At 65.8% G+C, this 55,233-nt stretch carries 56 protein-coding genes and 1 tRNA gene (2 of these 57 cut by a window edge); 33 read left to right on the top strand and 24 right to left on the bottom strand.

The genetic code is table 11. From position 1 onward, the window contains the following. On the top strand, nucleotides 1–697 hold the 3' portion of the coding sequence (locus FVD38_RS13020) for an HD-GYP domain-containing protein (RefSeq protein WP_147935190.1). 533 nt of this gene lie to the left of the window's left edge; 697 of the gene's 1,230 nt are visible here — the last part of the coding sequence; the start codon falls outside the window, past its left edge; the stop codon is at nucleotides 695–697. Between the two features lie 16 nt (nucleotides 698–713). Here FVD38_RS13020 and FVD38_RS13015 read toward each other — a convergent pair whose 3' ends face one another. Continuing rightward, complete coding sequence (locus FVD38_RS13015; RefSeq protein WP_147935189.1) at nucleotides 714–1,748, bottom strand: GGDEF domain-containing protein; 1,035 nt, start codon at nucleotides 1,746–1,748, stop codon at nucleotides 714–716. Nucleotides 1,749–2,137: 389 nt separating this feature from the next. Here FVD38_RS13015 and FVD38_RS13010 point away from each other — a divergent pair, with 389 nt between their 5' ends. The 11 genes from FVD38_RS13010 (at nucleotide 2,138) to FVD38_RS12960 (ending at nucleotide 12,910) form a co-directional block, all read left to right on the top strand. Then, nucleotides 2,138–2,326: a Flp family type IVb pilin gene (locus tag FVD38_RS13010; protein WP_123068779.1), complete on the top strand. Its 189-nt coding sequence runs from the start codon at nucleotides 2,138–2,140 to the stop codon at nucleotides 2,324–2,326. A gap of 66 nt (nucleotides 2,327–2,392) precedes the next feature. Then, nucleotides 2,393–2,941: an A24 family peptidase gene (locus FVD38_RS13005; protein ID WP_147935188.1), complete on the top strand. Its 549-nt coding sequence runs from the start codon at nucleotides 2,393–2,395 to the stop codon at nucleotides 2,939–2,941. 114 nt (nucleotides 2,942–3,055) lie between these two features. Further along, the gene (locus FVD38_RS13000) at nucleotides 3,056–4,492 is read left to right on the top strand and encodes a DUF8689 domain-containing protein (protein ID WP_147935187.1); all 1,437 of its coding nucleotides are present in this window, start codon (nucleotides 3,056–3,058) and stop codon (nucleotides 4,490–4,492) included. Next, the gene (gene cpaB / locus FVD38_RS12995; RefSeq protein WP_147935186.1) at nucleotides 4,489–5,334 is read left to right on the top strand and encodes a Flp pilus assembly protein CpaB; all 846 of its coding nucleotides are present in this window, start codon (nucleotides 4,489–4,491) and stop codon (nucleotides 5,332–5,334) included. The genes FVD38_RS13000 and cpaB overlap by 4 nt, the downstream gene beginning before the upstream one ends. An 18-nt stretch (nucleotides 5,335–5,352) precedes the next feature. After that, nucleotides 5,353–6,984 carry a type II and III secretion system protein family protein gene (locus FVD38_RS12990; protein WP_147935185.1) on the top strand — a complete coding sequence of 544 codons (1,632 nt, stop codon included), beginning with the start codon at nucleotides 5,353–5,355 and terminating at the stop codon, nucleotides 6,982–6,984. A gap of 14 nt (nucleotides 6,985–6,998) precedes the next feature. Further along, nucleotides 6,999–7,265 (top strand): hypothetical protein, encoded by a 267-nt coding sequence (locus FVD38_RS12985; RefSeq protein ID WP_147935184.1) that lies wholly within the window; start codon nucleotides 6,999–7,001, stop codon nucleotides 7,263–7,265. Nucleotides 7,266–7,305: 40 nt separating this feature from the next. After that, the gene (locus tag FVD38_RS12980) at nucleotides 7,306–8,481 is read left to right on the top strand and encodes a CpaE/TadZ family protein (RefSeq protein ID WP_147935183.1); all 1,176 of its coding nucleotides are present in this window, start codon (nucleotides 7,306–7,308) and stop codon (nucleotides 8,479–8,481) included. 43 nt (nucleotides 8,482–8,524) lie between these two features. Further along, a complete protein-coding gene (locus tag FVD38_RS12975) occupies nucleotides 8,525–9,877 on the top strand; it encodes a TadA family conjugal transfer-associated ATPase (protein WP_123070181.1) in 1,353 nt (450 codons plus the stop codon). A 23-nt stretch (nucleotides 9,878–9,900) separates the two neighbouring features. After that, complete coding sequence (locus FVD38_RS12970) at nucleotides 9,901–10,893, top strand: type II secretion system F family protein (protein WP_147935182.1); 993 nt, start codon at nucleotides 9,901–9,903, stop codon at nucleotides 10,891–10,893. 7 nt (nucleotides 10,894–10,900) lie between these two features. After that, complete coding sequence (locus FVD38_RS12965) at nucleotides 10,901–11,836, top strand: type II secretion system F family protein (protein ID WP_147935181.1); 936 nt, start codon at nucleotides 10,901–10,903, stop codon at nucleotides 11,834–11,836. Between the two features lie 12 nt (nucleotides 11,837–11,848). Beyond that, a complete protein-coding gene (locus FVD38_RS12960; RefSeq protein ID WP_147935180.1) occupies nucleotides 11,849–12,910 on the top strand; it encodes a tetratricopeptide repeat protein in 1,062 nt (353 codons plus the stop codon). Here FVD38_RS12960 and FVD38_RS12955 read toward each other — a convergent pair. From FVD38_RS12955 to FVD38_RS12945, 3 genes are all read right to left on the bottom strand, one after another. Then, the gene (locus FVD38_RS12955) at nucleotides 12,901–13,992 is read right to left on the bottom strand and encodes an NADH:flavin oxidoreductase/NADH oxidase (protein WP_147935179.1); all 1,092 of its coding nucleotides are present in this window, start codon (nucleotides 13,990–13,992) and stop codon (nucleotides 12,901–12,903) included. The two genes, FVD38_RS12960 and FVD38_RS12955, sit on opposite strands and share 10 nt — an antisense overlap. 211 nt (nucleotides 13,993–14,203) lie before the next feature. After that, nucleotides 14,204–15,010 (bottom strand): glycoside hydrolase family 16 protein, encoded by an 807-nt coding sequence (locus tag FVD38_RS12950; RefSeq protein WP_147935178.1) that lies wholly within the window; start codon nucleotides 15,008–15,010, stop codon nucleotides 14,204–14,206. Nucleotides 15,011–15,030: 20 nt separating this feature from the next. Beyond that, nucleotides 15,031–15,876: a polysaccharide deacetylase family protein gene (locus tag FVD38_RS12945; RefSeq protein ID WP_147935177.1), complete on the bottom strand. Its 846-nt coding sequence runs from the start codon at nucleotides 15,874–15,876 to the stop codon at nucleotides 15,031–15,033. 513 nt (nucleotides 15,877–16,389) lie between these two features. Between FVD38_RS12945 and FVD38_RS12940 the strand changes: the two genes are divergently transcribed. The 3 genes from FVD38_RS12940 (at nucleotide 16,390) to FVD38_RS12930 (ending at nucleotide 21,268) form a co-directional block, all read left to right on the top strand. Beyond that, nucleotides 16,390–19,425: a TonB-dependent receptor gene (locus FVD38_RS12940; RefSeq protein ID WP_147935176.1), complete on the top strand. Its 3,036-nt coding sequence runs from the start codon at nucleotides 16,390–16,392 to the stop codon at nucleotides 19,423–19,425. Between the two features lie 126 nt (nucleotides 19,426–19,551). Continuing rightward, the gene (locus FVD38_RS12935; protein ID WP_147935175.1) at nucleotides 19,552–20,271 is read left to right on the top strand and encodes a SapC family protein; all 720 of its coding nucleotides are present in this window, start codon (nucleotides 19,552–19,554) and stop codon (nucleotides 20,269–20,271) included. After that, nucleotides 20,255–21,268 (top strand): cupin-like domain-containing protein, encoded by a 1,014-nt coding sequence (locus FVD38_RS12930; protein ID WP_147935174.1) that lies wholly within the window; start codon nucleotides 20,255–20,257, stop codon nucleotides 21,266–21,268. The genes FVD38_RS12935 and FVD38_RS12930 overlap by 17 nt, the downstream gene beginning before the upstream one ends. 51 nt (nucleotides 21,269–21,319) lie before the next feature. Here the strand turns inward: FVD38_RS12930 and FVD38_RS12925 are convergent, their stop codons facing one another. From FVD38_RS12925 to FVD38_RS12885, 9 genes are all read right to left on the bottom strand, one after another. Beyond that, nucleotides 21,320–22,624, bottom strand: a complete 1,305-nt coding sequence (locus FVD38_RS12925) for a sugar MFS transporter (RefSeq protein ID WP_147935173.1) — start codon at nucleotides 22,622–22,624, stop codon at nucleotides 21,320–21,322. A 13-nt stretch (nucleotides 22,625–22,637) separates the two neighbouring features. Continuing rightward, nucleotides 22,638–23,606 (bottom strand): glucokinase, encoded by a 969-nt coding sequence (locus tag FVD38_RS12920; RefSeq protein WP_308616821.1) that lies wholly within the window; start codon nucleotides 23,604–23,606, stop codon nucleotides 22,638–22,640. A gap of 8 nt (nucleotides 23,607–23,614) precedes the next feature. Next, nucleotides 23,615–26,137, bottom strand: coding sequence for a glycoside hydrolase family 3 protein (locus FVD38_RS12915; protein WP_147935171.1), 2,523 nt, complete (start codon nucleotides 26,135–26,137; stop codon nucleotides 23,615–23,617). Nucleotides 26,138–26,187: 50 nt separating this feature from the next. Then, entirely contained in the window at nucleotides 26,188–27,552 is a 1,365-nt protein-coding gene (locus FVD38_RS12910) for a GH1 family beta-glucosidase (RefSeq protein WP_147935170.1), read from the bottom strand. Between the two features lie 127 nt (nucleotides 27,553–27,679). Further along, nucleotides 27,680–28,741 carry a LacI family DNA-binding transcriptional regulator gene (locus FVD38_RS12905; protein WP_147935169.1) on the bottom strand — a complete coding sequence of 354 codons (1,062 nt, stop codon included), beginning with the start codon at nucleotides 28,739–28,741 and terminating at the stop codon, nucleotides 27,680–27,682. 79 nt (nucleotides 28,742–28,820) lie between these two features. Continuing rightward, on the bottom strand, nucleotides 28,821–29,867 hold the full coding sequence (locus FVD38_RS12900; protein ID WP_147935168.1) for an ABC transporter ATP-binding protein: 1,047 nt from the start codon (nucleotides 29,865–29,867) through the stop codon (nucleotides 28,821–28,823). A 13-nt stretch (nucleotides 29,868–29,880) separates the two neighbouring features. Next, a complete protein-coding gene (locus tag FVD38_RS12895; RefSeq protein WP_229493632.1) occupies nucleotides 29,881–30,777 on the bottom strand; it encodes a carbohydrate ABC transporter permease in 897 nt (298 codons plus the stop codon). Next, complete coding sequence (locus FVD38_RS12890; RefSeq protein WP_147935167.1) at nucleotides 30,774–31,667, bottom strand: carbohydrate ABC transporter permease; 894 nt, start codon at nucleotides 31,665–31,667, stop codon at nucleotides 30,774–30,776. Before FVD38_RS12890 ends, FVD38_RS12895 begins: the two co-directional genes overlap by 4 nt. A gap of 4 nt (nucleotides 31,668–31,671) precedes the next feature. Further along, nucleotides 31,672–32,922 (bottom strand): ABC transporter substrate-binding protein, encoded by a 1,251-nt coding sequence (locus FVD38_RS12885; protein WP_147935166.1) that lies wholly within the window; start codon nucleotides 32,920–32,922, stop codon nucleotides 31,672–31,674. A gap of 268 nt (nucleotides 32,923–33,190) precedes the next feature. Here FVD38_RS12885 and FVD38_RS12880 point away from each other — a divergent pair, with 268 nt between their 5' ends. After that, nucleotides 33,191–34,390 (top strand): cation:proton antiporter, encoded by a 1,200-nt coding sequence (locus FVD38_RS12880; RefSeq protein ID WP_370660637.1) that lies wholly within the window; start codon nucleotides 33,191–33,193, stop codon nucleotides 34,388–34,390. Nucleotides 34,391–34,444: 54 nt separating this feature from the next. Here the strand turns inward: FVD38_RS12880 and FVD38_RS12875 are convergent. From FVD38_RS12875 to petA, 6 genes are all read right to left on the bottom strand, one after another. After that, nucleotides 34,445–34,520, bottom strand: a tRNA-Thr gene (locus FVD38_RS12875). A gap of 25 nt (nucleotides 34,521–34,545) precedes the next feature. Then, on the bottom strand, nucleotides 34,546–35,046 hold the full coding sequence (locus FVD38_RS12870; protein ID WP_147935164.1) for a ClpXP protease specificity-enhancing factor: 501 nt from the start codon (nucleotides 35,044–35,046) through the stop codon (nucleotides 34,546–34,548). A 132-nt stretch (nucleotides 35,047–35,178) separates the two neighbouring features. Then, complete coding sequence (locus tag FVD38_RS12865; protein WP_005663771.1) at nucleotides 35,179–35,790, bottom strand: glutathione S-transferase N-terminal domain-containing protein; 612 nt, start codon at nucleotides 35,788–35,790, stop codon at nucleotides 35,179–35,181. Between the two features lie 119 nt (nucleotides 35,791–35,909). Then, nucleotides 35,910–36,674, bottom strand: coding sequence for a cytochrome c1 (locus tag FVD38_RS12860; protein ID WP_147935163.1), 765 nt, complete (start codon nucleotides 36,672–36,674; stop codon nucleotides 35,910–35,912). A gap of 28 nt (nucleotides 36,675–36,702) precedes the next feature. Continuing rightward, nucleotides 36,703–38,115, bottom strand: a complete 1,413-nt coding sequence (locus FVD38_RS12855) for a cytochrome b (protein ID WP_147935162.1) — start codon at nucleotides 38,113–38,115, stop codon at nucleotides 36,703–36,705. A 1-nt stretch (nucleotide 38,116) separates the two neighbouring features. Further along, nucleotides 38,117–38,731 (bottom strand): ubiquinol-cytochrome c reductase iron-sulfur subunit, encoded by a 615-nt coding sequence (petA, locus tag FVD38_RS12850; RefSeq protein WP_123069259.1) that lies wholly within the window; start codon nucleotides 38,729–38,731, stop codon nucleotides 38,117–38,119. Nucleotides 38,732–38,954: 223 nt separating this feature from the next. Here petA and mscL point away from each other — a divergent pair, with 223 nt between their 5' ends. From mscL to FVD38_RS12830, 4 genes are read left to right on the top strand one after another with little or no spacing between them, the layout of a single operon-like run. Further along, nucleotides 38,955–39,374, top strand: coding sequence for a large conductance mechanosensitive channel protein MscL (mscL, locus tag FVD38_RS12845; RefSeq protein ID WP_137172504.1), 420 nt, complete (start codon nucleotides 38,955–38,957; stop codon nucleotides 39,372–39,374). Between the two features lie 38 nt (nucleotides 39,375–39,412). Then, nucleotides 39,413–40,558: a Do family serine endopeptidase gene (locus FVD38_RS12840; protein ID WP_147935246.1), complete on the top strand. Its 1,146-nt coding sequence runs from the start codon at nucleotides 39,413–39,415 to the stop codon at nucleotides 40,556–40,558. Between the two features lie 27 nt (nucleotides 40,559–40,585). After that, a complete protein-coding gene (locus FVD38_RS12835; protein WP_123069257.1) occupies nucleotides 40,586–41,284 on the top strand; it encodes a DUF2461 domain-containing protein in 699 nt (232 codons plus the stop codon). An 11-nt stretch (nucleotides 41,285–41,295) separates the two neighbouring features. Continuing rightward, entirely contained in the window at nucleotides 41,296–41,673 is a 378-nt protein-coding gene (locus tag FVD38_RS12830) for a cupin domain-containing protein (protein WP_147935161.1), read from the top strand. A 180-nt stretch (nucleotides 41,674–41,853) separates the two neighbouring features. Here the strand turns inward: FVD38_RS12830 and FVD38_RS12825 are convergent, their stop codons facing one another. The 5 genes from FVD38_RS12825 to FVD38_RS12805 all read right to left on the bottom strand — a co-directional run bounded on the left by FVD38_RS12825 (nucleotide 41,854) and on the right by FVD38_RS12805 (nucleotide 44,760). Next, on the bottom strand, nucleotides 41,854–42,885 hold the full coding sequence (locus FVD38_RS12825; protein ID WP_147935160.1) for an NAD(P)H-dependent glycerol-3-phosphate dehydrogenase: 1,032 nt from the start codon (nucleotides 42,883–42,885) through the stop codon (nucleotides 41,854–41,856). Nucleotides 42,886–42,902: 17 nt separating this feature from the next. Next, on the bottom strand, nucleotides 42,903–43,358 hold the full coding sequence (locus FVD38_RS12820; protein ID WP_229493628.1) for an SH3 domain-containing protein: 456 nt from the start codon (nucleotides 43,356–43,358) through the stop codon (nucleotides 42,903–42,905). A gap of 82 nt (nucleotides 43,359–43,440) precedes the next feature. Next, entirely contained in the window at nucleotides 43,441–43,899 is a 459-nt protein-coding gene (gene secB, locus FVD38_RS12815) for a protein-export chaperone SecB (protein ID WP_123069253.1), read from the bottom strand. Between the two features lie 149 nt (nucleotides 43,900–44,048). After that, a complete protein-coding gene (grxC, locus tag FVD38_RS12810; RefSeq protein WP_005663754.1) occupies nucleotides 44,049–44,312 on the bottom strand; it encodes a glutaredoxin 3 in 264 nt (87 codons plus the stop codon). 46 nt (nucleotides 44,313–44,358) lie between these two features. Continuing rightward, entirely contained in the window at nucleotides 44,359–44,760 is a 402-nt protein-coding gene (locus FVD38_RS12805; protein WP_109345534.1) for a rhodanese-like domain-containing protein, read from the bottom strand. A 91-nt stretch (nucleotides 44,761–44,851) separates the two neighbouring features. Here FVD38_RS12805 and gpmA point away from each other — a divergent pair, with 91 nt between their 5' ends. The 13 genes from gpmA to gspD form a co-directional block, all read left to right on the top strand. Next, nucleotides 44,852–45,598 carry a 2,3-diphosphoglycerate-dependent phosphoglycerate mutase gene (gpmA, locus tag FVD38_RS12800; protein WP_147935159.1) on the top strand — a complete coding sequence of 249 codons (747 nt, stop codon included), beginning with the start codon at nucleotides 44,852–44,854 and terminating at the stop codon, nucleotides 45,596–45,598. A 42-nt stretch (nucleotides 45,599–45,640) separates the two neighbouring features. After that, entirely contained in the window at nucleotides 45,641–47,071 is a 1,431-nt protein-coding gene (locus tag FVD38_RS12795) for a murein hydrolase activator EnvC family protein (protein ID WP_147935158.1), read from the top strand. 17 nt (nucleotides 47,072–47,088) lie between these two features. Then, nucleotides 47,089–48,558, top strand: coding sequence for a S41 family peptidase (locus tag FVD38_RS12790; protein ID WP_147935157.1), 1,470 nt, complete (start codon nucleotides 47,089–47,091; stop codon nucleotides 48,556–48,558). A 164-nt stretch (nucleotides 48,559–48,722) separates the two neighbouring features. After that, nucleotides 48,723–49,481 carry a HesA/MoeB/ThiF family protein gene (locus FVD38_RS12785; protein WP_147935156.1) on the top strand — a complete coding sequence of 253 codons (759 nt, stop codon included), beginning with the start codon at nucleotides 48,723–48,725 and terminating at the stop codon, nucleotides 49,479–49,481. Between the two features lie 195 nt (nucleotides 49,482–49,676). Next, nucleotides 49,677–50,114, top strand: coding sequence for a type II secretion system major pseudopilin GspG (gene gspG, locus FVD38_RS12780; protein ID WP_123068255.1), 438 nt, complete (start codon nucleotides 49,677–49,679; stop codon nucleotides 50,112–50,114). Nucleotides 50,115–50,126: 12 nt separating this feature from the next. Continuing rightward, the gene (locus FVD38_RS12775) at nucleotides 50,127–50,618 is read left to right on the top strand and encodes a GspH/FimT family pseudopilin (protein ID WP_147935155.1); all 492 of its coding nucleotides are present in this window, start codon (nucleotides 50,127–50,129) and stop codon (nucleotides 50,616–50,618) included. Nucleotides 50,619–50,632: 14 nt separating this feature from the next. Continuing rightward, a complete protein-coding gene (gspI, locus tag FVD38_RS12770) occupies nucleotides 50,633–51,013 on the top strand; it encodes a type II secretion system minor pseudopilin GspI (RefSeq protein ID WP_370660638.1) in 381 nt (126 codons plus the stop codon). After that, complete coding sequence (locus FVD38_RS12765) at nucleotides 51,010–51,672, top strand: PulJ/GspJ family protein (protein ID WP_147935153.1); 663 nt, start codon at nucleotides 51,010–51,012, stop codon at nucleotides 51,670–51,672. The genes gspI and FVD38_RS12765 overlap by 4 nt, the downstream gene beginning before the upstream one ends. Continuing rightward, entirely contained in the window at nucleotides 51,672–52,655 is a 984-nt protein-coding gene (gene gspK / locus FVD38_RS12760) for a type II secretion system minor pseudopilin GspK (protein WP_147935152.1), read from the top strand. The genes FVD38_RS12765 and gspK overlap by 1 nt, the downstream gene beginning before the upstream one ends. Before the next feature lie 16 nt (nucleotides 52,656–52,671). After that, entirely contained in the window at nucleotides 52,672–53,934 is a 1,263-nt protein-coding gene (gspL, locus tag FVD38_RS12755) for a type II secretion system protein GspL (protein WP_147935151.1), read from the top strand. Continuing rightward, nucleotides 53,931–54,449, top strand: a complete 519-nt coding sequence (locus FVD38_RS12750) for a type II secretion system protein M (protein WP_147935150.1) — start codon at nucleotides 53,931–53,933, stop codon at nucleotides 54,447–54,449. The genes gspL and FVD38_RS12750 overlap by 4 nt, the downstream gene beginning before the upstream one ends. Then, nucleotides 54,446–55,219 carry a type II secretion system protein N gene (gene gspN, locus FVD38_RS12745; protein ID WP_147935149.1) on the top strand — a complete coding sequence of 258 codons (774 nt, stop codon included), beginning with the start codon at nucleotides 54,446–54,448 and terminating at the stop codon, nucleotides 55,217–55,219. The genes FVD38_RS12750 and gspN overlap by 4 nt, the downstream gene beginning before the upstream one ends. Then, a protein-coding gene (gene gspD / locus FVD38_RS12740) for a type II secretion system secretin GspD (RefSeq protein ID WP_147935148.1) crosses the window boundary here: on the top strand, nucleotides 55,219–55,233 show its 5' end (the start). The gene runs 2,391 nt beyond the window's last position; only the first 15 of its 2,406 coding nucleotides appear in the window; it begins with the start codon at nucleotides 55,219–55,221; the stop codon falls past the right edge of the window. The genes gspN and gspD overlap by 1 nt, the downstream gene beginning before the upstream one ends.

Below are 55,233 nucleotides of genomic sequence, written 5' to 3'. Positions count from 1 at the left end.
CTCGCGCGGCATGGACGAGGACACCATCTACCAGGCCGGCCTGGGCGGCCTGCTGCACGACACCGGCAAGGCCATGGTGCCGGACGCCATCCTCAACAAGCAGGGCCGCCTGAGCGACGAGGAATTCGACGTCGTCAAGCGCCATCCGCGCGACGGCCACGACATCCTGGTGCGCACGGCGGGCATCGGCCCGATCCCGCTCGACATCACGCTGCACCACCACGAGCGGCGCGACGGCAGCGGCTATCCGGACCGCCAGGTCGGCGACGGCATCAGCGAGCTCGCGCAGATGGCGGCCATCGTCGACGTGTACGACGCGATCACGTCCGACCGCTGCTACCACAAGGGCATTCCGGCGGCCGAGGCGCTGCGCAAGATCTACGAGTGGAGCAAGCACCACTTCAATCCGGCGCTGACCCAGGAATTCATGCGCTGCGTCGGCATCTACCCGGTCGGCACCCTGGTGCTGCTGGAGTCGGGCCGGCTGGGCGTGGTGGTCGAGCCGCACGAATCGAGCCTGCTCACGCCGAAGGTGAACGTGTTCTTCCATGCCAAGAGGCAGGTGTATATCCGCCCCGAGACGGTCGACCTGTCGCGCGCGGTGGGCTTCGGCGGCGGCGACCGCATCGTGCGCCACGAGTCGGCCGCCAAGTGGCAGGTCGAGCCGCTGCGTTTCATGCAGCTGGCCGAGGCCTAGGCCTGGTTGCAGGAATTCAGAAAAATTCGGCGGTGTCGTTAGCGGCCACGGTCTGCAGCATGCCGCCTGCGACCAGCTCTTCGTAGTGGCACACGCGGTTGCGGCCGTGGGCCTTGGCGTAGTACAGGGCCTGGTCGGCGTGGCCCAGCGTGACCACCGGCGAATCGGCGGCGCTGACGCTGGTGAAGCCGATGCTGACCGTGACCTGGCCCACCTGCGGGAAGTCGTGGCTCTCGACGTCGGCGCGGAAGCGCTCGATGATGCGGCGTGCGTTCGCCAGGTTCGTCGAGCGCAGCAGCACCACGAATTCCTCGCCGCCGAAGCGGAATACCCGGTCCTGGGCGCGGAACGACGACTGCAGCAGGTTGGCGATCAGGATCAGCACCTCGTCGCCATACAGGTGGCCGAAGCGGTCGTTGACGCCCTTGAAGTGGTCGACGTCGACCACCGCCAGCCACTGCTTTTCTTCGCCGTTGTGGTGGCGCCGCTCGGCCTGGCCGGGGACCGTGGCATCGGTCTCGGAGGCGTGCAGCATGCGCGCCAGCTGGTCGTCGAAGGTCTTGCGGTTGAGCAGGCCCGTGAGCGAGTCGCGCTCGCTGTAGTCGAGCAGGTTCTGGAAGTTGCGGTACACGCTGACGATCCCGTTGACCATGTACAGCGCCTCGGGCGTGAACGGTTCGGCGTGCACGATCTCGAGGCAGGTGTCGGCCTTGTCGCCGAACCAGATCGGCAGCCACAGGCGGCGCAGGCCGTCGGCGCCGATGCTCTCGGCGCGCGGTTCGTGGCGGCGCAGGCAGGCGCCGAGTTCGGGATACAGGGCGATCGGTTCGCCGGGACCGCTGTCCTGCGGCTCTTCGGGGCAGGCCACGCCGCCGGCATGGATGCAGGCGCGCGAACGCACGAAGTATTGTTCGCCGACGCTGGAGATGGTGAGCACCCGGGTGCGGGCTGCGCCGGACAATTCCTGGACCGCCGAAATCACGGAGATGTCCAGCATGGTGTGATCGCGGTGGCCGGTCATGTCCACCATGTGTCGCAGCAGGGAATCCATGTCGTCGTTATCAGACCAAGCAATAAAGAAGTACCGGGAGACCGCCCCGCGCAGGGCGTGGCGCACAGGGTGGACCGCGCCGGACGTCCAGCGCGCCATGATCGGCGGTGCCGCATTTTTCAGCGGTCAAGCAAAACAGCATAATACTTTTTTGTATTACCGGCAACTATTCTTAACAATTTTTATTCATGGTTGCCCGCGGCATGACACATCGCCCCGCGAGGTTGTTTCTTATCAGAAGCGGGAATTTCCATGTAGAAAAGTTGTGTATGGTCAACTTGCCGTGTGGCACTAGTCGGTACAGTGAACTCACTGGCAAACGCAACACAGCAGTAGCGACGGGGCCCAGTCGCAGCCAGTATTTCCTCAACCATCATAAGGAGTTTGTCATGAGCACGATTACCTCCGCCATCAAAGCATTTTTCGCTGACGAAAACGGTGTGACGGCCATCGAGTATGGCCTGATCGCCGCCCTCATCGGCGTGGTGATGGCCGGTGTCGCCGGCGAAGTCGGCGAAGAGATCGAGAAGGCCTTCGAGTACATCCGCGACCAGTTCAACACTCCAACTGCTCCGTAATCCGCTGCCCCCCGGGACGCGGTCCGGCCCTGGGGGGCTTTTTTTTCGATCTCGAGGAACCCGATCATGGCTGTCGCACTTTACCTCGATACGCTGCTGCTGCTGCTGGTCACCGCGGCGGCGCTCAAGGACCTGGAGAGTCGCCGCATTCCGAACCGGCTGCTGGCCGCCGGCATGTTCGGCGCCCTGGTCCTGCACCTGCTGTCGCCGCAACCGGTGGACGGGCTGCTCGCCTGGCTGGGCGGAGCGGCGACCGGACTGGCGGTCTTTCTTCCCTTTTACCTGATCCGCGGCATGGCGGCCGGGGACGTCAAGATGATGGCGGCCGTGGGCGCCTTCGCCGGCCCCGGAGACGCGCTGCGCATCGCCATCCTGGCCTGGTGCGCGGGCGGCGTGATGGCGCTCGCCGTGATCGTCTTCAAGGGCCGCCTGCGCATGGCCTTGTCGAACCTGTGGGGGATCGTGCGGCCCATGCTGCTGCGCTTGCCGCGCGCGTCGATGCCCGGCAGCGCCGGCGGCCCCCCCAGCGTTGGATCGATTCCCTATGGGGTGGCGATCGCCGGCGGCGCCATCGCTTTGCTGGTCAGCCGTTATGCCGATCGCCCGCTGTTGTGAGGGCGGTCGTTCAGGGGTGATGTTAAGCCTTTGTCAGGTATCAAGTGCCTGATGAGGCCGCTCGCTAGAATCAAATCAAGGTTTTCCGAAACATCTTCATGGGCAGGAGGGTTCATGATTGGAATGTTGTCGGCCACCACGGCCGCTGCCGGGCTCGATGCGTCTGCGTCTGCGTTCGGGGCCAGCGCGTCATCCGCCGATGGCGACGTGACCGCCGTGCTGCCGCGCCAGCCGCGCACCGTGCGCGACACCGGGCTCGATCCGCGCCTGGTGACGGGGCTGGTGCTCAAGGTCCTGCACGCGGGCGGCAAGACGCCGCTGTCCAGGCTTACCGGACGCCTGCGGCTGTCGGTCAGCGTGGTGCGCGAAGTGCTGCAAGGCCTGGTCGCCGGCCAGCAGGCCGAAGTCGCCTATTCGGGCGAGACCGATCTCGACATGCACTACCAGCTCACCGCCGCCGGCGCGCGCGCCGCCGGCGAGCACCTGGCCGAGTCGCGCTATGCCGGCCCGGCGCCGGTGACGCTGGCGGCCTGGCGTAGGGTGGTGGCGCAGCAGTCGCAGCGCCGTCCGGAGGCGCCGCGCGTGGCGCGCGCCGAACTCGAAGCGGTGCTCGACGGCGACGGCCTGGAAGCGGCGGTGCGCGAACTGATCGGCGCGGCCCTGTATTCCGGCCGTCCGCTGCTGCTGTACGGCCCGTCCGGCAGCGGCAAGACCACCCTGGCGCGCAAGTTCGCGCGCCTGCGCCAGGATCCGATCGCGGTGCCGTACGCGGTGCTGGTCAACCACGAGATCGTCCAGCTGCACGACCCGGCCCTGCATCCGGCGCCGCTGCAGATGCGCGGCGTGGAAGAACGGCGCAGTTGCGACGCGCGCTGGGCCCTCTGCCAGCGGCCGCTGGTGCACGTCGGCGCCGAACTCACGCGCGACATGCTCGAACTGCGGGTCGACGCCGCCAGCGGCGTGCTGCGCGCGCCGCCCCACATCCTGGCCAATAACGGCCTGCTGGTGCTGGACGACCTGGGACGCCAGCGGATGCCGGCCGGCGAGCTGCTGCACCGCTGGCTGGGCGCGCTGGAGGCCGGCCAGGATCACGTGACGGTGCCGCATGGCCCGAGCCACGCGCTGCCGTTCGACGTCGACCTGGTGCTGGCCACCAGCCTGGCGCCCGAATCGGTGCTGGACGACGCCTGCCTGCGCCGCATCGGCTACCGCATCGCCGTGGGGCCGCTGTCCGAATCGAGTTACCGCGCGCTGCTGCGGCGCCAGGCGCGGTTGCGCCGCATCGAGGTCGACGAAACAGCATTCGATTTTCTTGTCGACGAACTGCATCGCCGCACAAGGCGCCCATTGCTGGCCGCCTGGCCGCACGAGCTGCTGGGGCGGATCGCCGATTTCGCCGGCTTCGCCGGCCGTGCGCCGCGTTGCGATGTGGACGGCCTGGTCCAGGCCTGGAGCAGCCTGTTCGGAGCCAGCGCCCTGCCGCCCGCGCTGCCTTGTGCATCGAATCGGGCGGCGGTGAAGCGGGAAGACAAGGAAGGGGATGCGCGATGAAGAACAAGCGTGCCGTGATCATGATGGCACTGGCAGTGGTGCTGGGCCTGCTGGCGGTGGCGCTGGCGGCAAGCTGGCTGCTCAATGCCCCGGGTGCGACCTCCGGCCGGATCGTCGTCGCCAGGACCGACGTCGACATCGGCCAGCGCCTGACGCCGGAGATGTTCAAGCTGGCCGACTGGCCGACCGACAGCGTGCCGAAGGGCGCCTTCACCGATCCCGCGCCGCTCGGCGGGCGGGTATTGCGCAGCAGCCTGCTCGCGGGCGAACCGATCAGCGAAGCCAAGCTGGCCCCGGCCGGCACCCTGGGCGGCCTGTCGGCCCTGATCACCGAGGGCAAGCGCGCGATCACGGTGCGCGTCAACGACGTGATCGGGGTGGCCGGTTTCACCCTGCCGGGCAACTACGTCGACATCATCGTCAGCACCGAGACCATGCCCGACCCGAACGCGGGCCGGGCGCGCGAGCAGAGCATCTCGAAGATCGTGCTGGAGAGGATCCTGGTGCTGGCGGTGGCGCAGGAGGTCAACCGCGACGAGACCAAGCCCAAGGTGGTCAATGCCGTCACGCTCGAGGTAACCCCGGCCGAGGCGGAAAAACTGGACCTGGCGCGCAGCGTGGGCACCCTGTCGCTGGCGCTGCGCAACCAGGTCGATCCGGCCGCCGCCGCCACCCTCGGCGCGACCAAGGAAAACCTGTTGCCCACGATCGCCGTCGCGCCGCCGCCGGTGGTGCGGGCCCCGCCGCGGCCGCGCGTACAGCAGGTGCGCGCCCCGGCCCCGCCCAAGCGCGACTGCATCAGCGTCATCAACGGCCTGCACGCATCGCAGGAATGCTTCTGACCACCGACTGGATCGATCATGAAACGACGTCCCTCGATCATATTGCGTGCTTCCCTTGTCGCCGTCCTTGCAGCGCTGGCAGGCCCTGCCCTGGCCACTGCGGCGCCCGCCACCGCCGCCGCGCAGAAGGCGGCTGAACCGAAGCCGGCGTCGAAGAAAGCGGCGCCGGCCCGCACCGCGAGCGAGCCGCCCGCGCACATCACCGAAGGCTGCCGCGGCGAGGCGGCGCGGCCGGCCGCGATGGCGCTCCAGATGGGCAAGTCGACCATGCTGCGCCTGCCCGAAAAGGTGGCCCGGCGCAGCGTCGGCAACCCGGCCGTGGTGCAGGCCATGCTGGTCGCCCCCGACACCTTGTACATCGCCGGCGTCGACGTCGGCAGCACCAATATGATCGTGCAGGGCCGCAGCGGCTTGTGCAGCGTGATCGACATCACCATCGCGATGGACCCGAGCGGACTGGAAGCCACGCTCAAGGCCGCGATGCCGGACGAGCAGGACATCCGCGTGATGGCGGCCAACGACAGCCTGATCCTGACCGGCACCGTCAGCGACGCCACCGCCGTGCAGCGCGCGGTGGAACTGGCCGGCGCCTACGTGCGGCGCCCGCTGCGCCAGCTGCCGGCGGCCGACAAGGAAAACGATACCGACGGCGTGATCGTGGTGGGAAGGAGTGGCGCCGGCGGCGGCGGCGGCGGCGGCGGTGGCGGGGCGGGCGGCGCCGGCGCCCGGGTGGTCAACCTGCTGGCGGTGAGCGCCCCGCAGCAGGTGCAGCTCGAGGTCAAGGTGGCCGAGGTCTCGCGCACCCTGCTCGAACGGCTCGAGACCGGCACCCGCTTCAGTTTCGGCTCCGGCAGCTGGACCACCACCCTGGCCACCGATTTCCTGAGCGGCCTGGCGCGCGGCAGCCTGTCGGGACTCAAGACCAATGGCAACCGCTTCGCCATCGAGGCCGACAAGCTCGATGGCCTGGTGCGCATCCTGGCCGAGCCGAACGTGCTGGCCATCAGCGGCCAGGAAGGTTCCTTCCTGGCCGGCGGCAAGTTCTACATCCCGGTGTCGCAGGACGACGACCGCGTCACGCTGGAAGAGAAGGAATTCGGGATCGGCGTGCGCTTCACCCCGACCGTGCTGGCAGGTGGGCGCATCAACCTGAAGGTGGCGCCCGAGGTGTCCGAACTGTCGCGCGAAGGGATCGGCATCACCGCCAACGGCATCACCGGCACCGCCATCATGCCGCTGGTGACTACGCGCCGCGCCAGCACCACGGTGCAGCTGCACGACGGCCAGAGCTTCGCGATCGGCGGCCTGGTGCGCAACAACCTGATCGCCAATATGAAGGGCTTGCCCGGCCTGGGAGACATTCCGGTGCTGGGCGCGCTGTTTCGCAGCACCGACTACCAGCAGGACCGCACCGAGCTGGTGTTCGTGATCACGGCGCGCCTGGTCAAGCCGCTGCCGGGCGGCAGCCACGTTTTGCCCACCGACGGCCATGTCGTGCCGTCGCGCGCCGGCCTGATGCTGGGCGGGCGGCTGGAAGGGGAGTCGCCCGCCGCTGCGCCTGCCGGTGCGCCGGCCACGCCAACGGCCGCGGGGCAGACCGCAGGCGTGGAAACCGGACGCTTCGAACTGACGCCGGCGGCTTCGAACTGATATAGGGGAATGCGATGCGAACCATATTCACACGATGGGCGGCGCTGGCGCTGCTCGCCTGCGGCGCGCCGGGGTGCGTCTCGACCACGCCAGACTGGGATGCTCGCTTCGGCGCCGCCACCCGCAACAACCTGGCGGCCCAGGTGATCGACCCGAGCGCCGCCGCCAGCAATCCCGCCCTGGGCCTCGATGGCCGCGCCGCGCGCGCCGCCATCGACAACTACCAGCGCTCGTTCGCCCGGCCGGAACTTGGGCCGCCAGCGGCGATGGTGGACCAGTGATGGACGCGCGCGCAACGAACGTCCTCCGTCCGGGGCTGCCATGAGAGCGCTCCTGATCAGCCGTGACAGCCACTTGTACGCGGAGCTGGCCTCGCAGGGCGCGGCGCGGGTGCCGCCCCTGCACCTGGCCGCCACCCGCGCCAGCCTGCGCGAGGCGCTCGACCGCCCCGAAGCCGACGCCCCGCAACTGGTGATCGTCGACGCCAGCGGGCTGGAACCTTCCGAATCGAGCCTGCTCGAGCGCCTGGGCCGCCAGTACCCGGATTCGCAGCTGATGCTGCTGACTAACCAGCACCAGCCCGACCTGTTGATCACCGCCATGCGCGCCGGCGTGCGCGAGCTGCTGCAATTGCCGCTGGTGCACCGCGCCTTCCACGAGGCGATGGACCGGATCGCCACCGCGGCCGGCGTATCGAGCCTGCGCGAAGGCAAGGTGCTGGCCTTCATCGCCTGCAAGGGCGGCAGCGGCGCCACCTTCATCTCGGCCAACTTCGGCTATGCGCTGGCCACGCTGGCGGGCAAGAAGGTCTTGCTGATCGACCTGCACGGCCAGTTCGGCGACGCCGCCCTGTACGTGTCGGACCAGAAGCCGGCCATGACGATGTCGGACGTGTGCGCCCAGATCGCGCGCGTGGACGGGCCCTTCCTCGAATCGTGCCTGGTGCACGTCACGCCGGGTTTCGGCGTGCTGGCCGCGGCCGACGATCCCGGCCACGCGAAAGAGGCCAGGCCGGAGCACATCGACACCATCCTGCGCGTGGCGCGCCAGAACTACGACTATGTGTTGCTCGACGTCGGGCGCCAGATCGACGCGGTGTCGCTGCGCGCGCTGGACGTCACCGACACCATCTATCCGGTGCTGCAGCTGGCGCTGCCCGACATCCGCGACGCGCGGCGCCTGCTCGACATCTTCCGCTCGCTGGGCTACGTGCTGGACAACATCCGCCTGATCGTCAACCGCTACGAGAAGGGCGGCAAGCTGCGCTTGCAAGACCTGCATGCGGCGCTCGGCTGCGAGGTGGTGCACACCTTCCCCAACGACTACGTCGCGGTGACCGATTCGGTGAACCAGGGCGTGCCGGTGCTGCAGCTGTCGCGCTCGAGCTTTGCCGCGCGCAGCCTGGCCGAGATGGTCGAGCTGGTGACCGCGCACCGGGTCCAGGAAAGCCGTGGCCTGCTGGATCGCCTGTTCGGGCGCCAGGACGCGGATTACTGATCCATCACTGATCCATTATTGCTCCAGCCACGAAAGACACAAAATGTCCCTTCGCGAACGACTTGCCTTGTCCGGCCAGGAGCGCATCACCGGCGACGGCGCCGAGCTGCAGGATGCGCCGAACCAGGCCTACCAGGAACTCAAGAAGCTGATGCACCAGATGATCCTCGACCGGATCGACCTGGAGCGGCTCAAGCGCCTGACCGCCGAGCAGTTCAAGCACGAGCTGGCGCTGCTGGTCCAGCGCATCATCGAGGACGAGCGCATCGTCCTCAACCAGCACGAGCGGCACCACCTGGTGCTCGACATCCAGCACGAGATGCTGGGCTTCGGCCCGCTCGAACCGCTGCTGTCCGACCCCTCGATCTCGGACATCCTGGTCAATACCTCCAACAAGGTCTACGTCGAGCGCCACGGCCGGCTGGAGCTGACCGAGATCACCTTCCACGACAACGCCCACCTGATGAAGATCATCGAAAAGATCGTCTCGCGCGTGGGCCGCCGGGTGGACGAGTCGAGCCCGATGGTCGACGCCAGGCTGCCGGACGGATCGCGGGTGAATGCGATCATTCCGCCGCTGGCGGTGGACGGGCCGATCCTGTCGATCCGCCGCTTCGGCGGCAGCCCGCTGACGGTGCAGAACCTGCTCGACTATAAAAGCATGACCACGCCCATGATCCGGGTGCTGGAAGGGCTGGGCACGGCCAAGGTCAACATCCTGATCTCGGGCGGCACCGGCAGCGGCAAGACCACCTTGCTCAACCTGATCTCGGGTTTCATCCCGGCCAACGAACGGGTGGTGACGATCGAGGACGCGGCCGAGCTGCAGCTGCGCCAGCCCCACGTGGTGCGCCTGGAGACGCGGCCGCCGAATATCGAGGGCAAGGGCGAGGTGCCGCAGCGTGCGCTGGTGCGCAACGCGCTGCGGATGCGGCCCGACCGCATCATCCTGGGCGAGGTGCGCGGCCCGGAAGCGCTCGACATGCTGCAGGCGATGAACACCGGCCACGAAGGATCGCTGGCCACGATCCACTCGAACACCCCGCGCGACGCGCTGTCGCGGCTGGAGAACATGGTCAGCATGGCGGCGGTGAACCTGACGCCGCGCGCGATCCGCCAGCAGATCGTGTCGGCGGTGACGGTGGTGGTGCAGGTCTCGCGCCTGACCGACGGCACGCGCAAGCTGGTCAGCCTGCAGGAAATCACCGGCATGGAGGGCGAGATCATCTCGATGCAGGAGATCTTCCGCTTCGAGCAGAGCGGGGTGGACGTCGACGGCAAGGTGCTGGGCCACTTCAGCGCCACCGGTGTGCGCCCGCGCTTCGCCGACCGCCTCAAGCTGTTCGGGGTCCCGGTATCGGACGATTCCTTCGATCCCGACCGCAGGTTTGACTGAACCGATCCACTGGGGGCGCGCATATGGACGGCTTGTTCTATGGCTTCGTGGTGCTGCTGTTCGCGGCCGTGATCCTGGCGGTCGAGGGCTTCTATCTGTGGTGGATGAGCACCCATGGCGCGGCGGCGCGCCGCATCGCACGCCGCCTGCAAATCATGTCCGGCGGGGTGAATGCCCGCGGCGGCGAACGGATCTCGATCCTCAAGCAGCGCCGCTACAGCCGCTTCCCGGCGCTGGACCGCCTGCTGCATCGCTTCAGGCTGGCGCAGCGCATCGATGCGCTGCTGGTGCAGGCCGGCGCCACCTGGTCGGTGGGCCAGTTCCTCGCCGGCTCGCTCGGCTGCCTGGTGGCGGCCCTGGTGTTCACGTCGGGCGCCGTCAGCGCGGTCCAGGTGCCGTTGCCGGCACGCCTGCTGGCCTGCATCGGCGGCCTGTTCCTGCCCTGGTGGCTGCTGCACCGCATGCGCATGCGGCGCCTGGTGCGCATCGAGCACCAGCTGCCCGAGGCGGCCGACTTCATCGCGCGAGCGCTGCGCGCCGGCCACTCGTTCACCAACGTGCTGCAAATCGTCGGCAACGAACTGCCCGAGCCGCTGGCCGGCGAGTTCCGCATCACGCGCGAGGAAATCAACTATGGTGTGCCGATGAACGAGGCCCTGCACGGCCTGGCCGAACGCATCCCGCTGACCGACCTGCGCTACCTGATCATCGCGGTGCTGATCCAGCGCGAATCGGGCGGCAACCTGGCTGAAATTCTCGGCAACATCAGCCAGATCATCCGCGCCCGACTGAAGCTGGTGGCGCACGTGCGCGTGCTGTCGGCCGAGGGCCGCATGTCGGCCTGGATCCTGGGCCTGCTGCCGTTCGGCGTGATGGGCGTGATGCTGGTCAGCAGCCCGGACTACGTGCGCATGCTGTGGACCGATCCATCCGGGGTGCGCCTGCTGTGGTACGGCCTGGGCATGATCGTGTTCGGCGTGCTGTGGCTGCGCAAGACCATCCGCATCCGCGTGTGAGGCTCCCATGACTTCTTCCCAACTGGTTTTCCTGCTGATCGTCTTCGCCGTCGTCTGCCTGCTGGCCTGGGTCGCGCTGGTGCTGTTCGCGCCGCTGGCCCTGCGCGAGCGCCTGCGCCGCTTCCTGGGCCCGCGCGCCGGACCGGAAGCGGGGGTGCGCTGGATCGAGCGCGTCGCCAGCGTCGCCCGCCCCCTCACCAGGCTGTCGATCCCCGAGGAAGGCTGGGAAAAATCGACCCTGCGCACCCGCTTCATGAACGCCGGCTGGCGCCACCCGTCGGCGCCGACGCTGTACTTCGCGTCCAAGACCGCGCTGGCGCTGCTGGTGCCGGCCTTGTGCGCGCCATTCCTGGTGCTGTATGGCTCGTCCCTGGGCGGCAGCAAGGTGCTGGGCATCCTGCTGCTGGGCGCCGCTTTCGGCTACTACGCGCCGAACGTGGTGCTCGAGCGCCTGGTGCAGCGGCGCCGGCGCGAGATCTTCGAGACCATCCCCGACGCGCTCGACCTACTGACCGTCTGCGTCGAGGCCGGCCTGAGCCTGGAGCGGGCCTTGGTCAAGGTGGCGGCCGAAATCCACATCAAGAGCGTGGTGCTGTCGCAGGAGCTGCAACTGGTGCTGATGGAGATGCGCGCGGGCTTTTCCAAGGAAAAGGCGCTGCGCAACTTCGCGCTGCGCTCGGGCGTGGACGACGTCGACACCCTGGTCGCGATGCTGATCCAGTCCGAGCGCTTCGGCACCAGCGTCGGCGACTCGCTGCGCGTGCATGCCGAGAACCTGCGCCACAAGCGGCGCGTGATGGCCGAGGAAACCGCCGCCAAGATTGGCCTCAAGCTGCTGTTCCCGCTGATCTTCTGTATTTTCCCGACGCTGCTGATGGTCCTGCTCGGGCCGGCCGCGATCCAGATCTCGCGCACCCTGGGTTCCATGCCATTCGCGCGCTGAAAGGAGCAATCCATGCGACGCACCCTCGAGATGACCCGCCTGGCGCTGCTGTGCGCCGGCCTGATGGCCTGCTCGCCGTTCGGCTGGCGCGCTGCCCTGGACACCGGCGCGCAGGCCGACGACATCTATCGCACCGGCCGCGCCCAGCACCTGGCGCAACAGCCGGACGGCGCGCGCGCCGCCTACGAAGCCGTGCTGCGGCTGGAACCCGGCCATCCCGGCGCGCGCAACGGCCTGGCGACCCTGCACGCCGAAGGACGCGAACTGGAACCGGCGATCGCCATCTGGCGCGAGCTGACCGCGTCGATCGGCCTGGATGCGGGACCTGGCAAGGCTTACCTGTTCGCCAACCTGGGGCAGGCTTACCTGCTCAATGGCGAACATGAGGAAGCGCGGGGCGCGCTCGAACGGGCCTGCCTGCTCGACCCGCTCAATCCGCGCGCCTGGCAGCTGCTGGGCGACGCCCTGGCGGCATCGGGACATCCCGAGCGCGCTGTGCAGATGCACCGGCAGGCAGCGGCGCTGCGCCAGCACGACCTGCGCGCGGACTTCGCCGCCGCCGGCGGCAAGACCGAGGTGGCGCCGCTCGGCCAGGCCCTGGCCGCGCCAAAGCCGCAGGCCCAGCCCGACTGGTCCCAGTCCTATATCCACGTCGGCCTGGACGGCATGATGGAGTTACGGCGGGTGGATGCGGCGCGCGTGGCGCATGAGGCACGCGAGGCGCCGGCTCCGGCTGCGGTGGCGCGCCTGGAGATCCGCAACGGCAATGGCGTGACCGGCATGGCGCGCGCGCTGTCGAACCGCATCGACGAACCGGGCATCCGGGTGACGCGCCTGTCGAACGAACCGGGCTTCACGGTGTCGCACACCCGCATCGAGTACGAGGCGTCGCATGCCGACGCCGCGCGCAGGCTGGCGCAGCGCCTGGGCAGCACCCAACTGCGCGAAGTCGACCCCGGCGCGCCCGTCAACCTGCGGCTGGTGCTGGGCCGCGACCTGGCGCGCCACGGCACGGCCCTGCGCCTGGCCCCGCCCGCGTCGGCCGCGGACGGGCAGCGGCTGGCTTACCGGTAGCGCTCCAGCCACCAGCCGTATTGCGGCGGCAGGATGGCGAACGGGTTCTCGACGCCCAGCTCCTTGGCCGCGCGGAAGGCGTAGTGCGGATCGGCCAGGTGCTCGCGGCCGATCATCACCAGGTCGATCTGCTCCCCGACCACCGCCTGGTTGGCCACCTGCGGGTCGCCGATATACCAGGATGACGCCACCGGCAGGCCGGCCTCGTCCCGCACGCGCCTGGCGACCGGCGCCAGGAAGCCCGGACCCCAGGGAATCTTGACGTCGGGGACGGTGAAGTTGACGCTCACGTTCAACATGTCCAGGCCGGCCTCGCGCATGCGGCGGGTCAGCTCGATCGATTCCGCCAGCGTCTCTTCGTCGCGGCCGTCGTATTCGATCACGCCCATGCGCGCCGTCAGCGGCAGGTGTTCCGGCCACACCTCGCGCACCGCGGCCAGGGTCTCGAGCAGGAAGCGTCCGCGGCCATCGAGGTCGCCGCCGTATTGGTCATCGCGGCGGTTCGAATGCGGCGACAGGAAGGATTGCGCCAGGTAGCCGTGGGCGAAGTGCAGCTCCAGCCATTCGAAGCCGGCGGCCAGGGCGCGGCGCGCGGAGTCGACGAAGCCCTGGCGCACGCGCGCGATGTCGTCCAGGGTCATCTCTTGCGGCACTTTCGACAGGTCGCCGCCGAAGGCGAGGGCGGACGGGGCGATGGTCTGCCAGCCGTCCGGCGCATCGTTCGGAATGTGCGCGTTGCCGTCCCAGGGACGGTTCGCGCTCGCCTTGCGGCCGGCGTGGCCGATCTGGATGCCGGCCACCGCGCCGGCGGCCTTGATCCCGGCGGCGATGGCGGCCATGCCGGCCACCTGCCCGTCGTTCCACAGGCCGGTGCAGCCCGGGGTGATGCGGCCTTCCGGCGTGACGGCCGTGGCTTCGACGATTACGAGGCCGGCGCCGCCGCGCGCGATCGAGGCGTAGTGGGAGAGGTGCCAGTCATTGGTGACGCCGTCGACGGCGCTGTACTGGCACATCGGCGGCACCGCGATGCGGTTGCGCAGGGTGACGGATTTGAGGGTGAAGGGGGTGAATAATGCGGTCATTGGTGCTTTCCAGGTGATGCTTCGACACGCAACGATGCGCCGCACGGCAAATGGCCGCCCGGGTCAGTGCTCGCTGTGGGAAGAAGATCGGGGATTGTCGAATCGGTCCTGGCATGCCCCCTGTATCAGGGTCGCGTGCCTGGCCGTATTCTCGCACCGATGCAGATTGTCTGCAGGAGGCGGCCTTATTCCTGGCCGCCCGGTCAGGTCGTCAGGGCGCGGCCTTGCGATACACGCGCACGTAGTCGACCAGCATCTTGCGCGGGAACGGCGTGGTCGCATCCGGATAGCCGGGCCAGTAGCCGCCCACGGCCAGGTTCAGCAGCACGAAGAAGGGATGCTCGAACACCCACTCTCCCTTGACCGTCGCGGGCGTGGCGGTGTGGTAGTGGATGCCGTCGCGGTACCAGCGGATCTGTTGCGGCTCCCACTCGACGGCGAACACGTGGAAGTCGTCGCCGTACTCCGCGCCCTGGAGTGCGCTGGCTTTGCTGAACGCGTGCTCGCCCGAGTAGCCCGGTCCGTGCAGGGTGCCGTAGGCATTGGCCGGCTCCTTGCCGATGATTTCCATGATGTCGATCTCGCCGCTCTTGGGCCAGCCGACCTGGCCGATGTCCGCCCCCAGCATCCAGAACGCGGGCCAGATGCCCTGACCCTTCGGCACCTTGATGCGCGCCTCGTAGCGGCCGTACTGCGTTTCCTTCAGCCCGGCCGTCTTGAGCCGCGCCGAGGTGTAGTCCTTGCCTTCATGGCTTTCCTTGCGCGCCTCGATCACCAGGTGGCCGTCTTCCACGCGCACGTTCTCGGGCCGGTCGGTATAGAACTGCATCTCGTTGTTGCCCCAGCCATGGCCGCCGGTCTCGGGGAGCCATTTGCTGCGGTCCAGCGCCGTGCCGTCGAATTCATCGCTCCATTCGAGGGTCCAGCCGGGCAGGCCGGTGGTGGCCGTGGGCTGCGTGGCGCAGCCCACGCTGGCGGCCAGCGCGAGCAGCGCGGCGAGTCGGGTCAACGTCTTCATATGTCTCCTTGATTCGGCCGTCATCGCGCCGCGGGCGTCACCGCCCGCTGCTGCCTGACGTGCTTCATGATGTTGAGGAAGGAGTCGGTCCAGTATTCCTGGCGATGCGCGGCGAGGAAGCGGACCAGCTCCTCGTGCGCCTGCGTCGATACGCTCAGATGGTCGCCGCCGATGCCGTGGAAGGTGAACGCGATCATGGTGCCGCGTTCCCCCGCCTGCTTTACCAGCGCGATCAGCTCGGCGCCGCTCGCGCCGACCGGCGCGACCGAGGCCACCCGGTAGGGATCGACCGCCGCCATCGAGGCCGGCACGCCGGGACCGGCGCCGGCCTTGATCGCCACGAAGTGCGCATGCAGCGCCGGCAGGTAGTCGCCACCGAGTGCTTTCACGTCGAAGCAGGGAGCGGTATAGGTGCGCTCGCGGCGGCCGTCGATCGCAGTGAGCATCGTGTTGGCGAGCAGGACCTGGTCTTGCATCTGCTCGCGCGTGGTGGTGTCCAGGTTGCGGTGCGGCGCGACCCAGGCGCGGTCCGTTCCCGCGCCCGAACACTGGTGGAACAGGCTGTGGTTGCCCAGCTCATGGCCGCCCCTGGCCGCGGCGCGCCAGTCCTCCATGCGCCTGGCCACCGGCTCGCTGGACAGCTGCAGGAAGAACGTGCCCTTGATGCCGTGGCGGTCGAGCGCCGGGATGGCGTTATCGAGCTGGGAATCGAGGGCGTCGTCATACGCCAGGCTGACCGCCGCCCGCGCGCCGTTGGGCCAGGCGAAGGTGGCGTCCTGCGCATGCGCAGGGCTGGTGACGACGAAGGTAACGCCGGCCACGAGCACGACGGTCCGGGTGATAAGGAAGGCAAGAAAGTGGTGCATCCATGCTCCAATTTGGAAACGTTACCATAACGTCAACCGACTATAGCATCGGCGAAAAATAGCTGTCAACGAGGGAAACGACAGAGTGCGTCTGCATTTGGTAACCGACGCTCGCTCTGGTGCTGCACCAAAGTGTTGCAAAACTACGTCAAACACGGGGAACACGCCATGGATATTCGGTTGACAATTTTTTTTCCTAACCCTAATATTCAGTCAAATTCATGGAAACGTTTCCATGACGCGAACAAGTCAGCTTCGTTCCCTAGATGGCCTACTGAGCCAAGGAGCCGAGGACACATGAAACAGCGCGACGCGCACCGGGCAATCCATGCAACGAGGCCACCGGCACCAGCCGGCGGCCTCGTTGCGTCGCTTGGCGCGCGCCGCAGGTTTTCCTGGTCGGGAGGTGGCCAGGCAAGGATGTAGAAACACGACGCATGCCGCAATGCGTCCGATTTGGCGGAGACACCGTAGCTAGGCGACGGTCATATTTATAAAAAAACAGGAGAAGACATGTACTATCCGAAGGCGAAACAGACTCTGATCAGCCTGGCAGTTGCCAGCGCATGTTCGGCATTCATCCCGGCATTCGCGCAAGAACAGGCGACCGCGCCGGCCGAGACCGCGACCAGCGCCCCGAACCAGGCGACCGACGCCGCCAGCAACCCTACCGGCTCGATCACCGGCCCGGCGCAGCCGGGCGCCCAGACCGTGGTCGTGACCGGCATTCGCGCCAGTCTCGAATCGTCGCTGAACCTCAAGCGCAATGCGCAGGGCTTCGTCGACGGCATCGTCGCCGAAGACATCGGCAAATTCCCCGACACCAATCTGGCCGAATCACTGCAGCGTATCTCGGGCGTATCGATCGACCGCGAAATCGGCGAAGGCTCGAAGATCACCGTGCGCGGCGTGGGCCCCGACTTCAACCTGGTGCTGCTCAACGGCCGCCAGATGCCGGTCTCGAACCTGGGCGACCGCAACGGCCGTGCCTTCGATTTCGCCAACATCGCTTCGGAAGCGGTCTCGCAGCTGCAGGTCTATAAATCGAGCCGCGCCGAGACCCCGACCGGCGGCGTCGGCGCGACCATCAACGTGATCACCGCGCGTCCGCTGTCGCGTCCCGGCATGCAGGCCAGCATCGGCATCAAGGGCGTGCACGACACCTCGGCCACCAACCTGCCGGACGGCCTGCAGAGCGGCAACAAGGTCACCCCTGAAGTTTCGGGTATCTATTCGAACACCTCGGCCGACGGCCGCTTCGGCATCGGCATCTCGGCCAGCTACCAGGAACGCAACCTGGGCTACAACCGCGCCTCGGTGCCGAATGGCTGGAAAGGCCCGTTCCGCGGCGACGACACCCAGTGGGGCACGATCCCGCAGCCGGATGCGTCGGGCGCGACCCCTGGCATCACCAACCGTCCGGGTCCGAACGACCTGTACCAGGTGCCGCAAAACCTGAACTACAACCTCTCCGGCGTGCAGCGCGAGCGCACCAACGGCCAGGTGGTGTTCCAGTTCGCCCCGACCAAGGACCTGACCACCACCCTCGACTACACCTACTCGGAAAACCGGATCCACACCCGCCGCAACGATATGTCGGCGTGGTTCAACTTCGGCCCGTCGTCGAGCAGCTGGACCGACGGTCCGTTCGCCGCGCCGCTGACCTATACCGAGATCATCCCGCTCGGCGTCAACGACATCGCCATGGGCGCCTCCGACTTCGCCACCAAGAGCGAGAACAAGTCGCTTGGCTTCAACGCCGCATGGCGCGTGAACTCGGCCCTGCGCCTCGAACTCGACGCCCACAGCTCGTCGGCCGAATCGACGCCGGACAGCCCATGGGGTTCGAGCAATGTGATCGGCACTGCGAGCTTCAGCCGTGGCAACACCACCGCCGACTTCTCGCAGGACTTCCCGGTCCTCTCCATCGAAGGCGCAGACTTTTTGCGTTCGCCGCAGCAGGTCACCGGCTCGGTGTTCGAGAACGGCTACATGAAGACCGAAGTCGACCAGATCCAGACCCACGGCAGCTGGAAGGTGCTGGAAGCGTCCGAATTCAAGTTTGGCGTCGGCGCCACCAAGGTGAAATACCGCTCCGCCTTCTCGGTGCAGCAGCGCGATACCTGGGGCGGCGCGACCCCGGACTTCAACTACCCGGCCAGCCTGTTTACCCCGGATAGCCTCTCGAAGTACTTCGACCAGGTCGACGGCAGCGGCAACCCGAACCTGTTCAACCGCTTCCACACCTTCAACTTCGGCCAGATCCGCGACATCGTGGCGCAAGCCTCGGGCTTGCCGCAGCTGTACCTGCCGAAGACCACCTACGACACCGACCGTCGTACCGAGGAAAAGTCGAAGAGCCTGTACCTGCAATTCAACACCGAGTGGGATACCCGCTACCCGATCAATACCGCGTTCGGCGTGCGCTACGAGAAGACCGACGTCAGGTCGAGCGCGCTGGTGCAGGTGCCGACCGCGATCAGCTGGGTCTCGCAGAACGAGCTGCCCGTGCTGTTCGGCGATTCGGGCTTCACCACGCTGGACGGCAGCTATAACCACGTGCTGCCGAGCTTCGACGCCGACATCGCGTTCCGTCCCGACTTCAAGGGCCGCTTCAGCTACGGCGAGACCATCGGCCGTCCGCGCTACGACCAGATCGCCGGCGGCCAGGTCCTTGACACGCTGGCGCGCGTCGAAGGCGGCACCGGTTCGCAGGGCAACCCGGCGCTGGAGCCGGTCAAGTCGAAGAACATCGACCTGGCGCTCGAGTGGTACTACGGCCGCCAGAGCTTCGTCTCGATCAACCACTTCCGCAAGCACCTGGATAACTACGCCGGCCAGTCGCAGATCATCGCCCAGCCGTTCGGCGTGCGTACCCCGGTGGGCGGCGCCTACTGGAACGCGGCGCTGGCCAACGGCTGCGTGGTCGCGGACACCACCTGCATCCGCAACTACATCTTCCGCAACTTCAACGGCCAGGAAGGCGTGGTGCGCGGACCGGACAACGCGACCGGCGACGCCACCGGCACCATCACCGCGATCGGCTCCGATCCGGTGGCGGACTTCCGCATCACCTCGTACTCGAACCAGAAGAAGGCGCGTATCCGCGGCCTGGAATTCAACGTCCAGCACATGTTCGGCAACAGCGGCTTCGGCTTCCAGGCCAACTACACCTACGTCAATTCGGGCCTGAAGTACAACAACAACAGCTTCGGCGAGCAGTTCGCGCTGGTCGGCCTGGGCGACTCGGCCAACCTGGTGGGTATCTTCGAGAACGACAAGTGGAATGTGCGCGCGGCCTACAACTGGCGCGACGAGTTCCTGTCGTCGACCTTCGACGGCCAGGGCCCTAACCCGAACTACGTCGAAAAATACGGCCAGCTGGACCTGAGCATCGGCTACAACGTCAACGACAACCTGTCGCTGTCCTTTGAAGGCATCAACCTGACCGACGAGATCCAGCGCATCCACGGCCGCACCAAGAACCAGGTGCTGTTCGTGACGCAGTCGGGCCCGCGCTACATGGTGGCCGCACGTTACAAGTTCTGATCGGAGCTTTGCCTGTGCCGTCGTTCGGGAGTAGACTTCCCGGATGACGGCATTGACGGCGGGTCGGCAACAGCCGGCCCGCCGTTGTCGTTTCACTGACACCCACTACAAGATAACGAGACATCCATGCCCAACATCGCCCTGCTGAACAATATCGAGCACAAGGACCTGCGCATCATCCACGGCCACCGCCCCGGCCTGGGCAGCGAAGTCGCCTGGGTGCCGACCTTCGCCGACGAATTCCGCTCGCTGCAGGCGCACTATCCGATCATCTTCCGCCAGCTGGACGACGGCGCCAACTACGAGGCGATCGCGCTGCTCGGCTTCCAGCAAGACGAGAACCTGTTCCTCGAGGACGGCCGCTGGGATGCGCCGCTGGTGCCGTGGCTGCACGAGCGCCTGCCGTTCTACATCGGCCGCAACGGCGACGAGCTGATGATCCAGGTCGACCTCGATCACCCACGCATCAGCACGACCGAGGGCGAACCGGTGTTCAAGCCGCATGGCGGCAATTCCGACTTGCTCGAGAAGATGAGCCAGACGCTGTCGAACATCCACAACGGCGTGCAGGCCAACGCGGGCTTCCTCGAGGCCCTCAAGCGTTACGAGCTGCTCGATGCCTTCGTGCTCGACATCGAATTCGACAACGGCGAGAAAGCCCGCGTGGGCGGCTTCTTCACCATCCATGAAGAACGCCTGGGCGCGCTCGACGGCGCAGCCATCGCCGAATTGCATGCGGCCGGCTACCTGGCGCCGATGTACTTCGCGCTGGCCTCGCTGTCGCACTTCCGCGACCTGATCGACCGCAAGAACCGCAGGAACGCGCGCAATGGCGCCGCCAGTTAGACCGGTGCGCGAGGTCGCCGGGCTGCGTCCCGCCGACCTCGGCCCCGACATCCTCGCATCCACCGAGCCGCTGCTCTTGCGCGGCCTGGTGGCCGACTGGCCGGTGGTGCAGGCCGCGCGCTCGTCACCGCAGGCCGCCATCGCCTACCTGCGCCGCTGGTACGTCGACGCCACCGTCAACGCCATGCTCGGCGCACCCGAGATCGATGGCCGTTTCTTCTACAACGAGGCGCTGGACGGCTTCAATTTCCAGCCCATGCGGGTGCGGCTCGATGCCGTGCTGGGCGAACTGGAAAAGCACCTGGCCACGCCACAGCCGCCGGCGATCTACGTCGGTTCCACCACGATCGACGGCGCGCTGCCGGGCTTCAGGGGCGAGAACGACGTCGACCTGGGCCCGCGCGACCCGCTGGCCAGTATCTGGATCGGCAACCGCACGCGCATCTCGGCCCACTACGACTTGCCGGACAACCTGGCCTGCATCGGCGCCGGCCACCGCCGCTTCACCCTGTTCCCGCCGGGCCAGCAGCACAATCTCTATGTCGGCCCGATCGACCTGACCCCGGCCGGCCAGCCCATCAGCCTGGTGGATTTCAGGAACCCCGATCTCGCACGCTTTCCGCGCTTTGCCGAGGCGCTGGAGCACGCCCAGGTGGCCGAGATGGCTCCGGGGGACGCGATCTTCGTGCCCAGCATGTGGTGGCACCACGTCGAGGCGCTCGATGGCTTCAATGTGCTGGTCAATTACTGGTGGCGCCAGTCGCCGGACTGGATGGACACGCCCAACAACGCCCTGATGCACGCCCTGATGACGGTGCGCGACCTGCCCCCAAGCCAGCGCGCTGCCTGGGCCGAGCTGTTCCGCCACTACGTGTTCGAGGCCGATGCCGATACCGCGGCCCACATCCCGGAGGCCGCGCGCGGCCTTTTGGCGCCGCTCGACGACAATGCCTCGCGCATGGTGCGCGCGCAGCTCCTCAAGCGCCTGAACCGATAATAAAAAAGGCCCGCAGCATGCTGCGGGCCTTTTTTCTTGCGCCGACGTCGATTACTCGGCGGCGATCTTCTCTTTATGCAGATTGGCGTACTTCACGCCGTAGTACATGATGAACAGGTAGCAGGCCGCCGGCACCAGGAAAGAAATCTGCAGGCCGATGGTGTCGGCCAGGATGCCCTGCGCGAACGGCACCACGGCGCCGCCGACGATGGCCATGCACAGGATGCCCGAGCCCTGGCCGGTGAATTTGCCCAGGCCATGCAGCGCCATGCTGAAGATGGTCGGGAACATGATCGAGTTGCACAGGCCCACCGCCACGATGGCCCACATCGCCAGGCTGCCTTCGGTGAAGGTCGCGGTCAGGACCAGCGCGATCGAACCGAGCGCGGTGACCGCCAGCGATTTGCCCGGGCTCACATAACGCATCACGGCGAAGCCGATGAAGCGGCCGACCAGGGCGCCGCCCCAGTACATGCTGACGTAGCGCGCCGCGTCGGCGTGCGACAGGCCGGCGATGTGCGGCTCACCGATGAAGTTGATCAGGAAGCTGCCGATGCTCACCTCGGCGCCCACATACAGGAAGATGCCCAGCGCGCCCAGCACCAGGTGTCGGTACGACATCGCGCCGCCCTTGGCGTCGACCGCGGCGGTCGATTCTTCGAAGGCGATCTTCGGCAGGCGCGCCATCGCGAACATCACCGCCAGCAGCACCAGTGCGGCGGCCAGGCCCAGGTAAGGTCCTTGCACCGCGGCGGCTTCGGCCGCACGGTGCGCGGCCTGTTCGGCTTCCGGCAGCAACGCCAGTTGGTCGGCCGAGAGGACGACCGTCGACAGGATCAGGATGCCGCCCAGCGCCGGCGCCACGGTGGTGCCGAGCGAGTTGAAGGCTTGCGTCAGGGTCAGGCGGCTGGCCGCGGTGCGCGCCGGTCCGAGGGCGGTGACGTAGGGATTGGCCGCCACCTGCAGGATGGTGATGCCGCTGGCCAGCACGAACAGCGCGAACAGGAACATGCCGTAGCCGCCGTTCGAGGCCGGGTAGAACAGGGCGCAGCCGGCGGCCGCGATCAAGAGGCCGGTGACGGCGCCGTTCTGGTAGCCCAGGCGGCGGATCAGCGCGCCGGCCGGCAGCGAGACGATGAAATAGGCGCCGAAGAAGCAGAACTGCACCAGCATCGCCTGCATATAGGTGAGGGTGTAGATCGACTTCAGGTGCGGGATCAGGACGTCGTTCAGCGACGTGATCAGGCCCCACATGAAGAACAGGATGGTGACGATGACCAGCGCACCGGTGTGCTGGTTGCGCTCCCCGTCCACGGCCGCGCTGGCCACGGTGGGGTTCTGGATTGGGTTCTGCATGGAGTCTCCGTTGTTATTGCAGAGTAGCGATATGACCCGACAGCATAGCCGAAACCCCGCGCAACGCGGGATATTGTTCGGTGATCAGGTAGGTCGGAATGCGCGACAGATAGTCACCAAGACGCCCCTTGTCCTCGAAGCGCGCGCGGAACGCGGATTGTTCGAAGATGGGTCCCAGGCGCGGCACGATGCCGCCGCCGATATACACGCCGCCGGTCGCGCCGAGGGTCAGCGCGACGTTGCCGGCCACGCTGCCCAGGATGGCGCAGAACACGTCGACCGAGCCGCGGCAATCGCTCGATGAGCCATCCAGCGCCGCCGCGCTGATGTCGGCCGCCTTGAGGCGCTTGCCGGTGCGGGCCCAGTGGATCAGCTCCATGCCCATCCCCGACAACAGGCGCTCGGCCGAGACGTGGCCGTATTCTCCCCACAGCGCTTCCAGGATCGCCACTTCGTCGCGGGTGACGGGCGCGAAACTGACGTGGCCCCCTTCGCCGGACAGCGGGATCCAGCGCTCGCCCGCCGGCACCACGCCCGAGACGCCAAGGCCGGTGCCGGGGCCGATCAGGCCGATCGTCCGGTTCGGCAGCTCGATGCCGCCGCCGATCTGCCGGCGGCCGTCCTGGGCCAGGTGCGGCAGCGACATCGCCAGCGCGGCGAAGTCGTTCACCATCAACAGGGTGGTCAAACCCTGTTCGATGCGCAAGGCTTCGATCGAGAAGCTCCAGTGATGATTGGTCATCCTGATCTCGTCGCCTTCGACCGGATTGGCGATCGCGATCGCCGCATGGCGGACGGTGTCGACCGCGAACCCACGCGCCCTGGCATTGGCCAGGTAAGCGCGCATCGCCTCGCCCAGGCTCGGGTAGCCGGCGGCCGCCAGCACCTCGATGTCGTCGAACCCCGCGCCCGCAACCGACTGCAGGGCGAAACGCGCGTTGGTGCCGCCGACGTCGGCCAGCAGCCGCAGCCCAGTGGTCACCTCTTGCGTCATTTCAGTTCACCGCACTGCACGGCGCCTGCTTCCTTGGCCGCGCCGCCGGCGATCTCGATATTGGCGAAGGCCGCCGAGAACTCGGCATCGCTGGTGACGGCGAACGGCGTATCGACCTTGGCCAGGTCGAGGCCCTTGGCCTGGAAGCACGCCAGCGGAATCGCGACGGTGTTCTTGGCGCCGACGGCCAGGCGCTTGAACAGGGCGGTCGCATCCAGGTCGACGCTGGTGGAACCCTGGCGCATCGACAGCGTCACCTTGCCGGCCGGCGCCTTGGCGACGATGGTGTCGAAGCGCAGCGCGCCATCCTTGACCGCTGCCGCGGGCAGCCTGATGGCGCGTGCGCCGCGTGCTTCCAGCGTGGCCGGGCCAGTCCAGGCGCCCAGCTTGGCGTCCTGCTGGGTGTTGACCTGGGCGGTGGTGACAGTGATGTTCGGCAGCTTGAAGCTGGCGTTCAGGTCGGCGCCGAGCACGGTGGTCTGCTGGCCGCTGCGAATGGCCAGCGGATAGCTCAGGCGGTCGGCCTGGCTGAACACCGGGAAGGTGTTGCCGGCGCTGCAGCCGCCTTGCGGATAGCTTTCATCGAGCTTGCCCAGTTTGGAACGGGTCGCGACCTTCAAGCCATAACCGTAGGCGAACAGCGGCGCATAATCCTTGTCGCCCACGTTCAGCTTGATCTGGCAGGCCGACTTGGGCCACGAGAACGGCAGCACGCCGCGGAAGTCGTGGCGCTGCTGGCCTTCGACCAGCAGATCCGACACGCCCTTGCCTTCGGAACCCGGCAGCCAGGCCGAGATGAAGGTATCCGAGAGATTGAGCAGGTCGTTGGCGAACACCGGACGGCCGGTGACCATCACCGTGACCACCGGCTTGCCCTTGCCGCCGACGGCTTTCAGCACGGCGAGATCTTCAGGATAGCGGCTGCTGTGGCGCAGCGTTCCGGACGGGTGGATGTCGCCGTCGCCTTCGGCATAAGGACGCTCGCCGATGACGGCGACCACGACGTCGAACTTCGACACGTCGACGCCTTTCGCATCGAGGCTGAAGGTGACGTTGTCCTTGCCGGCCGCTTCACGGATGCCGGTCAGGATGGTGTCGGCATTCTTGAAGTCGGCATTGGTGGTGGCGGTGCCCTGCCAGGTGATCGACCAGCCGCCGCTCTGGTTCGACAGCTCGTCGGCGCTCTTGCCCACCACGAGGATCTTCTGGCCGCGCTTCAAGGGCAGGGCCGGGCCTTCGTTCTTGAGCAGCACCAGCGATTCACGCACCGCCTGGCGCGCCAATGCGCGCGCCTGCATCGCGTCGTCCTTGCCGGCATAGGCGTTCTGCACCGGGCTCTTGTCGAACAGGCCGGCGCGCAGCTTGACGCGGATGATGCGCGACACCGCGTCGTCGATGCGCGACATCGGGATCTCGCCTGCTTCGACCTGCTTGATGGTGTTGGCGATGAAGGCCTTCCAGTCGTCCGGCACCATGATCATGTCGTTGCCGGCATTGATCGCCTGGGCGCAGCTGTCGTTGCGGCAGCCCTTCACTTCGCCGTGGCCGTTCCAGTCGGTGACGACGAAGCCGTCGAAGCCCATCTTGACCTTCAGGATGTCGGTCAGCGCTTCCTTGCTGCCATGGAGCTTGCCGTACTCCTTGCCGCTGGCGGTATCGGTCCAGCTGTTGAACGAGGCCATCACGGTCTGCGCGCCGGCGTTCAGGGCCGGGAAGTAGCCGGCGCCGTGGATGTTGATCAGGTCGGCCTGGCTGGCCTCGGTCACGCCGCGGTCCTTGCCGTTTTTCGTGCCGCCGTCGCCGATGAAGTGCTTGGCGGTGGCGATGGTGTTGGCGTCGTCCTTGAACGCGCCTTGCATGCCCTTCACGTATTCGCCGGCATAGCTGCGCACGACTTCCGGATGCTCGGCATAGCTTTCGTAGGTGCGGCCCCAGCGGTCGTCGCGCACCACGGCCAGCGTCGGGCCGAACACCCAGGCGATGCCGGTCGCGCGCACCGCCTTGGCGGTGGCGGCGCCGATCTCGCGCATCAGCTGCGGATTGCGCGCGGCGCCCAGGCCGATATTGTGCGGGAACAGGGTGGCGCCCGGCACGTTGTTGTGGCCGTGGACCGCATCCGTGCCCCACACCACCGGCACCTTGATCGCCATATCGGTCTTCATCGAGGCCTCGTGGTAGGCCTGGGCCAGCGCCAGCCACTCCTTGGCGTCGGCCGCCTTGTTATTGTTTGGCCAGCTGCCGCCGCCGTTCAGGACCGAACCGAGGTAGTACTTGGTCACGTCTTCCGGTTTGGTGGTCTTGATCTCGGGCTGGGTCATCTGGCCGACCTTCTGGGCCAGGGTCATCTTGCTGACGATTTCCTGGACCCGCTTCTCGATCGCGTCGTCCTTCTTGATGGCGCTGGTCACGCGCGGCCAGTCGGCCAGCCTGGTGTCAACCGGGGCGGCAGCGCCGCAGATGGCCGGCAGGGCCAGGGCGATGGAGAGGGCCAGCGTGGAAGGACGAAGCTTGAAGGTCATGGGTTGTCTCGCTTTATTGTTCGTTGAAGTAAACGCTTATTCGTGAAAGCTCATTCCTGGCGCAGGAAGGAACCATACCATTTGCCGCTGTTCTTCAGGCGGCGCTGCTGGGTGGCGTAATCGATGTGCACCAGTCCGAAGCGGCGCAGATAGCCTTCGGCCCATTCGAAGTTGTCGAGCAGGCTCCAGGCGAAATAACCCTTGATCGGCGCGCCCTGGTCGATTGCCTCCTTCATGGCGGCCAGGTGGCGCATCAGGTAGTGGCGGCGCTGGACGTCGTCGATCTCGCCATCCGGGCCGACGCTATCCTCGAAGGCCGAACCGTTCTCGGTGACGTACATCGGGCCCGGTTGGTAGTCGTTCTCGATGCGGGTGAGCAGTTCAGTGAAACCTTCCGGCGACACCGGCCAGCCCATCGCGGTGATCTCGCCGCTGGTGGTCGGCAGTACTTTGGCGTCGAGCGGCGCGTGGCCTTTTTCGTGCTTGATGACCTCGGGGAAGTAGTAGTTCACGCCCATGAAGTCGGTCTTGATGGCGATCGCTTCCATATCGCCAGGTTCGACGTCGGGCGCCGCGGCGCCGAACCGTTCGCGCGTGGCTTCCGGGTAGCCGCGGCCGAACAGCGGGTCGAGGAACCAGCGGTAGCGCAGGCCGTCGTGGCGCTCCATCGCAGCCTGGTCTTCTGCGCTGTCGCTGGCGGCGCGCAGCGGGTGCAGGCTGACCGCCATGCCCACTTTCGCATCCGGTACGTTGGCGCGGATCAGCGGCACTGCCTTGCCGTGCGAGACCAGGACGTTGTGCGCGACTTGCAGCGCGGCCTTGAGGTCGGTCTTGCCCGGCGCATGCCAGCCTTCGAAGTTGCCGATGATGGCCGTGCACCACGGTTCGTTGTGGGTGATCCAGTGCTTGACCCGGTCGCCCAGCGTGCGCGTCATGGCGTCGGTGTACTCGAGGAAGGCGTCGATGGTGGCGCGGTTTTCCCAGCCGCCGGCATCCTGCAGCGCCTGCGGCAGGTCCCAGTGGTACAAGGTGGCCCATGGTTCTAGGTCCCGTTCGAGCATGCCGTCGACCAGGCGCGAATAGAAGTCCAGGCCTTGCTGGTTCGGCTGGCCATTCACGCCGGTATAGATGCGCGGCCAGGCGAACGAGAAGCGGTAGGCGTTCAGGCCCATGCCGCGCGCGATGTCGAAGTCTTCCGGCCAGCGGTGGTAGTGGTCGCAGGCCACCAGGCCATCGGAGCCGTCGCGGATCGTGCCGGGGGTGGCGGCGAAGCGGTCCCAGATCGATTCCACGCGGCCGTCTTCACGGCCGGCGCCTTCGATCTGGTACGACGAGGTGGCGCAGCCCCACAGGAAATCGCGGGCGAAATCGCTGCGCTGCGGCGCGGAAGGCTCGGGTCGGTTGGCAGTGGTCATGGTCTCGCTTCAGGTTTTGGTGTTGTACTCAATTAAATTTTGGGACAGCTTAACAAGACATTGGAAAGCTTTCCAGTCTGGCGCCAAAAAAATGGCCGCACGCGGCCATGGATGAGGCAAACACGCCTCACTCACTTTTACTCTTGCCTTTGCTCTTGCCGCTCTTGTCGCTCTTCGCCTTGGCGCCGACCCTGGCCAGCGAGGCGCGCATGGTCACGTCGACCGGGAAGCTGCGCGCCACCGGGCGCTTCAGGTCGTAGCAGCGGTTGAGCAGGGCGTTGATGCCGTTCTGCGTCATCTCGCGCCACGGCATGTGCACCGAGGTCAGGCGCGGCGCCGAGAATTGCGCGCTCGGCGTGTCGTCGTAGCCGATCACCGACAGGTCGCGCGGCACGCTGATGCCGGCCTCCTGGAAGTAGGAGAGGGCACCAACCGCCATCTCGTCGTTGGCGCAGAACAGGGCGGTGCACGGCGTCTTCGATTCGACCAGGGCCTTGGCGGCATGCCAGCCGCCCTGCGGCGAGAAGTCGCTTTCGACCAGCCACACCTTGTCGGTGTCGACGCCATTGGCTTTCAGCTCGTGCATGAAGCCGTCGATACGCGCCACGTTGTCGACCAGCGCGCTGGGGCCGGCGATGACGGCGATGTCGCGGTGGCCATGCTCGAGCAGGGTCTGCGCCGCCAGCCGGCCGCCCTGCGCATGGTCGACCGTGAAGCACTGCTCCGGGATGTCCTTGAAGTCGTGGTTCAACGCGACGATCAGGCGCCGCTTGCCGCCGAGAGCGGCGATGTCTTCGTCGAGCAGGGCGCTGGTCATCATGATCAGGCCATCGCAGCCGCGCTCGATCAGGAACTCGATGCCCTCGATCGCCTGGTTGCGCGCGTCGCCCAGGCCGACGCCGAAGGCGACCACCATGTGCAGGCCGGCCGCGCGCAGCTCGGTGTCGATGATCTGCAGGATCGGCGTGTAGAAGGTGCCGGACAACACGGGGATGTAGACGCCGACCATCCGGCTGGTGCCGGACAGCAGGGCGCGCGCCGCGTGCGAGGGCCGGAAGCCCAGCTCGTCGATCGCCTTGCGCACGCGTTCGAGCGTGGCCGGCGATACCGAGCCCTTGCCGCTGACCACACGCGAGGCGGTGCCGAGACCTACTCCAGCCAGTCGCGCTACGTCCTTGATTGTCGCCACCCGCGATCCTATCCGTTCAATGAGTTAATCAAAACAACCGTCAAGCATACTGCATCCGCGTGCGGATGGCACCCATCCGTCATAAGCGTTGTCCATTTTTAGGATCGAACAACGAAACACGGCTTGCATCGATCGCGAAGCGTACCGCCTGGCCGGATGCCAACGAACGGCCATCGTGCTCGATGCAGGACAGCGCCTGGCCGCCACAGTCGAGCCACACCACCTGGTGATTGCCCATCGGTTCGACCAGGGTGACCGTCGCGCTCAAGGGGCCGTTGTCGTCGATGTGGATGTGTTCCGGACGCGCGGCCAGCGTTATCGCGCCGGCCGACGCACCGCCTGCGAATGGCAAGGTGATTGCCCCGGCGCTGAAGCGGCCGTGCGCATCGACGCTGCCGTCAATGAAATTCATCGACGGCGAACCGAGGAAGCCGGCCACGAAGCGGTTAGCCGGCGTGTCATACACCTCGGCCGGCGTGCCGATCTGCTGGATGCGGCCGCCCTGCATCACGACGATGCGGGTCGCCAGCGTCATCGCCTCGGCCTGGTCGTGGGTCACGTAGATCATGGTCGAACCGAGCGTCTGGTGCAGCAGTTTCAGTTCGCGCCGCAGTTCGGCACGCAGCTTGGCGTCGAGGTTCGACAGCGGCTCGTCGAACAGGTAGACGCCGGCTTCGCGCACCAGCGCACGGCCGATGGCAACGCGCTGGCGCTGGCCGCCCGAGAGCTGCGATGGCTTGCGGTGGAGCAGGGCGTCGAGCTGCAGCATCTCTGCCGTCTTGCGCACGCGGCGCTGCACTTCCGCCTTCGGCGTGCCGGAGATTTTGAGGCCGAACGACATATTCTTCTCGACCGTCATGGTCGGATACAGCGCATACGACTGGAACACCATGCCGATGCCACGCTCGCTCGGGTCGGCGTAGCTCATGTCGCGCCCGCCGATCTCGATTGCGCCGCCGGACAGGTCGATCAGGCCGGCGATGCTGTGCAACAGGGTCGACTTGCCGCAGCCCGAAGGGCCGAGCAGCACGAGGAATTCGCCCGGCTCGATCTGCAGGTCGAGATCGCGGATGATCTCGTTGCTGCCGCGGGTGATGCACAGTTTGCGCAGGTGGACGTTCGACATAGCGAGTTTGACCCTAGCCTTTCACGGCGCCGGCGGCGATGCCGCGCACGAACCAGCGTCCGGAGATGAAGTAGATCGCCAGCGGCACCGCGGCCGTCAGGATGGTCGCGGCCATATTGACGTTGTACAGGCGGGTGCCGGTGGTGGTATTGATCACGTTGTTCAGCTGGACCGTCATCGGCAGGTTCTCGCGACCGGCGAACACCAGGCCCAGGATGTAGTCGTTCCAGACGCCGGTGACCTGCATGATCGCGGCCACGACGATGATTGGCAGCGACATCGGCAGCATCACCTGGATGAAGATGCGCCAGAAGCCGCCACCGTCGATACGCGCGGCCTGGAACAGTTCGTGCGGCACCGAGGCATAGTAGTTGCGGAACAGGAGCGTCATGAGCGGCATGCCGAAGATGACGTGGACCACCACGATCGCCGGCAGCGAACCGAACACGCCGGCATGCGCCATCATCCACACCAGCGGATAGATCATGACCTGCACCGGAATGAAGGCGCCGGCCAGCAGCACGCCAAACAGCAGGTTGGCGCCGCGCGGACGCCAGAACGACAGCGCATAGCCGTTGACGGCGCCGAGCAGGATCGGGATCACGGTGCTGGGCACGGCGATCGCCACCGAATTCCAGAAACCGTGGCTGACCGCGCCCCAGGCCGTGCGCCATGGCTCGAGCGTGGCGGCAGCGGGCAGGGCAAACACGTTCCCCATGCGGATCTCGTCCATCGGCTTGAACGAGGTGATGATCATGACGTACAGCGGCAGCAAGAAGAACAGGGCGGCGCTGAACAGGAAGGCATAGACGCCGAGGCGTGCGGGCGTGAACAGGCGCTTGCGGCGCGCGGTCTGGGTGGCGTGGCCAGGTATGGGTGGCGCAATCGCCTGCAGCGAATGGTGGCTCATGCGTGGCCCCCATTCAGGCGCGCGCGGCGGCTGCGGGCATAGGCATAGGGCGCGAGCAGGGCCAGCACCGGGAGCAGCAGCGTCACCGCGCCGGCCGAGGCCAGGCCGATATTCGAGCGCAGGAACAGGTGGTCCATGATGAACTTGGCCGGCACTTCGCTGGCGATGCCGGGCCCGCCCTGGGTCATCGCGACCACGGCGTCGAACAGTTTCACGACCGCGGTGGCCAGCAGCAGGAACACGGTGGCAACCGACGGCCCCAGCATCGGCAGGACGATCTGCAAATACACGCGCCAGGCCGGGATGCCGTCCAGGCGCGCGGCCTTGTAAATTTCGGGATCGATGCCGCGCAGGCCGGCCAGCATCAGCGCCATCACCAGGCCCGAGGCCTGCCACACGGTGGCGATGACGACGGTGTAGATCACCAGGTCCTGGTGCACGATCCAGTCGAACGAGAAACCTGGAAATCCCATCTGGCGCATCGCGCCTTCGATGCCGCTGCCGGGCGCCAGCAGCCATTGCCATACGAGGCCGGTGGCGATGAAGGACATCGCGTACGGGTACAGGAACACGGTGCGCAGCAGGCCTTCGCCCTTGACGTTCTGGTCGATGAAGACGGCCAGCAGGAAGCCGATGACCATGCAGGCGACGATGAAGGCGACGCCGTAGATGGCGAGGTTATGCAGCGACAGCAGCCAGCGCTCGTTGTCGAACAGGCGCACGTACTGCGCCGCGCCGATGAAGTTATCGGACGGGAAGGTGCGCGAGGCCGTGAACGAGGTGCGCAGGGTCCACAGCGCGCCGCCGATGTAGGCGCCCAGTACCACGAGCGCCATCGGCAGCAGGGCGAAGTGCGGAGCGAGGCGGACGTGGAGGCGTTGGGCGAGCATGGCGTCAGTATTTGAGGGCGTTGGCGATGCTGCGCTGGACCCGGTCGACGTTCATGTCCATATTCCAGTAGGCGGTCAGGATGTCCTGCATGGCGCCGTTCTGGTCCGGGGTCAGATAGACCTCGGTGACGCCCAGCTGGCGGCTGCGGTCCTTGATGATCTCGATGCCCTTCTGCGCGCACAGGTCGAGCTGCGACGCGTCGACATCGGTACGCACCGGGATCGAGCCTTTCAGCTTGCTGAACGAGACTTGCAGCGCGGGCTGCGATACGACGTTGGCCAGCAGCTGCTGGGCCTTGATCGCGTCGGCCTTGTTCGTGCGTGGGAAGACGAAGACGTCGCCCTGCATCAGATAGGGCGTGTCGGGCTTGAGGCCGGGGATGCAGCCATAGTGCTGGCCGGGCAGCTGGCCGGCATTGGTGAACTCGCCCTTGGCCCAGTCGCCCATCACCTGGAAGCCGGCCTTACCGCTGATGAGCATCGCGGTGGCGTCGTTCCAGTTGCGGCCGGGCGAACCGGGATCGACATAGGACTTCATGCGCTTGAAGGTGAGCAGCACATTGCGAAACTGCGGCGACAGGATGGTGGCCTGGTCGCGGTCGCGGATCACTTTCAAGTACAACTCGCGGCCGCCGATATTGGCCAGCAGGGCCGAGAACAGCACGGTCTCCTGCCACGACTGGCCGCCGTGGGCCAGCGGCACCAAGCCGGCGGCTTTCAGTTTATCGAGGGCGGCGAAGAGTTCGTCGATGCTGGCTGGTTCCTTGTCGATGCCGGCCTTCTGGAAGGCGGCCTTCGAGTACCAGATCCAGGTCTGCATGTGGATGTTTAGCGGCACCGCGTAGTAGTGGCCGTCGTGCTTGATGACGTCGATCAGCGGCTCGGGCAGGATGCGGTCCCAGTCCTGGGCCTTGGCGATCAGGTCGACGTTATTGAGCATGTCCTGCTCGATGACGTCGGTGAACTGCTTGGAGGTGTTGAACTGGGCGGCGGTCGGCGGGTTGCCGCCGATGATGCGGTTGATGGTGACGGCGCGCGACTGGTCGCCGCCTGCGATGGCGCTGTCAATCCACACGCCGCCGGCGGCGCGGTAGGCCTGGGCGACCTGCTTGACGGCGCTCGATTCGCCGCCGGACGTCCACCAATGGATGACTTCCGCCTTGGGCGCGGCAGCGTTGGCCAGTGCGAAGCCTGGCGCGAAAGCAGCGGCGCACAGCCATGCGCGGGCTGCAGCCAGGTTGCGGGGTGTGACCATCTTGTCTCCATTAATGCCGTTATTGTTTTGGTAAGTTTGGAAACGTTACCATCGGCTTGGCCCGACTATAGCATCGCGTTAATTCAGGGTCAAATTAAACTTGCAATATGTCATTTTGGCATGAATCTTCAGGAATGATTCAGGTTGGGCGTTGCTTATGCTTCATATTTACGAGGATACTCCCGGGGAGCTAGGGGTATCGCTATGCCGTCGTGTGGCGACCTCATCATCATAATAATTATCCGAGAGACCGACCATGCACAGCGCAATGGCCACCACCGAGATTTACCTGATCGCGATGCTGCTGATCTTCGCCGTCCCCTATCTGATCTGGCGGCTCGGTAATACCGATTACTGGGCGCCGCTGGTCATCGTGCAGATCATTACCGGTGTGCTGCTCGGGCCTGGCGTGCTGGGCAAGGCGTATCCGGAGTATTACAGCTTCGTCTTCAATCCCCAGGTCATTCAATCGCTGAACGGAATCGCCTGGTGGGCGGTGATGATCTTCGTGATGCTGGCGGGGATCGAGCTCGATCTCAAGAAGGCGTGGGAGCATCGGCGCGAGAGCAGCATCACGGCCGGGCTGGCGCTGGGGGTGCCGCTAGTGTTTGGCAGCGTGGTGGCGGCGGGAATGCTGGGATTTGCTGGCTGGATCGGGCCGCAGGCGCAGGGATGGCAGTTCGTGCTTGGGGTGGGGATGGCTTGTGCGGTGACCGCGCTGCCTATCCTGATCCTGCTGATGGAGAAGCTGGAGATTTTAAGACAGCCGCTGGGGCAGAGGATTTTGCGGTATGCGAGCCTGGACGATATCGCCATTTGGGGCGTATTGGCGCTGATCCTGCTCGATTGGGAGCGGGTGGGGCGTCAGTTGGGGTTCTTCCTGGTGTTTATCGTGGCGACCAAATTGTTCCGGCGCTTGATGGTGAGTATCCCGGAGCGGGATCGGTGGTTCGTGATGCTGGTGTGGCTGGTGATTTGCGGGTTTGCTGCGGATTGGGCGGGGCTGCACTATATGGTGGGGGCGTTCCTGGCGGGTGCGGTGATGGATGCGGATTGGTTTGATCAGAAGCAGCTCGATTTCTTGCGTCACAACGTCTTGCTGGTGCTGATGCCTGTTTATTTCTTGAGTACGGGATTGCGCACCAATTGGGCGGTTGGTGGGGCAGCGGTGTTCATTGCCGCGGCGGTGTTGCTGGCGGCGTCGGTGTCGGGCAAGCTGATGGGCGTGCGCATCGCGGGACGCATTCTTGGCTGGAGCAGGGAAGAGGCGTCGATCATTGGATGGTTGTTGCAGACCAAGGCGCTGATCATGATCATTTTCTCGAACATCTTGCTCGACAAGGGCGTCATCACCAGTGAGACGTTTACGGCGTTGCTGCTGATGGCGATCGGCAGCACGATGATGACGATTCCGGTGGTGTATCCCAAGCTGCGGCAGGGGACAGAGCTATTGCTGAAGGCAAGATAAGCGATAGCCGCCCATAAAACAAAAGCCCAGTCACGAGGACTGGGCTTGAATAACTGGTGCCGACTGCAGGACTCGAACCCGCCACCTGATGATTACAAATCAACTGCTCTACCTGATGAGCTAAGTCGGCATGACCTTAAGACAACGATTATACGCTATTTGATCCGGGTCAAGGTCGGACGTCCACCCTTCTTGGGCGGCTCATCATCCCCGCCAGGAACAGTAGGCGGCGCATCCGCCACCACCGGCGAATCCACACCCTTCGACGGCACCGCCGACAAGGCAGGCGCAGCCGGCGCACTCTCGACGGAAGCACCCGACGACTGTTCATCAGCCTCAGGCACCGCGCCCACCTCGAACGCCATCCCCTGCCCATTCTCATTGGCATAAATCGCCAACACGTTATGAACCGGGATATAGATCTCACGCGACACGCCATTGAAGCGCGCACGGAAGTGGATCGCGTCGTTGTCCATCTTCAGCCCCGACGTCGCGCCGTAGCTGATGTTCAGGATGATCTCGCCCTTGCGAACATATTCCATCGGCACGGTCGTCCCGCCATCGACCTTGACGGCGATATAGGGCGTGAAGCCGCTGTCCGTGCACCATTCGTAGATGGCGCGCAGCAGGTAGGGTTTGGTGGAGATCTCTGCCATGGTGATGTTGTCTAGAAATACAGGCGTTTGCGCCAGTTTACCGGAATCGTCCGACGGACGTCCAAAACCGGCGCGTGTGAAGCGATACAGCGAACAGAGGCGGAACGCAAAAGCATCCCACCCCAGAACACATCAACGACGCATCACTTTCTCGGACGGGGTCAGCGCCTCGATGTAGGCCGGACGCGAGAAGATACGCTCGGCGTACTTCATCAGCGGCGCCGCGGTCTTCGACAGCTCGATGCCGTAGTGGTCCAGGCGCCAGAGCAGCGGAGCAATCGCCACGTCCAGCATCGAGAACTCGTCACCCAGCATGTACTTGTTCTTGAGGAACAGCGGAGCCAGCGTGGTCAGGCGATCGCGGATTTCTGCGCGGGCCTTGTCGTGGTTCTTGTCGTTCGCCTTGTTGCGCTCGCTTTCCAGCGTGTGCACGTGGACGAACAGCTCTTTCTCGAAGTTGAACAGCATCAGGCGGGCACGGGCGCGCATCAGCGGGTCGGCCGGCATCAGTTGCGGGTGCGGGAAGCGCTCGTCGATGTACTCGTTAATGATGTTCGATTCGTACAGGATGAGTTCGCGCTCGACCAGGATCGGCACCTGGCCGTACGGGTTCATGGTCGAAATATCTTCCGGCTTGTTGAACAGGTCGACGTCGCGCACTTCGAAGTCCATGCCCTTTTCGAACAGGACGAGGCGGCAGCGTTGGGAGAACGGGCACGTGGTGCCGGAGTAGAGAACCATCATGGTTTATAGTTCCTTAAGAAACAAAGGGGTGTAGCGCCAGGGGAACTTTAGTGGCTCCCTAACACTCACCCCAGAAAAATGATTGCCCGTATTATAGCCAACCGGGCAAGGAAAACGAATTACTTCACTTCTTTCCAGTACGATTCGTTCAAACGCCAGGTCAAAAAGACGAATATGGACAGGAACAGCAGCACGATCACGCCCAGCTTTTTGCGGGTAGCCTGGGCCGGCTCGGCCATCCAGACCATATACGCGACCAGGTCGGCGGTGGCTGCGTTGAACTCCTGCTCGCTCATGGTGCCCGGCGACACTTGCTCGTAGCCGGCGAACTTCTGCACCATCTTGCCCGGCTCATGCGGATCGGCTTCCTCGGCGAACTTGGCGGTACGAATCCCCTGCTGCTGCCACATCGCATGCGGCATCGCAACATTCGGCACCACCATATTATTCCACCCGGTCGGGCGGGTTTCGTCCTGGTAGAAGCTGCGCAGATACGTATACAGGTAATCCGCGCCCGAGCCGGCCGGCGAGGCTTTTGCGCGCGCGATGACCGACAGGTCCGGCGGCACTGCGCCAAACCAGGCCGCTGCATCTTTCGGGCGCATCGCCGTCGTCATCATGTCGCCGACCTTGTCGGCAGAAAACAACAGATTGTCACGAATCTGGTCTTCCGACAGGCCCAGGTCGCGCAGGCGGTTGTAGCGCATCGAGGCCGCCGCATGGCAATTCAGGCAGTAGTTGACGAAGATCTTGGCGCCATTCTGCAGCGAGGCCATGTCGTTGCGGTCCGGTGCACGGTCCAGTGGTATGCCGCCTTCGGCGGCGAAAGCCAGTCCCGGCACCAGCGCCAGGACTGCAATCAGTTTCTTTGCAAACAATTTCATGTCGTGTCCTTGTGCTCTTGTCCGGTGATCAGTGCGGGGTGAAGGTGACACGGGTCGGCACCGGCTTGAAGGTGCCCATCGTGCTCCACCACGGCATCAGGAGGAAGAACGCAAAGTAGGCCAGCGTGCACACTTGCGAAATCAGGGTGAACGCGGCGGTCGGCAACTGGGTGCCCAGGTAGCCGAGGGTCACGAACACGAGTGCAAACAGGGCGTACACCCATTTGTGCCAGTTCGGACGGTAGCGCAGCGATTTCGCCGGCGAGTGGTCGAGCCATGGCAGGCCGGCGATGATCATCACTGACGAGCCGAACAGCACCACGCCCCAGAATTTCGCATCCAGCACCTGCGGCAGCATGCCGATCACCAGCAGCAGGCCGACCACGGCGATGATCGCCTTGGTGCGGAAGGCCAGGCGCGACTTGAGCCAGATGAAGGCCACGTACAGGGCGACGCCGGCCATCAGCACGTACATGAAGTCGGCCGTGGTGGCGCGCAGCACCGAGTAGAACGGGGTGAAGTACCAGGTCGGCGCGATGTGGGCCGGGGTCTTCATCGAGTCGGCCGGCAGGAAGTTGTTGTACTCCAGGAAGTAGCCGCCCATCTCTGGTGCGAAGAACACGACTGCCGAGAACAGCAGCAGGAATACCGACACCCCGAACAAGTCCTTGGTGGTGTAGTAGGGGTGCGATGGGATCGAGTCGAGCGGATGGCCGTCCGGGCCCAGGTGTTCCTTGACCTCGATGCCGTCCGGGTTGCTCGAGCCCACTTCGTGCAGCGCCGTCAGGTGGGCAGCCACGAGGCCGATGATCACCAGCGGCAGCGCGATCACGTGGAAGGCGAAGAAGCGGTTCAGGGTGGCGTCGGAGACCACGTAGTCGCCGCGGATCCACAGCGACAGGTCTTCGCCGATCACGGGGATGGCGCCGAACAGGTTGACGATCACCTGGGCGCCCCAGTACGACATTTGCCCCCATGGCAGCAGGTAGCCGAAGAAGGCCTCGGCCATCAGGCACAGGAAGATGCCGAAGCCGAACAGCCATACCAGCTCGCGCGGCTTGCGGTAAGAGCCGTACATCAGCCCGCGCGCCATGTGCAGGTAGACCACGATGAAGAAGGCCGAGGCGCCGGTCGAGTGCAGGTAGCGCACCAGCCAGCCCCACGGGACTTCACGCATGATGTATTCGACCGAGCCGAAGGCCAGCGCGGCGTCCGGCTTGTAGTGCATCGTCAGGAAGATGCCGGTGACGATCTGCAGCACCAGCACCAGGGCCGACAGCGAGCCGAACAGATACCAGACGTTGAAATTCTTGGGGGCGTAGTACTTGCCCCATTGATCGTTCCACAGCTTCGATGCGGGGAAGCGGTCATCGACCCAGGCCAGGGCTTTCTCTGCTACCGGCGCATCGGCCGGCAGCTTGGTCTCCTTGAATGCACCCATCTTATGCCTCGCCTTTCTCGTCTTTGCCGATCACGAGCTTGTTATCGGACAGATACATATACGGGGGGACATCCATATTCGTCGGCGCCGGCTTGTTCTTGAACACGCGCGCAGAGAGGTCGAAGGTCGAGCCGTGGCAGGGGCACAGGAAGCCGCCCGGCCAGTTATCGGGCAGGTTCGGCTGTGGGCCGGAGGCCAGGCGGGAAGAGGGCGAGCAGCCCAGGTGGGAGCAGATGCCGACCGTGACCAGCACTTCCTTGTGCTCGGCGCGCGAGCGGAACGCGTTCTTGGCGTATTCCGGCATCGGCAGCTGGAACACCTTGTCGGAGGCGGGATCGGCCAGTTCGCCCTGGTCCTTCTCGAGCGTGGCCATCATTTCGGGGGTGCGGCGCAGGATCCAGACCGGCTTGCCGCGCCATTCGACGACTTTCATTTCACCGGGAGCGACGTCGGAAATGTCGACTTCAACCGGGGCTCCCGCCGCTTTTGCGCGTTCGGAAGGCTGGAAGGTGCTGACCAGGGCTCCCGCCGTGGACACGCCGACGACGCCACCGGCCGCGCATGTCGCGACCAGCAATCCGCGTCGACCCGGATCGACCTGCTTTTCATTACTCATACCAACCCCACTCCGTGAATATACGAATTTTAAGAATTAATAGCGAGCTTCCAGCATCCAAAATTATATGTGAACGGCAATACCTGAGGGAAAAAAATTGTCTGGGCTACACGCTTTGGCAGAATGGTCTTTTGTGCTCCTGCAGCATTTGGCCGAAAGACAGCCTCCGGAGCGTTCGGGTATCATGCAAAGGCTTGTATCAACAACAACCAGGGAGTTCCAAATGGCGATGATGGAAGAGTTCAAGAAGTTTGCGATGCGCGGCAATGTGATCGACCTTGCCGTCGGTGTGATCATCGGTGGCGCCTTCGCGCGCATCACCGACTCGCTGGTCAAGGACATCGTCATGCCGCCGATCGGCGCCGTACTCGGTGGCCTCGACTTCGCCAACTATTATATTCCTCTCAATAACCAGGGCTATAACCTCCCCTTGGCAGAGGCGCAAAAGGCCGGTGCTGTGTTGGCATACGGTAATTTCTTGACCATCTTGCTGAACTTTATCCTGCTCGCATTCATCATCTTCCAGATGGTGCGCGTGATTAACCGCCTGCGCGGCCCGGCTGAAGAGGCCAAACCTGCTGCTCCAGTGACGCCGGAAGACATCGTCCTGCTGCGCGAAATCCGGGATTCCCTCAAAAAGTGAAAGACGACCTGGTCCACGAACTGCGGCGTCCGCATCCTTTGCGGCGCTTTTGGCTGCTGTTCGCGCAAGCGGTAACGATTGCGCTGGCGGCCTGGTTCGTGGTGGCCGCCCTGCGGCCCGAATGGCTCGACAGGCCAGATAGTGTCGCGGTCGGCACCCCGGGCAATCCGGTGCCGATGCTGCAGGCGCCGCCGCGGGCGGCGGGCGGCAGCTTCCGCGACGCCGCCGCCAAGGCGATGCCGGCCGTGGTCAATATTTACACGAGCAAGGCGTCGCGCCAATCGCATCCCTTGTTGAAAGATCCGTTCTTCCGCCGTTTCTTTGGCGACCGCGCGCCGCCCGACGAGCAGCTGGCCAGCCTCGGCTCCGGCGTCATCGTCAGCAGCGACGGTTATATCCTGACCAATTTCCATGTGATCGACGGCGCCGATGCGATCGAGGTCGGTCTCGCCGACGGCCGCAAGGCCACGGCGCGCCTGGTCGGCACCGATCCCGAGACCGACCTGGCCGTGATCCGCGTCAGCGAGCGCAACCTGCCGGTAATGGTGCTGGGTGACCCCGAGGGCGCGCGCGTGGGCGACGTGGTGCTGGCGATCGGCAATCCGTTCGGCGTCGGCCAGACCGTCACCCTGGGCATCATCTCGGCGCTGGGCCGCAACAACCTGCACATCAACCACTTCGAGAATTTCATCCAGACCGATGCCGCGATCAATTTCGGCAACTCGGGCGGGGCCCTGGTCGATACCGACGGCCATTTGCTGGGCATTAACGCGGCCATCTATTCCCAGACTGGCGGCTCGGTCGGAATCGGCTTCGCGATTCCCGTGTCCACCGCCAAGACCGTGCTTGATTCGATCGTCAAGCACGGCAGCGTGGTGCGCGGCTGGATCGGCATCGAATCGCAGGACATCACCCCCGAGCTGGCCGACAGTTTTGGCTTGGCCAAGAAGAGCGGCGCCATCATCGCCGGCGTGGTGCGCGGCGGGCCGGCCGACCGCGCCGGCATCGTGCCGGGCGATATCCTGGTGGCGGTGGCCGGCGAGCCGATCGCCGACACCAGCGAGATGCTGAACCTGATCGCCCAGCTCGCGCCCGGCGCCAAGACGCAAATGACGATCCTGCGCAAGCGGCGCGAAGCCACGGTCGACGTGACCGTGGGCCGCCGGCCGCGCCAGGCGCCCTGAACTCTTCTATCGATACTCCGGACCACCATGCATCTGCGCGACCTGACGCAATTTCTCACCGAGCTGAGCGAAAACAACACCCGGCCCTGGTTCCTTTGGAATAAACCGCGCTATGACATCCTGCGCACCGAATTCGAGGAAACGGTCACCGAACTGATCAAGGCCCTGACCAAATTCGACAAGCAGGTGGCGGCCTGCAATCCCAAGAAGGCGATGTTCCGCATCCACCGCGACACCCGCTTCTCGAAGGACAAGACGCCGTATAAAACCCGCTTCTCGGCCGGCATCACCCCGCACGACAAGCGCCGCCCGAGCGCGGGCGGCGGCTCGACCTATTATTTTCATATCGAGCGCGATGGCACCCTGGGCTTCGGCGTGGGCGAGTACCTGCCGCCGGCGCCGCGCCTGAAGGCGATCCGCGAGCATGTGGTCAACGATGCGACGGGTTTCGCCAAAGTATTGAAGAATAAGCATCTTCGCGCCACCTATAATGACATGCTGGAAGAGGACAAGTTGCAGCGTCCACCCAAGGGCTTCGACCCGGATCATCCGCATGTCGATTACCTGAAACTGAAAAGCTTCTTCGTGTGGACCGAGGTGAAACTGGACCTGAACGCACCGGATCAACTGGTGCCGCGGCTGGCGCAAGGATTCCAGGACGCCTATGCGCTGGTCAGCTGGCTGCGCAGCGTGCCGGAACCGCAAGAGGAAGCGACAAACGAATAGAGGAGGGCGACATGGCCTTGCATCACGCAGTATCCGGCGAAAAGATTGCTTTGCAACGCGGCGACGACGACATCGCCCATTTCACCTCGGTGGCCCTGGTCAAGACCGAGCACATGGAACTGATCCGGCTGGTGCTGCCGGTCGAACGGCCGATCCCCGAGCACGGGGTCGACGGCGAAGTGACCATCGTCTGCCTGGAAGGCGAGATCGCGATCGACGCCCACGACAAGACGACCAATCTGCAGCCGAACGAGATGCTTTATCTGGCGGGTGGGGTGCCGCATACGATCCGCGCGGTCAGCGATGCGGTGGCGTTGATGACCATCCTGATGGGGCCTGCACGTTCTGGTGGGCCGAGCGATGATCCGTCCGGGGCGTCGCCTAAATGATTTGAGGTTGGTAGTGTGAGTGTGTACTTGGGTTCCCGCCTGCGCGGGAACGACGTGCGTAGGTATCAAGCCGTCGTCATATTCGTTGTCCGCAGCGTTAGAACGTCGTCCCCGCGAAGGCGGGGACCCAAGCCACCATGAGCAGCCCCAGTCAACAACCCAGGCCGCTCACCCTGAAAATCACGCCAGTTCCACCCGCGGATCCCGCGCCAGCAACTGCGCCGCCATCTGCGCCGCATTCACGCCATCGAACAACACGCTGGCCACCGCCTCGGTGATCGGCATATCGACTTCCATCCGGCGCGCCAGCTCGCGCACCGCCTTCGCACACGGCACGCCCTCGGCCACATGCCCCAGGTCCGCCACGATCGTGGCCAGCGCCTTGCCCTCGGCCAGCGCCAGGCCGACTCTCCGGTTGCGCGACAGGTCGCCGGTGCAGGTCAGGATCAGGTCGCCCATCCCCGACAGACCCATGAAGGTGCCCGGCTGCGCGCCGAGCGCCAGCCCGAGGCGGGTGATCTCGGCCAGGCCGCGCGTGATCAGGGCCGCGCGGGCGTTCAGGCCCAGCCCCAGCCCATCGGCGGCGCCGGTGGCGATCGCCATTACGTTCTTGACCGCGCCGCCCACTTCCACGCCGACCAGGTCGTCGTGCGAGTAGACGCGCAGGTTGTCGCCATGCGCCGCCGCCACCACGCGCTCGCGCAGCTCGGCCGACGCCGAGGCCACGGTCAGCGCGCACGGCAGGCCGCGCGCCACTTCTTGCGCGAACGAGGGGCCGGACAGCGCCGCCCCCGGCACTCTGTCGCCCAGCACCTGCGCCACCACCTGGTGCGGCAGCAGGCCGGTGCCGGCTTCGAAGCCCTTGCACAGCCAGACGACGTTCGGGATCGGGCGGCCACGCAACTGCTCCAGCAGCGGGCGCAGGCCGGCCACCGGGCAGGCCAGGATCAGCAGCGGCGCGTCTTGTGCGGCGCCAGACGCCACGTGGGCGATCGCCGCCTCGAAGTCGGCGCTCACGCGCAAGCTTGGGGGCAGCGGATGGCCCGGCAGGTAGGCCAGGTTGTCGCGCGCGGCGTCGGTATCCGCCATTTGTTGTGGATTGCGGCCCCACAGCAGCACGTCATGGCGCGCGGCCAGGGCGATCGCGACGGCGGTGCCCCAGGCGCCGGCGCCGAGGACGGTGATCTTGGTGTTGGGTTTATTCTGTTGCATGGAACTCCTGGAGTGGATTACAGGCCCCAGATGTCCGAGACCTTGATATAGCCGATGATGCCGTCGCGATGGCGCACGCGCGCCCAGACGAGAGCATGGGGATCGGCCAGTTCAAGTAAAACGCCCTTGTCGGCCGTCATCAGGACCGCCGAGGTTTCATCGGGGCCGGAATGGACCCGGCTACCGGGCGTGCGTACCAGCACATTGCGTCGCGCGGCCAGCGAATTTGCCGGCGTCCAGGCCACGTCGCCGTTCATGTCGCGCACCTTGACCCAGCTGCCATAGGCGATCATGACCTGCAGCGGCATGCCGGGCGGCGCCAGATAGAGTTTGTTTCCCTTGGCCGATGGCGTCTGGTACAGGATCGCCGGGGCGGTGCCCACCGTCTTGAAATCGAAGGCGTGAGCGCTTGGCGCGGCCAGCACTGTCATCGCCAACAGTGGAGCAGCTGCAAGAAGTCGGGAAGGGAGCATGGCGGGCCTGGGTTGTAGGTGGAACCGCGACGCCGAAAGGCTGGCACGGACGCGACCTGGGCCGCGTCCGTCATGGTGGTGCTTAGTTTGCCGGTGCGGTGGCTGCTTCAGCCATGGCCGCGGCGCGCTGCTGGTAGAACGCTTCGAAGTTGATCTCGGCCAGGTGCACTGGCGGGAAGCCGGCACGGCTGATCACGTCGGCGATGTTCGCGCGCAGGTATGGGTAGATGATGTTCGGGCAGCCGATGCCCAGCAGCGGATCCATCTGCTCGGCAGGGATGTTGCGGGCTTCGAAGATGCCAGCCTGCTTGCCTTCCACCAGGAACGCAACCTTGTCCTTGACCTTGGCGGTGACGGTGATCGTCACGGTCGACTCGTAGATGCCTTCGGCGATGCTTTCGGCGCCGACGTCGAGCGACACTTCGATTGCCGGGGCTTCCTGCTCCAGGAAGATCGATGGCGAATTCGGTTGCTCCAGCGACATGTCTTTCAGGTAGACGCGTTGGATTTGGAATACTGGTTGCAGAGTTTCGTCAGACATGGAACGCTTTCTAATAATAGTGGGAAGCAGATCGCCAGTTTGGCAGGCCGCTCCGGGGTGCTTGGGTCAAACGCGACGACAATTGTAGCAAAACCAACTTGGAAGCAATAGCGGCTTTGCCGCCCGCCGCCGCGTTCAGCCCAATTAGCTTACTCGCCCTTGAGCATCGGGTCCAGGCGTCCTGCCTGGTCCAGCGCATACAAATCGTCGAAACCGCCGACGTGGGTGTCTCCAACGTAGATCTGCGGCACGGTGCGGCGACCGGTGCGCTGCATCATGATCTGGCGCTGTTCCGGGTCGAGGTCGACGCGGATGCGTTCGATGTCATGCACGCCCTTGGCTTCGAGCAGGCGCTCGGCGCGCACGCAATAAGGGCAGGCTGCGGTGTGGTAGAGAACGACGTGGGCTGTCATGCTGAATCCTTTCGTGTCTGCCGGCCCGAATATCGGGCCGGCGGGTTTACTTGGTGACCGGCAGTCCTGCAGCCGTCCAGGCCGTCAGGCCGCCTTCCAGGCTGTGGACGTCTTCGAAACCGGCCGCCTGCAACTGGCGTGCGGCCTTGTCGCCACGGGCGCCGGTCTGGCACACCACCACGACGGTACGGTTCTTCGACTTGTCCAGCTCGCCGATGCGATTGCCCAAGTCTGCCAGCGGGATGTGTTTCGCGTCGCGCAGGTGGCCTGCCGCGAATTCTTCCGCGCTGCGTACGTCGACCACGGTGGTCTTGCCGCGGTTGATCATCTGCGTCACCTGCAGCGGCGTGGCGCGTTTTCCGCGCGGCGCCAGTGCCGGCCACAGCAGGGCGACGCCCGAAATCACAGCGATCGCAACAACGAAGATATTATCGAGTAAGAAATTCACAAGGGTTCCGATTGGTTGAACTGAATCGGGGCATTATAAAATAGATGCCGGACCGGACTTCAACCAGAATTTTTTCGAGAAGAAGAGACTAATGTACAAGATCGTATTCATGCGCCACGGCGAATCCACCTGGAACCTGGAAAACCGCTTCACCGGCTGGACCGACGTCGACCTGACCGAAAAAGGCGTGGCCGAGGCGAAAAGCGCCGGTCGCGTGCTCAAGGAAGCCGGCTTCACCTTCGACGTGGCCTATACCTCGGTGCTCAAGCGCGCCATCCGCACCCTGTGGCTGGCAATGGACGAGATGGACGCGATGTACCTGCCGGTCAAGAACGACTGGCGCCTGAACGAACGCCACTACGGCGCGCTGCAGGGCCTGGACAAGGCGGAAACCGCCGCCAAGTTCGGCGACGAGCAGGTGCTGGTCTGGCGCCGCAGCTACGACACCCCGCCGCCGGCGCTGGAAAAGGACGACGAACGCACCTCGTTCGGCGACCCGCGCTATGCAGCGCTCACCGACGAGCAGATCCCGCTGACCGAATGCCTGAAGGACACCGTGGCGCGCGTGATGCCGGCCTGGAACGACGAGATCGCCCCGGCCATCCGCGCCGGCAAGAAGATTTTGATCTCGGCCCACGGCAACAGCCTGCGCGCCATCATCAAGATGCTGGACAATATCAGCGACGCCGACATCGTCGGCCTGAACATCCCCAACGGCCAGCCGCTGGTGTATGAGCTGGACGCCGACCTCAAGCCGATCAAGCACTACTACCTGGGCGACCAGGAAGCGATCGCCGCCGCCATGGCGGCCGTGGCCAACCAAGGGAAGGCAAAGTAAGTCTTGCGTTTGCCATTCATGAAGGGAGCCGGCAGCGTACTCATGAGTACGTTGCTGGCGGTCGCGCTGTCGAGCGCGTTCGCAACCGATGCCTGGGCCCAGCGCCAGACCGAGCGCAGCCGCCAGAAGGCGGCGGCCGAGAAGCAGCGCGCCGGTATCCAGCAAAAGCTGCAGGCGATCAAGCGCGACATCAGCCAGACCGAAAGCGCCAGGGAGGACGCGGCCGACACGCTGGCCGAGTCCGAGGCCGCCATTTCCGACGCCAACCGGGCGCTGCGCGACCTGCAGGAAGAGCAGGGCGCCACCAACACGCGCCTGCAAGACCTGGCCGCGCAGCAGGAACAGCTGAACCAGACCATCGCCGCCCAGCAAAAGCAGCTGGCCAAGCTGTTGCGCGAACACTATGTGGCTGGCAACGAAGACCGGATCAAGCTGCTGCTGTCGGGCGACAATCCGAACCGCATCAGCCGCGACCTGCAATTGATGGCCTATGTCTCCCAGGCCCAGGCGCGCCTGCTCGGTTCGCTGCGCGGCAACCTGGTGCAGGTCGAGGCCAACCGCGACCAGGTCGAGAACGCCCAGCAAGAGCTGGAAGAAATCGCCCAGGAGCAGCTCGACCAGAAGGCGCTGCTGGAAAAGGAAAAAGCCAAGCGCTCCGCGCTGCTCAACACCTTGTCGACCCGCCTGGCCGACCAGCGCAAAGAGGCCAGCCGCCTGGCGCAGGACGAAGAACGCATGGTGGGCCTGGTCACCCGTCTCGAACGCCTGATCCGCGAGCAGGAAGAAGCCGAGCGCAAGCGTCAGGCGGCCCTGGCCGCGAAGCGTGCGAAAGCAAAAGCCGCGGCCGAGGCGAAAGCGAAGGCGCTGGCGGCCGCACGTGCGAAAGCGGCGGCCGAGAAGGCCGAGCGCGACCGCGAACGCGAACGCATCGCGCGCGAAAACGCCAAGCCGGGCGCCAAGCCCAAGCCGATGCCAGAACCGATCAAGGAAGCGCCGATCCTGGCCCAGGAGCCGGACCAGGAAGATCCCGGTCCGAGCGAACCGCCGCCGCCGATCCTGGGACCGGCCGCGGCCAGCGGCTCGTTCACCGCGCTCAAGGGCCGCATGGCCAGCCCGGTCAACGGCAGCGTCGTGGCCCGCTTCGGCGGACGCCGCGGCGACGGCCCGACCTGGAAGGGCAATTTCATCAAGGCCGCCGAAGGATCCGAGGTGCGGGCTGTGGCGCCGGGCAGGGTGGTCCACGCCGACTGGATGCGCGGCTTCGGCAACCTGATCATCATCGACCACGGCGACGGCTACCTGTCGATCTATGGCAATAACCAGTCACTGCTCAAGCGTCCCGGCGACAGCGTGCGCGCCGGCGAGGCGGTGGCCAGTGCCGGCAATACCGGTGGCAACGAGGAATCGGGGCTATACTTTGAGCTCAGGCATCGTGGCAAGGCCATCGATCCGGCGGGCTGGGTCCGGTTCTAGGTACAACAAGGGTCAACATGGGCATGAAAGCAAAGCATTTCGGGCTGGTCGGCGTGGGCGTGCTGGTTGGCGTGGCGGCATCGTTCCAGCTGTCGGCCCATGCGCAAAAGGCCGGCGCGCCCTTGCCGCTCGACGAGCTGCGCCAGCTGGCCGACGTGTATGGCCTGATCAAGACCGACTACGTCGAGCCGGTGGAAGATAAAAAGCTGCTGTCGGAAGCGATCGGCGGCATGGTCGCCTCGCTCGACCCGCATTCGGTCTACCTCGACCCCAAGGCCTTCCGCGACATGCGCGAGGCGGTGCAGGGCAAGTTCGTGGGCGTCGGCGTCGAGATCTCGAACGAGGACGGCTATATCAAGGTGGTGTCGCCGATCGAGGATACGCCCGCCTTCAAGGCCGGCGTCAAGCCTGGCGACCTGATCACCCGCATCGACAATGTCCCCGTGCGCAATATGTCGTCCGACGAGGCGATCAAGCGCATGCGCGGCAAGGTCGGCAGCAAGGTCACGCTCACCATCGCCCGTCCGGGCGAAGACAAACCCTGGGTGGTGCCGATCGCGCGCCAGGAAATCAAGGTCGTCAGCGTCAAGGCCAAAATGGTCGAGCCCGGCTATGCCTGGCTGCGCATCAGCCAGTTCCAGGAAAACACGCTGGACGAGCTGGCCAAGAAAACCAAGGAACTGTACGCCGAACAACCCGACATCAAGGGCCTGGTGCTCGACCTGCGCAACGACCCGGGCGGCCTGCTGCCGGGCGCGATCGGTGTCTCGGCCGCCTTCCTGCCGCAGCCGGACCAGGTGATCGTGTCTACCAAGGGCCAGGTCGCGGATTCGAACCAGGACTTCTATGGCCGGCGCGAATTCTACGCCCAGCGCGGCGACCCGCTGGCGGGCTTGCCGGCCGGCCTCAAATCGGTGCCGATGGTGGTACTGGTCAATGGCGGCTCGGCATCGGCATCCGAAATCGTGGCCGGCGCGCTGCAGGATTACCAGCGCGCGATCGTGATGGGCAGCCGCACCTTCGGCAAGGGCTCGGTGCAGACCTTGCGGCAACTGTCGGAAGACACCGCGATCAAGCTGACCACGGCGCGCTACTACACGCCGAAAGGGCGGCCGATCCAGGCAACCGGCATCGAACCCGATATGCGGGTCGACGAAAGTGCCGAGGGCGACCTGCTGAACGCCCTGCGCGTGCGCGAAGCGGACCTGCAGCGCCACCTGGCGGCCGAAGGCGAGAAGGAAGCGGCGCCCAAGGACCAGAACCCGAGCCTCGCGCAGCAGCAGCGCGCGCTGGCCCTGCTGAAGGACCGCAAGCCGATCGAGTTCGGCGGCCAGGACGATTTTCAATTGGCGCAGGCGATCAATCACTTCAAGGGCCAGCCGGTGCAACTGGCCAAGGGCGTGCCCGACGAAGACAAACCCGCGCCGGCGCCGTTGCCGGGGGCGGAGCATAAATTGCCTGAATTGAAGGCGCCGCCGAAGAAATGATGTTGGGGGTGGTGCGGGCTGAGCTTGGATCCCCGCCTGCGCGGGGATGACGTGATCAGGGACGTGGCCAAAGTCGAGCTTGAAGCAATCCACACACGTCTCTCAACGTCGTCCCCGCGCAGGCGGGGACCCAAGTCCTGCCAGCCCACCCACGGCCTAAAACCATGAACGACCACCAACTCCTGCGCTACTCGCGCCACATCCTGCTCGACGACATCGGCATCGAAGGCCAGCAGCGCCTGCTCGAGGCCCACGCCCTGGTGATCGGCGCCGGCGGCCTCGGCTCGCCGGCCGCCCTCTACCTGGCCTCGGGCGGCATCGGCCGCATCACCCTGGTCGACGACGACACGGTCGACCTGACCAACCTGCAGCGCCAGGTGATGCACACGACCGAACGCATTGGCCAGCCCAAGGTCGATTCCGGGCGCGCGGCCCTGCTGGCGATCAACCCCGAGATCGAGGTGGTCGCCCTGAACGAACGGGCCGGCCCCGAGCGCCTGCTGGCGCTGGCGCGCACGGCCACCGTCGTGCTCGACTGCAGCGACAACTTCGCCACCCGCCACGCCGTCAACCGCGCCTGCGTTGCAGCCGGCGTGCCGCTGGTGTCGGGGGCGGCGATCCGCTTCGACGGCCAGCTGTCCGTATTCGACCCGCGCCAGCCCGACGCACCGTGCTATGCCTGCCTGTTCCCTGAAGACAGCGGTTTTGAGGACGTTGCCTGCAGCACCATGGGGGTGTTCGCCCCGCTGGTCGGCATCGTCGGCGCGGTCCAGGCCGCCGAAGCGATGAAGCTGATCGCGGGTGTTGGCGAGCCATTGATCGGCCGCCTTCTGATGCTGGATGGGAAATACATGGAGTGGACTGGCGTCAAGGTGGCGCGCAATGTCGATTGCCCGGTGTGCGCCAGGCGGTACGAGGTTTGATGAGGACTGCCTTAATCGCGCGGATCCAAGGTGTCGTGACAGGCGTAGGTAGCTTACAATTGCACACCCGCCGCCGGTAGCGATGTAATCATTCGCACAGTAATTGTACGCAGACTCATCCGCAGTATTATCTTGTCATATTTCGGCCGTATACTGTCCCGGCTCCACCGATTCACCAGCCTAATCACACTGCATATGAATTTCCAACGCACACAACGTCGCGCCCGCGGCTTTACCCTGGTCGAGATCATGGTCGTCGTGGTCATCATCGGCATTCTCGGCGCCCTGGTCGTGCCTAAATTGCTGGGCCGCACGGGCGAATCGCGCGTCACTGCCGCCAAGGTCGACATCGCCACCATGATGCAGGCCCTCAAGCTGTACAAGCTCGACAACCAGCGCTATCCGACCACCGAGCAGGGCCTGAACGCCCTGATCGCCAAGCCGACCTCCGGCCCGGCCGCCAACGGCTGGAAGGACGGCGGCTATATCGAGAAGCTGCCGAAGGATCCTTGGGGCAATGCTTACCAATACCTGTCGCCGGGCGTGAAAGGCGAGATCGACGTATTCTCCTACGGCGCCGACGGCCAGCCGGGCGGCAACGGCGAGGATGCCGACGTCGGTTCCTGGCACTAAGACATCTTTCCCATGCCGGCCTGGCGCGCGCGGGGCGCATCCTCCGGCTTCACCCTGGTGGAGCTGCTGGTCGTGATGGTCATCATCGGCATCACGCTGGGACTGGCTACGCTGAACGCCCTCCCGAGCCCGCGCCAGGACCTCGAGAACGAGGCCAAGCGCATCGCACTGCTGCTGCAGCTGGCGCGCGACGAAGCCATCGTGCGCAACCGCCTGGTCGCGTTCGAGGCCAACGGCGAGCGCTACCGCTTCATGGTGCGCGGCGACACCGGCTGGGAGCCGGTCACGCGCGACGACCTGCTGCGCGAGCGCAGCTTCAAGAATCCGCCGCTGCGGCTGGTGCTCGAACCGTCCGGAAGTGGGGCTGGAAGCGGCGGCCCGGACATGCTGCGCATCACCTTCGGCCGCGAGCCGGTCGACCGTCCCTTCGTGCTGACCTTGGCCTCGGGCGCCAACGCGGTCGCGATCCGCGCCGACGGCGTCGGCCACTTTACCGTCGAATGACGCCGAGGACCATGATGCCGTCTCGCAGAAGCACCGGATTCACCCTGCTGGAAGTGCTGGTGGCGCTGGTCATCGTCGGCACCGCGCTGGCCGCCGGCCTGCGCGCGGTGGGTAGCCTGACGACCAATAGCGCCGGCCTGCGCGCCTCGATGATGGCGACCTGGTCGGCCGAGAACCGGCTGGTGCAGATCCGCCTGGGCCGCGAATTCCCCGAGATCGGCAAGCGCAGCTTTCCCTGCCCGCAAGGCGACCTGAACCTGATGTGCGAGGAAGAAGTGCTGGTCAGTCCCAACCCGCTGTTGCGCAGGATCGAAGTGTCGGTGTTCGATGCCGACAACCCGGGGCGCCGCATTGTCAAACTCATCCAACTGGTCCTGAGGCCTTCCCCGATATGAACGCCAGCTCGCGGCATGCAGGCTTCACGCTGGTCGAACTCCTGGTGGCGATCGGCATTCTCGCCATGGTGGCCGTGCTCGGCTGGCGCGGGCTGGACGGCATCGTGCGTGCGCGCGTGGCGCTCACGCACGAGATGGAAATCACGCGCGGCATGCAGCTGGCCTTTGCCCAGATGCAGAACGATTGCGAGAACGCGGCCGGCAACGACATCATGCGCGGCCGCCCGGCGCTGCTGTGGGATGCCGACCGCCTGACCCTGGTGCGCAAGGTCTTCGTCGAACACGAGCCATCGCGCCTGCAGGTGGTCAGCTACCGCGTGGTCAACGGCCAGCTGATGCGGCGCGAGTCGCCCGGCACGCGCGACCTCGACCACATCGCCCAGCTGTGGCAGGCGATCGCATCCGATGCGCCGGCCGAGAATTCGCCGTCCGTTGCGCTGCAGGTCGGCGTGACTGGCATGCAGGTGCAGGGCTGGCAAAACAATGCCTGGCGTAATGAGCCGACTGCGGTCGGTGGTAATGGCGAGGGCCAACCCCCGCCTATCGATCCGGCCCTGGGCCCGGCCCGCTCGCGCGAGCCCACCGGCGTGCAGGTGGCGCTCACCGTGCAGGGCCTGGGCCAGCCGATGGTCAAGTCCTTCCTGCTGGGAGGCACCTGATGCGTCTGTTGCGCCATCCACCCCGCCAGCGCGGCGTCGCCGTGGTCACGGCCCTGCTGCTGACCACGCTGGCGATCTCGATCGTCGCCAGCCTGTTCTGGCAGCAGCAGGTGCAGGTGCGCTCGATGGAAAACCAGCGCCTGCAGCTGCAGACCAAGTGGATCCAGCGCGGCGCCCTCGACTGGGCCAGCGTGATCCTGCGCCAGCCCTTTGGCGGGCGCATCTCGCTCGACCAGATCTGGGCCACGCCGCTGGCCGAGACCCGGCTCGACCAATACATCGAACGTGAGCGGGTGCAGGGAGAAAATTTCAATGCATCCCTGTCGGGTCAGGTTTACGACGCCACGGCGCGATACAATCTGAACAACCTGGCGGCGGGCGGCAAGCGCGATTCCGTCGAGACCGAGGTGCTCCGCCGCCTGCTGACCAATGTGCGGCAAGAGCCGCGGCTGGCGCGTCCGATCGCCGATTTCGTCGCCGCCGGCCAAGCGCTGGCGCAGGAGCAGGAGCAGGACGACGCGAACAACACCGCGCAGACACCGCGCAAGGGCAATCCGATGCCGGTCCTGCGGGTGGACGACCTGCTGGCGGTGCAGGGCGTCAAGCCCGAGACGGTCGAGGCCTTGCGTCCGTTCGTGATCGTGCTGCCGGCGCAAGCGACGACGGTGAACGTGAACACGGCGCCGGCCGAGGTGCTGGCGGCGGTCTTGCCTGGTTGCTCGATCTCTCAGGCCAATGCCATGGTCGAGCAGCGCAAGCGGATACCGTGGAACGATGTAGCGATGTTTGAAAATGAATTGCAGTGCAAGTCAGAGGCGCCGGAGAGACCGAAAATCAGCACCAACAGCAATTATTTCCTGGTGCAGAGCCGCATCCGCCTGGATCGCGCGGCGCTGGACGCGGAGTCGCTGGTGCAGAAAGGCAGCCTGACCAACGTTGGTCCTGCCGGTGGTGTGAGCGTGATCTGGACCCGCCAAAACTAGAAGAAAGCGAGACGGTTTGACTACTCTTTATATCCGGCATCCGGCCAGGAGCGAAGGCGAGGGCGCCTTGTGCAGGTTCGCGATGGTCGGCGACAACGGCGCCATCGGACAGCAGGGCGAAGGCGTGCTGCGCAACCTGGGCGACGTGGTCGCGGCCAGCCGGCGCGTGGTGCTGATCCTGGCCGCGAGCGACGTCACCCTGCTGGCGGTGCAGGCGCCCCCGCTGGCTGGTGCGCGCCTGCGCGCGGCGCTGCCGGCCCTGGTCGAAGAATACATCCTGGGCGACCCGCTCGATTGCGTGCTGGTGGCCGGCCCGGCCATGGCCGACGGCCGCCGTCCGGTGGCCGTGGTGCAGCAGGCCTGGCTCGAGCCGCTGGTGCGTAAACTCCTGGAGATGGGCGCGCGCGCCGTGGTGGCCGTGCCGGAACAATTGTGCCTGCCACTGCATCCAGGCAGCGTGAGCGCCGCCTTCGGCAAGGGCGAACTGATCCTGCGCCAGAGCCAGTACGAGGGCCTGGGCCTGGCGCTTGACGGCAGCGCGGTGGTGGCCTTGCAGACGGCGCGCGCGCTGGCCGGCGATGCGCCGCTGGTGCTGTACGTCGAGCACGAGCAGATGGGGGAGTACCAGGCGCTGCTGGCCGAGGCCGGCCCCGGCGTCACCCTCGAGAGCGACAACTGGGCGCACTGGATCGCCGGCGCCCGCGGCAGCAATAACGGCGGCGCCGTCGGGCCCGCGCTCGACCTGGTGCCCGGCCTGGGCACGGCCGGCGTGGCCCGGCGCGACTGGCGGCGCTGGCGCTGGCCGATCCGGCTCGCGCTGGCGGCGCTGGTGGTCAATGTCATCGGCCTCAATGTCGAATGGCTGGGCCTGAAGCGCGAGGCCGACGCCGTGCGCCAGCAGATGAGCCAGACGTTCCGCTCGGTGTATCCGAACCAGCCGGCAATCGATCCGGTGGCGCAGATGCAGCAGAGCATCGCGCGCGCCAGGGCCGGCAGCGGCGAGGTGGGCGGCGATGAATTTACCTGGATGGCGGCCGCCTTCGGCGAAGCCATTGGCGGCCTCGGCGCGCCGCCTGCGATTGCATCAATGGAGTTTCGCGAACGCGCCCTCACGGTGCGCGTCAAACCTGAATCCGCCAACCCCGGCGCCGCAGACCAGTTGCGTCCGGCCCTGGCGGCACGCCACCTCAGCCTGGAAGCGCCCGACGCCAATACGTGGTTGATTCGCAGCAGTGGTGCCTCGCAAACTGGAGTCACGCAATCGGGGGGCATGCAATGAATATCGCCGGCAAAATCAGCGGGCTGCGCGAACGCGCCACCGCCTACTGGATCGCGCGCACCGAGCAGGAACGCAAATTCCTGCTCGTCGGCGGCGCCGTAGCCGCGCTGGCGCTGTTCTATCTCGTCCTGCTCGAGCCCGCGCTCGAAGGCCGCGAACAATTGCGCCGGTCCTTGCCCGAGCTGCGCCAGCAGGCGGCCCAGCTCGAGGCGCTGGCCGGCGAAGCCCGGGCCGTCGCCAGCGAGCCGGCGCCCGCCGTCACGCCGGTCACCAACGAGTCGCTCGGCGCCAGCATGGCGGCGCGCGGCCTCAAGCCGACCTCGCTGTCGGTCAGCGGCGAATACACCAAGGTTCAGCTCAACAATGTTTCCTTCGCCAACCTGATGGCATGGCTCGACGCCCAGCGGCGCGAGAGCCGCCTGATGGTGCAAGACGCCCAGTTCAGCGCCCAGACCGCGCTGGGCCAGGTCGACGCCACGCTCACGCTGCGCCAGCGCAGCGATCCGGCTTCATGAGGCGGGCGCTGACGTGGTGCTTGCTGGTCATCCTGGCGGTAGTGGCGACGGTGCTGGCTTTCCTGCCGGCGGCCTGGCTCGGCCCGATGGTCGAGCGCCAGACCGGCGGTCGATTGACGCTGGGGGATGCGCAGGGTACGCTTTGGCGCGGCTCAGCCTTTATCGGCGGGGCGCCGGGGCCGGGTGGGGCGGTCACGCCCTTGCTGCCGGGCCGTTTTTCCTGGACCTTGTCGCCGCTGGTGGTGCTGGGCCAGGTCAGCATGAGCCTGGAAAATCCCCAGGCGCTGGCCAACCCGGTGCGGGTCGAAGGCAGCTGGTCGCGCTGGCAGGTCAATGCCGGCGAGCTGCTGCTGCCGGCCGAGGGGCTGTCGGGCCTTGGCGCGCCGCTCAACACGCTGGCGCCGAGCGGCCGCATCGGGCTGTCCTGGAACGCGCTTGACCTGTTGCGCCAGCAGAATACCGTGACGGTGCAGGGGCGCACCGTCCTGTCGATGAGCGATATGGGTTCGCGCATGTCGCCCGTCAAGCCGCTTGGCAGTTATGAAATGATCATGGACTGGCGTGGACCGCAGGCCGATTTGACCCTGCGCACCGTGCGTGGCGCTTTGCTGCTGTCGGGCGCGGGTGTACTGCAAAATGGACGCCTGCGCTTTTCGGGCCAGGCCAGCGCCGCCGACGGCTATGAGGACCAGCTTGGGACCATGTTGAACCTGCTGGGTCAGCGCCGGATGGTGAACGGCAAAAACGTAATCGCACTCGAGTTCAGATAATGAAGAAAACAGAC

The organism is Massilia arenae, from assembly GCF_008014745.1.
Taxonomy (GTDB): Bacteria; Pseudomonadota; Gammaproteobacteria; order Burkholderiales; family Burkholderiaceae_D; genus Telluria; species Telluria arenae.
This window is presented reverse-complemented; position numbering and strand designations above follow the sequence as displayed.

What these genes read in the sequence shown, in the direction of transcription:
- FVD38_RS13015 (WP_147935189.1), bottom strand. Translation starts at nt 1,748, where the DNA reads ATGGATTCCCTGCTGCGACACATGGTGGACATGACCGGCCACCGCGAT.
- FVD38_RS13010 (WP_123068779.1), top strand. Translation starts at nt 2,138, where the DNA reads ATGAGCACGATTACCTCCGCCATCAAAGCATTTTTCGCTGACGAAAAC.
- FVD38_RS13005 (WP_147935188.1), top strand. Translation starts at nt 2,393, where the DNA reads ATGGCTGTCGCACTTTACCTCGATACGCTGCTGCTGCTGCTGGTCACC.
- FVD38_RS13000 (WP_147935187.1), top strand. Translation starts at nt 3,056, where the DNA reads ATGATTGGAATGTTGTCGGCCACCACGGCCGCTGCCGGGCTCGATGCG.
- cpaB (WP_147935186.1), top strand. Translation starts at nt 4,489, where the DNA reads ATGAAGAACAAGCGTGCCGTGATCATGATGGCACTGGCAGTGGTGCTG.
- FVD38_RS12990 (WP_147935185.1), top strand. Translation starts at nt 5,353, where the DNA reads ATGAAACGACGTCCCTCGATCATATTGCGTGCTTCCCTTGTCGCCGTC.
- FVD38_RS12985 (WP_147935184.1), top strand. Translation starts at nt 6,999, where the DNA reads ATGCGAACCATATTCACACGATGGGCGGCGCTGGCGCTGCTCGCCTGC.
- FVD38_RS12980 (WP_147935183.1), top strand. Translation starts at nt 7,306, where the DNA reads ATGAGAGCGCTCCTGATCAGCCGTGACAGCCACTTGTACGCGGAGCTG.
- FVD38_RS12975 (WP_123070181.1), top strand. Translation starts at nt 8,525, where the DNA reads ATGTCCCTTCGCGAACGACTTGCCTTGTCCGGCCAGGAGCGCATCACC.
- FVD38_RS12970 (WP_147935182.1), top strand. Translation starts at nt 9,901, where the DNA reads ATGGACGGCTTGTTCTATGGCTTCGTGGTGCTGCTGTTCGCGGCCGTG.
- FVD38_RS12965 (WP_147935181.1), top strand. Translation starts at nt 10,901, where the DNA reads ATGACTTCTTCCCAACTGGTTTTCCTGCTGATCGTCTTCGCCGTCGTC.
- FVD38_RS12960 (WP_147935180.1), top strand. Translation starts at nt 11,849, where the DNA reads ATGCGACGCACCCTCGAGATGACCCGCCTGGCGCTGCTGTGCGCCGGC.
- FVD38_RS12955 (WP_147935179.1), bottom strand. Translation starts at nt 13,992, where the DNA reads ATGACCGCATTATTCACCCCCTTCACCCTCAAATCCGTCACCCTGCGC.
- FVD38_RS12950 (WP_147935178.1), bottom strand. Translation starts at nt 15,010, where the DNA reads ATGAAGACGTTGACCCGACTCGCCGCGCTGCTCGCGCTGGCCGCCAGC.
- FVD38_RS12945 (WP_147935177.1), bottom strand. Translation starts at nt 15,876, where the DNA reads ATGCACCACTTTCTTGCCTTCCTTATCACCCGGACCGTCGTGCTCGTG.
- FVD38_RS12940 (WP_147935176.1), top strand. Translation starts at nt 16,390, where the DNA reads ATGTACTATCCGAAGGCGAAACAGACTCTGATCAGCCTGGCAGTTGCC.
- FVD38_RS12935 (WP_147935175.1), top strand. Translation starts at nt 19,552, where the DNA reads ATGCCCAACATCGCCCTGCTGAACAATATCGAGCACAAGGACCTGCGC.
- FVD38_RS12930 (WP_147935174.1), top strand. Translation starts at nt 20,255, where the DNA reads ATGGCGCCGCCAGTTAGACCGGTGCGCGAGGTCGCCGGGCTGCGTCCC.
- FVD38_RS12925 (WP_147935173.1), bottom strand. Translation starts at nt 22,624, where the DNA reads ATGCAGAACCCAATCCAGAACCCCACCGTGGCCAGCGCGGCCGTGGAC.
- FVD38_RS12915 (WP_147935171.1), bottom strand. Translation starts at nt 26,137, where the DNA reads ATGACCTTCAAGCTTCGTCCTTCCACGCTGGCCCTCTCCATCGCCCTG.
- FVD38_RS12910 (WP_147935170.1), bottom strand. Translation starts at nt 27,552, where the DNA reads ATGACCACTGCCAACCGACCCGAGCCTTCCGCGCCGCAGCGCAGCGAT.
- FVD38_RS12900 (WP_147935168.1), bottom strand. Translation starts at nt 29,867, where the DNA reads ATGTCGAACGTCCACCTGCGCAAACTGTGCATCACCCGCGGCAGCAAC.
- FVD38_RS12895 (WP_229493632.1), bottom strand. Translation starts at nt 30,777, where the DNA reads ATGAGCCACCATTCGCTGCAGGCGATTGCGCCACCCATACCTGGCCAC.
- FVD38_RS12890 (WP_147935167.1), bottom strand. Translation starts at nt 31,667, where the DNA reads ATGCTCGCCCAACGCCTCCACGTCCGCCTCGCTCCGCACTTCGCCCTG.
- FVD38_RS12885 (WP_147935166.1), bottom strand. Translation starts at nt 32,922, where the DNA reads ATGGTCACACCCCGCAACCTGGCTGCAGCCCGCGCATGGCTGTGCGCC.
- FVD38_RS12880 (WP_370660637.1), top strand. Translation starts at nt 33,191, where the DNA reads ATGGCCACCACCGAGATTTACCTGATCGCGATGCTGCTGATCTTCGCC.
- FVD38_RS12870 (WP_147935164.1), bottom strand. Translation starts at nt 35,046, where the DNA reads ATGGCAGAGATCTCCACCAAACCCTACCTGCTGCGCGCCATCTACGAA.
- FVD38_RS12865 (WP_005663771.1), bottom strand. Translation starts at nt 35,790, where the DNA reads ATGATGGTTCTCTACTCCGGCACCACGTGCCCGTTCTCCCAACGCTGC.
- FVD38_RS12860 (WP_147935163.1), bottom strand. Translation starts at nt 36,674, where the DNA reads ATGAAATTGTTTGCAAAGAAACTGATTGCAGTCCTGGCGCTGGTGCCG.
- FVD38_RS12855 (WP_147935162.1), bottom strand. Translation starts at nt 38,115, where the DNA reads ATGGGTGCATTCAAGGAGACCAAGCTGCCGGCCGATGCGCCGGTAGCA.
- petA (WP_123069259.1), bottom strand. Translation starts at nt 38,731, where the DNA reads ATGAGTAATGAAAAGCAGGTCGATCCGGGTCGACGCGGATTGCTGGTC.
- mscL (WP_137172504.1), top strand. Translation starts at nt 38,955, where the DNA reads ATGGCGATGATGGAAGAGTTCAAGAAGTTTGCGATGCGCGGCAATGTG.
- FVD38_RS12835 (WP_123069257.1), top strand. Translation starts at nt 40,586, where the DNA reads ATGCATCTGCGCGACCTGACGCAATTTCTCACCGAGCTGAGCGAAAAC.
- FVD38_RS12830 (WP_147935161.1), top strand. Translation starts at nt 41,296, where the DNA reads ATGGCCTTGCATCACGCAGTATCCGGCGAAAAGATTGCTTTGCAACGC.
- FVD38_RS12825 (WP_147935160.1), bottom strand. Translation starts at nt 42,885, where the DNA reads ATGCAACAGAATAAACCCAACACCAAGATCACCGTCCTCGGCGCCGGC.
- FVD38_RS12820 (WP_229493628.1), bottom strand. Translation starts at nt 43,358, where the DNA reads ATGCTCCCTTCCCGACTTCTTGCAGCTGCTCCACTGTTGGCGATGACA.
- secB (WP_123069253.1), bottom strand. Translation starts at nt 43,899, where the DNA reads ATGTCTGACGAAACTCTGCAACCAGTATTCCAAATCCAACGCGTCTAC.
- grxC (WP_005663754.1), bottom strand. Translation starts at nt 44,312, where the DNA reads ATGACAGCCCACGTCGTTCTCTACCACACCGCAGCCTGCCCTTATTGC.
- gpmA (WP_147935159.1), top strand. Translation starts at nt 44,852, where the DNA reads ATGTACAAGATCGTATTCATGCGCCACGGCGAATCCACCTGGAACCTG.
- FVD38_RS12795 (WP_147935158.1), top strand. Translation starts at nt 45,641, where the DNA reads ATGAGTACGTTGCTGGCGGTCGCGCTGTCGAGCGCGTTCGCAACCGAT.
- FVD38_RS12790 (WP_147935157.1), top strand. Translation starts at nt 47,089, where the DNA reads ATGGGCATGAAAGCAAAGCATTTCGGGCTGGTCGGCGTGGGCGTGCTG.
- FVD38_RS12785 (WP_147935156.1), top strand. Translation starts at nt 48,723, where the DNA reads ATGAACGACCACCAACTCCTGCGCTACTCGCGCCACATCCTGCTCGAC.
- gspG (WP_123068255.1), top strand. Translation starts at nt 49,677, where the DNA reads ATGAATTTCCAACGCACACAACGTCGCGCCCGCGGCTTTACCCTGGTC.
- FVD38_RS12775 (WP_147935155.1), top strand. Translation starts at nt 50,127, where the DNA reads ATGCCGGCCTGGCGCGCGCGGGGCGCATCCTCCGGCTTCACCCTGGTG.
- gspI (WP_370660638.1), top strand. Translation starts at nt 50,633, where the DNA reads ATGCCGTCTCGCAGAAGCACCGGATTCACCCTGCTGGAAGTGCTGGTG.
- FVD38_RS12765 (WP_147935153.1), top strand. Translation starts at nt 51,010, where the DNA reads ATGAACGCCAGCTCGCGGCATGCAGGCTTCACGCTGGTCGAACTCCTG.
- gspK (WP_147935152.1), top strand. Translation starts at nt 51,672, where the DNA reads ATGCGTCTGTTGCGCCATCCACCCCGCCAGCGCGGCGTCGCCGTGGTC.
- FVD38_RS12750 (WP_147935150.1), top strand. Translation starts at nt 53,931, where the DNA reads ATGAATATCGCCGGCAAAATCAGCGGGCTGCGCGAACGCGCCACCGCC.
- gspN (WP_147935149.1), top strand. Translation starts at nt 54,446, where the DNA reads ATGAGGCGGGCGCTGACGTGGTGCTTGCTGGTCATCCTGGCGGTAGTG.